The following is a 56,054-nucleotide window of genomic DNA, read 5'->3' as shown; positions in this document are numbered from 1 at the left end:
GCCCAACCGGGCCTGACTAGAAAGTCTACGCCGTTCTACGGCGCAGACTCCTAGGTCGCAGACTCCGTTCGAGCAGGGGGTGCGTCGGGTCGAACTCCAGGGACACGCCGGTCGGCTGTCGTGGGAGGAGACGCCCGACGCGTGCGTCGTTGACGCCGATCTCGTAGCTGGAGAGCACCGGTTGCTCGTCGTCTGTCAGCTTGGCCTGGAGCTCAATCCATCCGGAGCTGGGTCTCTCGGACCCTTGGAACATTGACCCGTCGGCGTTTCCGCTCCGCACGTCCAGTGGTGATGCGAGCTTTTCGTCCAGCCCCTGGGGAATGCGCCAGTCTTCGAGGTTCAAGTCGAAACGGAGCCGCACGGGCCGAGCGGGATCGTGCGCGTGGACGAGGTTGCGGAATCCGCCCAGGTCGATCCGGTCGCCTCCAATATCGGTCTCGTGAACGTCGACGTTGCGATGGCTCAGGATCTCGTGCGCGTAGCAGAGCGCGTGGAGCACGGTGCTCTTGCCGGCGCTGTTGTTGCCGAACAGCAGGGTGATCGGCCGGAACTCGACCCGCATCGGGCGTCCGATGCCCTTGAAGTTCTCGATCTCGACGGCGGTGATCAGCGGGGCCGCCGCCTTCGCCAAGGGAGGCGCGGACACGTCGACACGCTCGTTTCCGTCCTGCGACGCGGCGACTGCCGAATCGGAGGTCCGGGCGACGGAGGCGTCGCCGCTCGCGCCGGCGGCAGCCGGGGCATCCGTGTCCGGGCGTCCATTGCGTTCTTCCGGCATGGTCTTGTCCGCCATCTCGTCCCAACGAGTAAGCAACGAGCGTGCCATCATCAGCGGCGCGCCCTGCCCGGAAGCGTCACATCGTACCGCTTCATCCAGTTCGTGAGCGTCTGGTAGCTCGGCAGGCCGACGAGCTCGGCCGCCCGGGTCTTGTTGCCGTCGGCTTCGGCCAGCGCGCGTTCGAGGTAGTGGCGGGCGAGATCGGCAACCAGGGTCGGCAGCTCCAGCCCGTTGCCCAGCGGCCGGCCGAGCAGGTTGCCCCGTTCGTCCTGAACCGTCCTGAGCAGCTCTTCCCGGACGTCGTCGGCGGTGACCGCCGCGCCGGGCGCCCACAGTGCCAGCCGGTCGATGGTCGCCTGGAGTTCCCGCACGTTGCCGGGCCAGGGGTGCCGCAACAGAAGGTTCCTTGCCGGGGGAGAAAGAGTCTTCTGCTCGACGCCAGGCTGATCGGCGAACTTGCGGTTCGCGGCAGCGAGGAAGTGGTCGATGAGCGGCGTCAGGTCTCCCTGGCGCTCGCGGAGCGGCGGGAGTCGAACGATGCCGGTTGCGATGCGGTAGTAGAGATCCTCCCGGAAACGACCTGCCGCTACCTCGGCCCGCAGGTCACGGTTCGTGGCGGCGATGATCCGGACATCGACGGCAATCGACTTGTCCGATCCGAGCCGCCGGACGGTCTTCTCCTGCAGCGCGCGGAGCATCTTGACCTGCGCGGGCAGCGGGAGCTCCCCGATCTCGTCCAGGAAGAGGGTTCCGCCACCGGCGGCTTCGAAGTGACCGGCGTGCGGGCGAACGGCGCCGGAGAACGCGCCGCGGGCATGGCCGAAGAGCAGCGATTCGACGAGTCCCTCCGGCAGCGCGCCGCAGTTGACCTCCTCGAACGGTCCGCCGCGGCGGCGGCTCTCGGCGTGAATCGCGCGTGCGAACAGTTCCTTGCCGGTGCCGGACTCGCCTTCGATGAGCACGGTGACGTCGTGCGGAGCGATGCGCCGGGCGCGCGTGCGGGCGCGGCCCAGCGCCGGGCTGCGACCGATGATCCGGTCGAACGCCGGCGACTCGGGCGGCAGCCCGGCGGTCAGGCGGGTCAGCTTGTCGTCGGTCTCGCGCAGCAGCGCCGGCACGTACTCCGCTGCGATGTCGAACGGCACGGAGACGGTCCGGACGCCGGTCTTCTCGTGCGACTGGATCAGCTCGGCGGGGTAGCGGGTCTTGGCGAGCAGCACCCAGATTGCCTGCATGGCCGGGGTGCCGGGGCTGACGTGGATGGACAGATCGACTTGCGGGGCAAACGTCTCGCGAGCATACTCCAGCGCGCGAGCCGCGGCGGCGTGGATGGCCCCATAGTCGGTCGGGTCGTCCAGCGGCTCCGGTCTCAGATGGACGGGGGGTGCGTCCATCTCGGCCAGCCAGTCCACGAACGCGCGGTTCTGCGGCGGTTCGTAGTTCGACAGCAACACGAGTGCGTCGAAGGAACGGGCGGCTACCACGCTGCCGATGGGACCGGGGCCGGGCCTTCTGCCGTTCGCGCAGTCCAGATCCGTCTGGCCGATCCAGGCAGCGAGCACGGCGGTCACGCGTTGATCATAAGGTTTCTGGCGTCATGGGGAGGGAAATTCATGTAGCACGACGGGTGATGCGGCATGGAAGACGAGCCGGCAGCGAGCCGATCGAGCGGGCGAGCGGTAGACTAGTCGAGCGTCACCCAATCACGGAGACATCCATGCGATTCGCACCGGCTCTGATTCTCGGCCTGACCATTCTCAGCCTGACCGTCACCCCACTGGCCCAGCCGCCCGACACGGTGTTCCTCGAAGAGCTCACCTGGACCGAAGTGCGCGACAAGCTCGCGGCAGGCGTCACGACGGTGATCATCCCGACCGGCGGCACCGAGCAGAACGGGCCGCACATGGTGCTGGGCAAGCACAACTACCTGGTCCGGCACAAGGCGGGCGAGGCGGCGCGGCGGCTGGGCGACGCGCTGGTGGCGCCGGTGATGGCGTACGTACCCGAGGGGAACGTCGATCCGCCGAGCGGCCACATGCGCTTTCCCGGCACGATCACGACGCCGCCCGAGGTGTTCGAGCAGGTCCTGGAGTACGCGGCGCGCAGCCTCCGGCAGCACGGGTTCGTCGACATCGCGCTGATGGGAGACAGCGGCGGCAACCAGGCGTCGCAGGCGGCGGTGGCCGAGCGGCTCAACGCAGAGTGGGCGGGCGCATCGGCGCGCGTGCACCACCTGACCGACTACTACCCGGGGCCGGGAGACGAGTGGCTCGTCGCGCAGGGCGAGCGCGAGGAGGACGTCGGCTCGCACGCCGGCATGCACGACACGTCGACCCTGCTGTTCCTCGAGCCGTCACTGCTGCGCATCGACCAGATGGCGCCCGGCACGCGCGGCGACGGCAGCGGCGTGTCCGGGAACCCGACACGCGCGACCGCCGAGTACGGCGAGCAGATCATGGAGCTGCAGATCGACGCGGCGGTGCGGCAGATTCGGCGATTGCGCGAGACCAGTCGCGGAAGGTAGCTCCCGGCGCGGCGGATCGTAGGCGGTGCCGTCGCCGTCGGCGTTCGTGCCCGGGCCCCCTGCGACCCGGCGGGAGCCGCCCCACCGCGTTTCTCGATCTCAGGGTTTATCGCGTCCGATCGTCAGGTCGTGTCCCTCTGTTCCGGCGCCGGGAACCGCCGCTTCATCCACGCCTGCCACGCCGGCTCCTCACTAGCAGCGACGGCGGCCGCCGCGTCGCCGTACAGATGGATGCCGAACGACGTCATCACCTGGTCGTCCATCGTGTACACGGTGGGTGCTGCGATGCCGGGCAGCGGGTGGTCGAGCCGGAGCAGCGCGTGCGGCGACGTCCCCTCCACGATGCGCTCGACGGCCCCGGACAGCGGCGGCGCGCCGTCGGACGGCGTGCGCCAGGATTGCCCCTCGGCGGCGCCGGCGAGACCGAGCGCATCGAGCAACGCCCTCCACGCGTCGCGCGCGGTCCCCGAGGCGGTTCCCGTCACGCGGATGATCGCGGCGGACTGCCCGCGGAAGTGCTTGAGGTAAAGCTGCAGGATACCGAAGAAGCAGGGCCAGTTGGCCTCGATGCCCTCGAGCTCGTCGTCCCAGTCGCCGGTGTCGGCGAAGAGGCTGTGGACGAGACGCACCACGCAGGTGCCGCCGGCGCGCGGCTCGATCGTCCACTCGGTGGCGAGCGCCGCGGCTCCCGGTCGCCAATCTGGCGGTTCTTCGATGCCCAACCGGCGCGGCGGTTCCCAGGCAGTGACCGTGCCCGGGGCGTCCACGCCCGGCTCCATGTGCCAGACGATGCGTCCTCCGGGGCGCTCTTCCACCTCCGCCGGAAAGAACCAGGCGGAGATGCCGGGTCCGGTGGCGATCGCCTGCCAGACCTCCTCGGGCGTGCCCGGGACCTCCACTTCGAGCTCGATGGACCGGCGGCCGGACGCGCTGCGTTTCACGGTCATGGTGTCTCCTCGGTGGTTGGTTTCGGCGTGGCCGGTCTGGCATGCGCGACGACCACCAGGCGATGCCGGCGGCCCCCCGGCGCCGTCTCGTCGTGGTAGCGCGCGACGAGCCGGGCCACCGTCGCGGCGAGCTCCCGACTGCACGCGGCGCGCTCGGCCGCGGAACGGAAACGGATCTCGGTGTCGATAGACAGCGTCGCCAGGCGCTTCCCGGCCTCTCGCGACCGCCGCAGGAGCTGGCTCGTTTCCTGGACGATTCGTGCCCCCAACGCGATCAGGTAGCCGGCGGACAGCCGATCGCGCGTTCGGGCCGGGTCGCTCGCGATCGGGCCCAGCGCCGCCGGCGAGACGACATACGAGGCCGCCCTGGCTACCAGCAGGCGCTCGGTCAGTCCTCCCCACCTGCGCCGTTCCGCCTCCTCCACCAGGCCGTGCCTTTCCAGCGCGCGCAGGTGGTAGTTGACCTTCTGCCGGGCCAGGCCGACCCGGGCGGCCAGCGTCGCGGCCGAGATCGGCTCGGCCATCTCCGCCAGCAAGCGGGCCCGCTTCGGGTCCAGGGTCGTCATCGCGGCGGCCGGATCATCGATGACCTCGACGTCGAGCATGCGCGGCCATTGAACCATTGACAAAACTATTTGTCAATGCTCGAGGGGAGCATCCCCGAACAGTCGGTCGACGCGCTGCCATTCAGGGTTGAAAGCGATCTGCAAATGCACGGCCGGGCGCGGCGCAACAAGGCTGAGGCGGCCATCAGCGCGCGGCGCGGCAAGGCGAGGCGGCATTCAGCCCGCGGCGCGCCGGCGGGCTCGAACCCCGACCTGCCACAGCGACACGAGCGTGAAGACGAGGAACAGGCCGTCCGCGACGACGTTGACGGCCCCGGAGAGTCCCGACAGCGCCAGCAGGTAGATCATCACGTAGATGATGCCGCCGCCGGCCACGAACGCGAGCACGTTCCCGAGCCAGTGCCGCCTCCAGAGCAGGGCGGCCGTCGCCACGTAGAGGGGAACGAAGAACATGTCCGGCCAGATCAGCGTCTCGTAGACCCCGGCCGGGAACGCCGCCGGGCGCTCCCAGGTGCCGTCGAGCACCGATACGACGGCGAACGTCTGGAACAGACCCCAGATCAGGAACCAGCCGATGGCGAACCAGGGCCTGGCGATGTCTTTGCGTGCAGGCAGGGCAGGACTCGGTGGTGGCGTGATGGGTGTGTCGGATGCAGGAACCGGTATTCGGCTGGTCACGCCAACTCCGGCGTGAACGTCACATCCCCGGCGGCGGTCTCGCCCGGCGCCAGCACGATGATGCCGGTGTCCGTTCGGCCGGCGTCGGCCAGGTTGAAGCCGTCGATACAGTTGGTTGCCGGCTCCACGCAGAAGAAGTCCTGGCCCGCCGGCGTGTAGACGACCAGGCAGGCATAGGCCGGGTCGGCATCGATCCGCAGCCGGGCGTTCCACTCGGGCCAGGCGATGATCGCCCGCCCGCCGAAGCCGACGAAGTTGTTGTCGAGCGGGGTGGCGTCCGGGTTCAGGCCGGCGCCGTCGAGCAGGAGTTGCGGGGGCGGCGGCACGAGGTTGACCGGCATGAGGCCGGCGTCGGCCTGCCACATCTGGCCGACGTCGGCGCGCACGGTAGCGCGGGGCGTGCGGACGAAGTAGGGATGGAGGCCGAAGCCGACCGGCATCGGCGCCGACGCCTCGTTGGTCACCGTGAACCGGACGCGGAGGCGTTCTTCGGTGAGATCGAACGCCTGCTGCGCCGTGTAGGTCCAGGGCCACGCGTCGGCCGGGTGACGGTACTCCAGCGTCAGGGTCGCGTCCGACTGCGAGAGGACGGCCCACGGCTCGCGCCAGGCGTGCCCGTGGATGGCATGCGGTTCGGGCCGGAAGTTCTGCGGGAGCTGGATGGTCCGCCCCTGGAAGCCAAACGCGGCGTTGCGGATGCGGTTCGAGAACGGCACCATCGGGAAGCTCGACGTGCCGCCGGCCGAGCGGTTGGCGATGGCGTCGGCCGGCGAGGGGCGCATCCACTCGATGGTGGTTCCGCCGCGCTCCGATGCGTAACGGGTGATGGAGCCGCCGACTTCCGGCGCCACGGCGAGGCGCGTCGAACCGGCCCGCAACTCGATGACTTCCGGCGTGTCCTGCGTCATGGCGGGATCGTAGCCCGACAATCATCGCCGAACGCAACCACAGGGCGGCGCTGCGGCCTCCGATTGCCGCGCTACGGCTCCTTCTTCGGCCGCATGTTCGTGGCCAGGACCTCCTTGCGCAGCCGGATGCTGCCGGGCGTGATCTCCACCAGCTCGTCGTCGTTGATGAACTCGATCGCCTGCTCCAGGTTCAGCAGCCGCGGCGGGACGAGGCGGATGGCCTCCTCGGCGGTGGAAGAGCGCATGTTGGTGAGCTTCTTCTCCTTCGTCACGTTGACGTCGAGGTCGGCCGGCCGCGCGTTCTCGCCGATGATCATCCCTTCGTAGACCGGCGTGCCGGCGTCGAGGAAGATCTCGCCGCGCTCCTGCAGGTTGTAGATCGCGTAGGCGGTCGCCTTGCCGGCGCGGTCGGCCACCAGCGCCCCGGAGGGGCGGCCGGGAATCGGGCCGTTCCACGGCTCCCAGCCGGCGAACAGGTGGTTCATGATGCCGGTGCCGCGCGTGTCGGTGAGGAACTGCGAGCGGAAGCCGATGAGCCCGCGCGTCGGAATCCGGAACTCCAGCCGGATCCGGCCGCTGCCGTGGTTCACCATCCGGGTCATCGTGGCCTTGCGGTTGCCGAGCTGCGCGATGACGACCCCCTGGTAGTCCTCGGCCACGTCGATGACCAGTTCCTCGACCGGCTCCTCGGTGCGGCCCTTCCTCTTGCGGGTGACGATCCGGGGCCGCGAGACCTGCAGCTCGTAGCCCTCGCGGCGCATCATCTCGATGAGGATCGACAACTGCAGCTCGCCGCGGCCGATCACCTTCAACTGCTCCGGCGAGTCGGTGTCCTCGACCCGGATCGAGACGTTGCCGACCAGCTCCCGCGCCAGACGGTCGCGGAGATTGCGCGAGGTGACGTACCGGCCGTCACGCCCCGACATGGGCGAGGTGTTCACGCCGAAGACCATCGAGACCGTGGGCTCGTCGACGTGCATCGGGGGAATCGGCCGCGGGTCGTCCGGGCTGGTGATGGTCTCCCCGATGGTGATGTCGTCGATTCCGGCCAGGCAGATGACGTCGCCCGCCGCCGCCTGCGCGACCTCCATCCGTTCCAGGCCGTTGAAGACGTAGAGCTTCGTGACGCGGGTCCGCGCGACTGCGCCGTCCAGCTTCGAGACCGCTATCTCGTCGCCCGTCGCCACCCGGCCGTTGACGATGCGGCCGATGGCAATCCGGCCCAGGTAATCGCTCGCGTCCAGGTTGGCCACCAGCACCTGCAGCGAGGTGTCGGGATCGCCGGCCGGCGGCGGCATCCGCTCGGCGATGGCGTCGAGCAGGGGCCGCAGGTCGCGTCCCGGCTCGGCGGGCTCGGTACTGGCCGTACCCGCCCTGGCGTTGGCGTACAACACCGGGAACTCGATCTGCTCCTCGCTCGCGTCGAGGTCGATGAACAGGTCGTAGATCTCGTCGAGCACCTCGGCCGGCCGCGCGTCCGGCCGGTCCATCTTGTTGATGACTACGACCGGCGGCAGACCCTGCTCGAGCGCCTTGCGCAGCACGAAGCGGGTCTGGGGCAGGGGACCCTCGGACGCGTCGACGAGCAGCAGCACGCCGTCGACCATGGTCAGGGTGCGTTCGACCTCGCCGCCGAAGTCGGCGTGGCCCGGCGTGTCGACGATGTTGATGATCAGGTCGCGATAGCGGATGGCCGTGTTCTTGGCCATGATCGTGATGCCGCGCTCGCGCTCGAGGTCGATGTTGTCGAGGGCGCGCTCCTCCACCCGTTCGTGCTCGCGGAACACGCCGCTCTGGTGCAGCATGGCGTCGACCAGCGTGGTCTTGCCGTGGTCCACGTGGGCGATGATCGCGATGTTGCGGCGGAGGGGGTTGGCGACGCCGATGCCGGCGGGCGCCCTCATGGGGCGGAGCGCCCCGACGAAACGGTCACACCTGCATTATCTCACGGCATCTCCCGCCGCCGCGGGTTGGCCCCAAAGCTGCTATCGTTGACGGTTGCGGAACAGTTTTCTGTCGGGAGGGTGTTGGCATGAGAGGCAAGTCCCTGGGATTGGCGGCGGCGGTCGTGGCGCTGATGCTCGGCTCCGGCGTCCCGTTCGATGGCGGCGCGATCGAAGCCGCCGGGCAGCAGGAGATGACCGAGAATCCGTTCTTCACCGAGAGTACGCTGCCGTACCGGTTGCCGCCCTTCGACCGGATCGACAATGCGCACTACAGTCCGGCGTTCGAGCGCGGGATGGCCGAGCAGATCGAAGAGATCGAGGCCATTGCCGCCCAATCGGAGCCGCCGACCTTCGAGAACACGATCATCCCGCTGGAACGCTCCGGCCGGACGCTCGATCGCGTCGCCCGGACGTTCTTCAGCCTCGCCAGCGCACATACGAACGACGCCATCAACGCGACCCGTAACGAGATGGCGCCGCGGCTGGCCGCGCACACCGACGCGATGTTGCTGAACGCGGACCTGTTCGCGCGGGTGCAGGCCCTCTACGACCAGCGCGAGACGCTGGGGCTCGACGACGAGGCGCGGCGGCTCGTCGAGCAGTACTACGTCGACTTCGTGCGGGCCGGCGCGCGGCTCTCCGAGTCGCAGAAGGAGCGGATGCAGGAGATCAACGCGGAGCTCGCGGCGTTGGGGAGCCGCTTCACGCAGAACGTGCTGGACGAGGTCAACGCCTCGGCGGTGGTGGTGGAGACCGAGGAGGAGCTGGCCGGCCTGTCGGAGAACGAGATCGCATCCGCGGCCGCCGCCGCCGCCGCGCGCGGCCTGGAGAACCGGTACGTCATCCCCCTGCTCAACACCAGCGGCCAGCCGGCGCTGGCGTCGCTGGAAAACCGCGACCTGCGCGAGCGCATCGCCCGGGAGTCTCTGGCCCGCGGCAGCCAGGGCGGCGAGTACGACAACCGCGAGGTGATCACCACGATGGCGCGGCTGCGGGCCGAGCGGGCCGCGATGCTCGGCTACCCGAACCACGCCGCCTACATTCTCGAGCGGCAGACCGCGCAGACCGTCGAGGCGGTCAACGAGCGGCTCGCGAGCCTGGCCCCGCCGGCGGTGGCGAACGCCGAGCGGGAGGCGGCCGATCTGCAGGCGATGGCCAACGCGGAAGGCGCCGACCTGGAGTTGGCCGCCTGGGACTGGTCCTACTACACCGAGAAGGTGCGGGCCGACCGCTACGCGTTCGACGCGTCGCAGCTCCGCCCCTACTTCGAGATGAACAACGTCCTCGAGGACGGCGTCTTCTTCGCCGCCACCCGGCTCTACGGACTGACCTTCGAGGAGCGGCCGGAACTGCCGGTTTACCACCCCGACGTGCGCGTCTGGGAGGTGTTCGACGTCGACGGCGAGCCGCTGGGGCTGTTCCTGGGAGACTTCTACGCCCGGCCGTCCAAGCGCGGCGGGGCCTGGATGAACGCCTACGTCTCGCAGTCGCACATGCTCGGTACCTTGCCGGTGGTGGGCAACCACCTCAACGTGCCGAAACCGCCGGCCGGCGAGCCGACGCTGCTGACCTTCGACGAGGTGACCACGGCGTTCCACGAGTTCGGCCACGCCCTGCACGGCTTCTTCTCGAACGTGGAGTACCCCTATTTCGCCGGAACCGCGGTGCCGCGCGACTTCGTCGAGTATCCGTCGCAGGTCAACGAGATGTGGGCCACCTGGCCGGAGGTCCTGGAGAACTACGCGGTCCATTACGAGACCGGCGAGCCGATGCCGGCCGACCTGCTGGAGCGGGTGCTGGCGACGCAGCAGTTCAACCAGGGCTTCGCCACCACCGAGTACCTCGCCGCGTCGCTGCTCGACCAGGCGTGGCACCAGATCACGGCCGACGAGGTCCCGGCCGCGGCCGATGTCGAGGCGTTCGAGGCGGATGCGCTCGAGGCCTCCGGCGTGGCGCTCGACGCCGTGCCGCCGCGCTACCGCAGCACCTACTTCTCGCACATCTGGAGCAGCGGCTACTCGGCCGGCTACTACTCCTACATCTGGAGCGAGGTGCTCGACGCCGACTCCGTCGAGTGGTTCAAGGAGAACGGCGGCCTGCTGCGCGACAACGGCGACCACTTCCGGCGGACCCTGCTGTCGAGGGGCGGCAGCGTCGACGCGATGACGCTGTTCCGCGACTTCAGGGGCGCGGACCCGGACGTGCGTCCGCTGCTGATGCGCCGCGGGCTGAACTGATGGCGCGCATCGGATGTCTACCTGAGCCATGAGGACGACAGGCGGGATGCGGGTTCGCGGATGAAGGACACGATACGACCCGAGTACGACTTCTCGGGTGGTAGGCGCGGGGTGACCGCTCGCCGATATGAGGAGGGAGCCGATGTGGTCGCCATCTCGCCGGACGTCCTCGACGTGTCTCCTGACGAGTGTCGCCGTCAATCGGGCGCTTCGGGCGCTGGCGCCGATCGTGAGACGCCAGCGAGCGGTGTGACGGCCAGTTACCGCAACCCGTTGTGGAGCAGGTGACGGGCCTCATCGACCCAGTGTTCGGCCCGAGCCTGGAGGCGCGAGGCGAGTTCTGCCCGCACGTCGCCGGCGACGTGCGGGCAGGTCTCCGCGACGTAGACGCGCCAGTTGGCGACGTAGGTCTTGAGCCACGCTGCATACTCCCGTCGCGCGAGCGTATTGTCCACGGCCGCAAGTCCCCGCCGCGCCCAGGTGTCGAACCGCATCGTGGCGAGGTCGAGCCAACGATGTGCGTACGACTCTGAAGTCGGAGCATCCGCGCTGGCGGCGGCGGACTCGTCGTCGTAGCGCCGGAGCGCGGCCCTCGCGTGGGCAGTCGCCTCTTCCCAACGCGTGTGACGGAGATCACCCGCGGGAAACGGATTGCCGCCTTCCACCGGATCCCGGTGCGACCAACGCGGCGCGGCCGACATCCGCGGTAGACCTTCGTTGCTGGGCCGTTCGGGCATCTGCCTTCCGACCCGGCCTCACGCCTCGGGAGCGATGAGGGCAACCGCCGGGAAACAACCGGAGCCGCTGGCGGCTAGGGGACACCCAGGAATCGTTCGATCCCCGCTCCCGAGGCGTTGTCGAAGGTCGCCGGGTGCGGTCCCGTTCCTTCCTCGTACCGCTGGTCCGCGATGCGCGCCGCGCGGAGCAGCGCCGGAAAGCCGTAGTTGCCCTCGTGACACCGCGGCTCGTAGTAGATGCGGTTCAGCTCGTCGCTCTGCTTGCGGAACTCCTGCCGCACCGTCCAGGGGCTGACCCAGACGGTCGGGTCCTCGATGGTCACCTCGTACTCCAGCGTGTCCGGGCCGGTTCGCGTCCAGCGCTCGACCAGATGCAGGTTCTCGCGGGATCCGCGGAAGTCCCGTTGCGGGCTGAAATTGGTGACGTCGACGACCAGCGTGTCCCCTTCCCAGTGGCCGCGCGAGTCGCCCCACCACTGGCGAATATGGTCGGGGAGGTGCGGGCTGCCGTTCATGACGATGTTGCGCTGGAAGCCCTGCCCCTGGCCGACGTCGTAGAAGATGGAGATCCCGCCGGGGGTCTGCACGATGCGCCGGAAACTGCCGCCGAACGCCGTGCCGAACTCGGGAATCTGCCCGGCCATGCAGCGGTCCCCGAGCGCCCCGTCCTCGGGATGGTCGTGTCGATTCATCCGGGTCGTGTTGTACCGGGGAGGCGGCTCCGACCGGCGGGGTGAAGGGGTCGGGTCATATGTGCCCCCGGCGCATGGCGCGAGCTCGTTCCGGCAGGTCTCGGTGGAGCGGAGCAGCTCGAGGCGAAACTCGCGCTCCGCCGCGGCCCGCGCCCGGGCCTCCTCGGTCAGAGGAGGAATGCGGCCGTTCGGCGGGTCGACGATCAGGGACGTGCGCCGGCCCATGTGCTTGAACGACAGGAACGCATCGCTGTACGCGCCGGCGACGTCCCGCTCGCTGCCGCGCGCATTCCTGCGGTCGCCATCCGCCTGCTGCTGGTTGTCGAGGGCCGCGGCGCGGCGCTGGTCGATCTCGGCGTACTCCTCGTCCGTCAGGAGCTCGCGGTTCCCGTAGCGCTCCGCCCGCTGGAGCGGGATGTCGAACTCTTCGGTCCAGATCCCCTGGAGGTCGGGCTCGCCCCAGGGAGTGCGCGGTGACGGTTCGGACCGGGACGCCGTCTGTCCCAGGAGGGCAATCCCGATCACTGCCGACAACCCGAAAGACACCGCCAGGACCGTGCTCGCCAGCCGAACGTACTCTCGCACGCGCATTTGGCGCCTCCCACTCCGACCAGGTTTGGCTCGTCGAACCTCAGACTACTCCGAACGCGAAGCCGCCGCCAGCCCTTCGACGCGGCTCTGCGTAGGTTGGCGGGTCGCTGTCGTTCACGGCCGGCGCGGGTCCGTGGTTCGCCGGGGACCGAACGACGCTGCCGTCGGCACCGGCCTGCGGGCGGTCCAACAGGGCGGTCGGCGGCTTCTCGAGCATCTCCGCAAGGCGAGGGGCCATGATATCGTGTCGGTTATCGCGCGAGGGCTTCCGCGGTGGCGTAAACGACTGTCGACACTGCGCTTTGCCACGCGGACGCTCTTCCGGCGGGACTGCGGCCCGGGAGGTCGACATGCGTTATCGCCATGCCGGTACGTTGACCGCCGTCGCCCTCGGGGCGGCGGTCGTGGGCGGGACATTCACGTTGTCCATCGGCCGGATTGCGGGCCAGACCAGCCGGCCGGAGCGTCCCGAGCGGATCGAAGGGCGTCCGAATCTCAGCGGCATCTGGCAGGCCAACAACGAGGCCAACTGGGACCTGGAATCCCATGCCGCCCGGCCGGCGATGATCACCCAGCCCGGCGTCTATCCCTACGAGTACGCCCGACTGCCGGCGCCGCCGGTCGTCGCACTCGGCGTGGTGGCTTCGGTTCCGGGTTCGCTCGGGGTCGTCCAGGGTGACGGGCGGATCCCCTACACGCCGGAGGGGCTGGCCCGGAAGCGGGAGAACGCGGAGAACTGGGTCGACCGGGATCCGGAGATTCGGTGTTACCTCCCGGGCATTCCGCGCGCCATGTACATGCCGTACCCGTTCGAAATCACCCAGAGCACGAACAAGATTCACATGGCGTTCGCCTACAGCGCGACCGCCCGCACGATTCACATGGACGACGTGGAGCTGCCGCCCGACTTCACCTGGATGGGCCACTCGGTCGGCCGCTGGGAGGGGGACACGCTGGTGGTCGCGGTGGACAACTTCCACGACAACGGCTGGTTCGACCGCGCCGGCAATCACCACAGCGCAGCGCTGCGCCTCGAGGAACGCTTCACGCTGGTGACGCCGAACGTCATCGACTACGCCGTGACGATCGACGATCCGAACACCTTCACGCGTCCGTGGCGGATCGCCATGCCCCTCTATCGCCGGATGGAACCGAACATGCAGCTCCTCGAGTTCCGCTGCCAGGAGTTCGCCGAAGAGTTCATGTACGGCCATCTGCGCAAGGAGCCGCTGGTCACCCGCTGGGAAAGCGCCACGATGGACATCGAGGTCACGCGGAAGATTCCGGAGGGGGACGCGTTCTACGAGTGGTACTCGCGTTGAGTGTGCTCGACGGTCGGCTCGGTGACCGCGTGCGAGCGCTCGCTGGACAGCAGGCAGTGCGACACGCCTGATGATTCGCATGGGAGACGATGTAGTTCACGCCCAACTTGCAGGCGTCCGGCGCCTGCCATGATGGAGGAAGAGATGAAGCACCATGGGGTGGTATTGGCGATGGCGATGTGTGTTGTTCTGATAGGCGCGGCGCCGGCGGCCGGTCAGACCGCGTCGGCGGACGGGGCGGAGTGGAGCGTGCCGCGGATGCCCGACGGGCGTCCCGACCTCCAGGGGGTGTGGGCGAACAACGCCGCGACCCCGCTGGAGCGGCCCGGGTCGCTGGCTGACCGCAACGAGTTGAGCGACGAGGAGGTCGCCGCGCTGACGCAGCACGCGCGCGAGCTCTTCAACGGCGAGACGGATGCGGCGTTCGGGGACAGCGTGTTCAATGCAGCGCTGGCGCAGGAGCAGGGTTTCAGCTCGTCCGATGCGGGAACCGGCAACTACAACCAGTTCTGGCTGGTCGATCGGGACTTCGAGAACCGCACTTCCCTCATCGTCGATCCGCCGGACGGGCGCGTGCCGCCGCTCACCGACGCCGCCCAGGCGCGAACGGACGCCGCGCGCGCGTATCGACGCGACCATCCGGCTGACTCCTATACCGACAGGAACAACTCCGACCGGTGCATAACCTACGGCGTCCCCCGGATTCGGGCCGGCTACAACAGCTACTTCCAGTTCGTGCAGACGCCCGATCACCTCGCGATCCTGAAGGAGCTGATCCACGACATCCGCATCATCCCGATCGGCGGACAGCCGCACCTGGATGACCGGATCCGGCAGTGGATGGGTGACTCCCGCGCGCGTTGGGAGGGCGATACGCTGGTCGTGGAGACGACGAACTATTCGGAGAAGAGCAACTTCATGGGCTCGGCCGAGCACTTTCGCCTCGAGGAGCGCTTTACCCGCGTGGGGCCCGACACCCTGAATTGGGAGCTGACCTTCAGCGATTCCACCCACTGGACGCGCCCGTGGACCGCGTTGATCGCGCTGAAGAAGAGCGACGATCCCGTGTTCGAGTTCGCGTGCCACGAAGGCAACATCGCGATGGAAGGCATTCTCGGCGGTCACCGGGTCGAGGAGCGGGAGGCCGGCCAGGAACAGTAGCCCGCGGCCCCTTGCGTCGGGAGCCCGCGCTCGTCCACGCGGGCTCCCGCGCTCCTACGGAGGGCCCAACTGCAGGCCTGCGCTCGCGGTGAACCCCCGCAGCCGGTCACCCTCGGCGCCTGCACGCCCGACGAAGCGGTAGCCGGCGCCGCCCCCGATCCGCAGCCAGTCGGTCACGTTCAGGTGCACGGAGAGTTGCGGGTCCGCAATCAGGAAGTCCTCGCGGTAGCGATACGTGAACGAGCTCGGCCATTCGAAGTTGTCGTTCCACGCCCGGTGGCCTTTGGGGGACCACCCGCCCCGGTGCCGGCCGTGGCGAGGTCCGCTGTACGACAGACGGGCCGCATGGCCGTGCAAAGGGTGGAAGATGGGTATCTCGAACGTCGAAGAGAGCGTTGCCCGACCGAACCCGAACAGGCTGCGCAGGCTGAAATCCACCCGCCCGCCGGGGTTCGCGAACCACTCGACGAGGCCTCCGCCGTACGCCATGTCGACGCCGGCCGATTCGCCCGTCAACCAGTAGGCGCCGGCGCCGACGAGCAGCCGGCGGTCCGTGATGAATCCCCCGTAGAGTCCCGCCAACGCCCCGGAGCCTCCGTCGATGCTGGTGAGCTTCAGGTCCGGCGCGACGATGAATCCGCTGCGAATCCTCTCGACCGTCAGGCGACTCTCGGCCGCCGGCTCCTGCGCCGACGCCGTGACGCCGCCGAGTAATCCGACCAACGCCAGGATCGCGAAGACGGCTCCAGGCCATCGCCGCGCCCGCCGCAGCCGCACCTGTCGACCATCCCGCCGTTTCTTGCCGTCAATCCGCGCGCTGCACCGCAGCGTCTCCTCCATCTCTACACCCGGACCCGGCATCTACTCTTCCTCCGTTCGGGGCAGACTCACGTTGATGACCGTCTGCTCGCCCGGCAGCACCTCCACGTCGGCGCGATAGGTGCGGTGACCGTCCCGTGCGACTTCCAGGTCGTGAATCCCGGCGCCCAGATCGAGGACGAGCTCCCCGAGCCCCTCGTGTCCCACCCAGCGCTCGCCGTCGACGGTCAGAACGGCATCGAGCGGGCGGAAGCGCACCACCAGCATCCCGAACTCCTCGACGCCGGCGGGCTGCACCAGCGGGGCGGGCGCCTGACTGCCGCCGGTCGGCAGCGGCGCGACCGGCTCGGGCCGCGGCGGTTGCTGTGCACCGTCCTGCAGCGGCTGCATCTCGTGGCGGATCCGGTAGGTCTCGCCGGGCGCCAGGTAGAGCGTCTGCCGGATGCTCTCGTAGCCGTCCAGGTAGAGCTCGATCTCGTGCTCGCCGGGAGACAGGCGCAGGCGTTGCAGGAACCCGTCGTAGCTGTCGACGATCCCCGTGTAGTACCCGTCGACGTAGACCTCCGTCTCTTCCGGCTCGACTTCGAGCCGGACCGCGCTGCTGTAGGCGTAGCCGCCGTAGTACGGGGAGAGATGCGGCGCATAGCCGTACGGGAAGGGATACGGTCCGAAGAACGGATCGTGGAAACCGGCGTACAGACCGTACGGGCGGTAGAAGCGGCCGACCACGAACGGTGAGCGGGCCGGAATCACGGCGCGGATCGGGCGTGCTCCGGGGCCCGGCGGACGCGCTGCCGCGCGCCCCGAGGGTCTTGCGGACGGGCGGCGTTCCTGGGACTCCGCCGCGGCCGGAACCGCTGCGACACCGGCGCCGATGACGGCAGTCATCAGGATGACGGTGGAAAGACGACGCGTTGTTTTCATCTCGACCTCCAAGCGACGAGGGCAGGACGCTGGCATCTGGAATGCAAGGGCCGTTCCGGGAATCGATTTCCGAAACAATGCCGGTGACGGGCACTGCGCGGGCGCCGCGCGGGCGCGGCGGCGGTCCAGGTGTCACGCATCGGCGACCTGGGTGTCCACCCGGCAGGACAGGTGTCCGCACGGATCGCCGATGCCGGCGGTTCGTTCCCGGACCGGGTGGAGCGCGGTTGCCTCGTCCGGATTGGCGGGTACCGGATAATGGCGCCGTGCCGACGCCCGTCCACCTCGCGTTTCTCGGTTGCGGCTTCATCACGGGGGTCCACAGCGGACACCTGCGGCGGCTCGCGGACGACATCGCGCCGAGCTACGCCAGCCGTGACGGCGCCAGGGCGGAGGCGTACCGGGTACGGCACGGGGGAGTCCGGAGCTACCCCGACTATCGCGGCGCCATCGACGATCCGGGCGTCGACGCCGTCGTGGTTGCGGTGCCGCCGCGGTTCCATCTCGACCTGACGCTCCGGGCGCTGGCCGCCGGGAAGCATGTACTGGTGGAGAAGCCGGCGTTCCCGCGGATGGCCGACTACGAGCGGGTCCGCGAGGCGCGCGACCGCGCGGGCCGGGTCGTGCTGGTGGGCGAGAACGATCACTACAAGCCGCTGGCCGTCTGCCTGCGCCGGCTGTTGGCGGACGGCGCGATAGGCGAGCTGATCCTGGCCCACTTCACGACGCTGGTGCGCAAGTTCAAGGGAGCCGGAGACTGGCGGAACGACGAGTCGATGGCCGGCGGCGACGCGTTCTTCGAGGAGGGGATTCACTGGCTGCACATCGCCAACAGCCTCGGACCGGCAATCGACTCCATTCACGGCTTCCGGCCGCCGCCGGCGCGGAGCGGTCCGGACGCGCGCGCCAAGACGATGCTGGCGGCATTCCGCTACGACAACGGCGCGGCCGGGTCGCTGTACTACTCGCGCGAGGTGCCGTCGCTGTTGCGCGGCGTACGCCTGTCGAAGCTGTTCGGCCGCGACGGCATCATCACCTTCGAGTCGAACGGCGGGTTCGTCGTGGTGCGCGGGCGCGCGCGCGCGTGGCCGGAAGTGCTGTTGCCCGGATTCCGCGACATCCGCGGCTACCAGGCGATGTACCGGGACTTCGCCCGGTCGATCCGCACCGGCGTTCCTCCCGAGATGAGCCTGGAGGCGGCGATGGCGGATCAGCGCCTGATGGAACGGATCTACGCTACCGCCGGCGAGTGACGGCCAGCCCCATGCCACAGCGCTTCGACATCGTCATCATCGGCAGCGGCGCCGGCGGCGGCACCGTGGCGCGGGCGCTGGCGTCCACCGGTGCGAGCATCCTCATCGTCGAGCGGGGCGGGTTCGTGCCGCGCGAGCCCGAGAACTGGGATCCCACCGCGGTCTGGAAGCACCTGCGCTACCGAACGACCGAGACCTGGCTCGACCGCAACGGCCGGCCGTTCCTGCCGTACACCCACTACTGCGTCGGCGGCAACACGAAGTTCTGGGGCAGCGTGCTCTACCGGCTGCGGAAGGAGGACTTCGATGCCGTGGAGCACGTCGACGGGGTTTCGCCGGCGTGGCCCATCGACTACGCGACGCTGGAGCCGTACTACGAGCGGGCCGAGCGGCTCTACCAGGTGCACGGCGAGGCGGGGCACGACCCGACCGAGCCGCCGCGCGGGCCGTATCCGCACCCGCCGATTCCACACGCGCCCGAGATCGCCGAGGCGGTGGAAGCGCTTCGCGCCCAGGGCCTGCATCCGTCGCCGCTCCCGCTCGGGCTGATCGACCCGGGCGCGCCGGACGGCTGCATCCTGTGCGACACCTGCAACTCCTTCCCGTGCCGGCGTCATGCCAAGAGCGAGGCCGAGGTCTGCTGCATCCGGCCGGCGACCGGGAAGGAGAACGTCACGCTCTGGACGCGCGCCTTCGCCCGGCGTCTGCTCAGCGACCCGGGCGGCCGGCGCGTCGAAGCGGTGGAGGTCGAGCGCGACGGAGAGAGGCTGCGGGTCGAGGCGCCACTCGTCGTGGTCGCCTGCGGGGCCGTCAACTCCGCCGCCCTGCTCCTGCGGTCCGCCGGCGAGCGGCATCCGGACGGGCTGGCGAACTCGTCGGGGCTGGTCGGCCGCCGCTACATGGCGCACCTGGCGACCATGATGCAGGGGTTTCATCCCTTCCGGCTGAACCACGCGGTATTCCAGAAGACGGTGGGGATCAACGACTTCTACTTCGCCGGCTCGCAGACGCGCTACCCGCTCGGCCAGATCCAGTCGCAGGGCCGGACGCACGGCGTGATGGGGCAGACCGTCGTCTCGTGGGTGCCCGTCGGGGCGTACGATGTCTGGATGGCCCGCGGCAGCGACTGGCTCGCCCTGTCCGAGGACCTTCCGCGCCCGGACAACCGCGTCACCGTGGGGGCGGACGGCCGCATCCGGCTCGAGTACCGTCCGAACAACGCCGGCGCGCACCGGCGCCTGGTGCGGAAGATGCGGCGGATACTGCGCCGGCTGGGTTACTGGCTCGTCATGACCCATTCGCACAAGACGAAGAACACCACGCACCAGTGCGGAACGCTGTGCTTTGGGACCGACCCGCGCACGTCCGTGCTCGATCCGTTCTGCCGGTCGCACGACGTCGAGAACCTGTTCGCCGTCGACGCGTCTTTCTTTCCGTCGTCCGCCGCCGTCAATCCGGGCCTGACCATCGCGGCGCAGGCGCTGCGCGTGGCCGACCACATCGCCGAGACCGATCTGAGGAGCCTGTCGTGAGAGCCCGATCCTTCAGCCACGCCGGCATCACCGTTTCCGACTTCAACCGGGCGGTGAAGTTCTACTGGGACGTCTTTCGCTGTCCGCTCGTGGGCGTCGCCGACCAGCCGCCGGACCGCGTGCGGAGCTTCTTCGGCGTCGACGCCGAGACGCCGAGCTGCAAGGTGGGCTGGGTCCGGGTGCCGGGCGGGGCGGTGCTGGAGATCTTCGAGTTCCGGCCCCGCCAGCCGGCGGTCGACATCCCGTGGAACCGGGTCGGGCTGACCCACATCGCCTTCGACGTCCGCAACACGCAGAAGTGGTACGACTACCTCGTGAGCAAGGGGGTCGAGGTCGTCAGCCGGCCGGAGCGCTCCCCGCGCGGCCACTCGTTCTTCTTCGCGAAGGACATGGACGGCAACCTGATCGAGTTGATGGACCTCGGCTACAAGTACCACGTCCTCGGTTGGCTCGGACCGCTCGGCGGGTTCCTGTTCCGGCGCGGGATGTACAAGCGCTACTACGAATAGGCGCGGCGCCCGGCGCGCGGCCTGGCGCGACCGGAGGGCGTCACCCCGGCGGCATGCCGTAGCCGAGCGCGCGGGCCGCCTTGCGGAACGCCTTCTCGGAGGCGGTTCGCACGACGAGCTGGCGCTCGCCGGCGCGTTGGCACAGCCTGGACGTGCGCGCGTCCGTGGCGAGCCGGGCGGCGATCTTCGCGTCCGCGCATTCGACGAGCAACGCCGTGCCCTGCATTCTGAGGGCGCGGGCGCCGCGCTCGGCGTCGCGCAGGAACCCGTCGACGGTTTCCGGCAGGGGCTGATCGTCGCGCGCGGCGAGGAACTGGCGGAACGCTTCCGGGTCGTGGCCGTTCTCGATGGCGGACAGCGCCTTGTCTCCATCCAGACGCCAGACGCCGTCCTCTGCCTCGTCCGCGTAGGTCTCCAGCATCAGCCGCTCGTCGGGCGACAACGCGGCGGCCGCCTGCAGCCAGAGACCGGGATAGACGGTCAGGGCCGCCCGCGCCGGCGGTACGCTCGGCTCGTAGACCTCGGCGAGACCCAGGCAATATGCGCCCAGTGGATTCAGCCGGAAATACTGCAGGCCGTCGTAGCGGCTCAGGTACGCAAGGTCGTCGGCGCCCCACATGTGCGTGAAGTCCGGCCGCGCATCGGCCGGATCGGTGTAGGCGACGTCGATCAGTCCCAGGGTGGCGGCGTACTCTAACAGCAGGCAGAGGAGGTACCGGCCCTGGAGAATGTGCCAATCGTGAGAGCCGTTGTATCCCAGGCTGCCGTACTCCGGCTCCGAGAGGTACAGATGCCAGGGGTCGCGGGTCACGTCGAAACGGAAGGACGCCGCCTGCATGAACTCCGAGAAGTCGTCGAAGCGCACCCACCGGCCGACCGGGCATTCCGCCAGCGCGTCGGCGACCACCGGCCGGCGACCCGACGCGGCGGTCAACGATCGGCGGCCCCTGCCGCGGGACTGGCCCTTGATGGCTTCGACCCTGCTGAACTCGTCCAGCAGCGTGGTTCCGAGCCAGCGCTTCCAGAGACGGCGCAACGTCTCCGCCGCTGGCGCCGCGAGAGCTGCGCGACCCGACTTCGTCAGCGCGAGCCGGGACCCACGCAACTCGGCCAGTCTGGCCGCCTGCATCAGGCACGGCCAGGCGAACGCTCTGATCGGACCGATTTCCTGCTCCCGTTCCGGCGTCTCGCCCGCCGCCGGCTCCAGGAAGTCGCCCCCTTCGAGCACCGCGGCGATGGACCGGCTCGCCGCCGCTGACGGCCGCCGCGTCTTGGCGCTCACCGCGACCCGGCCGCCGTCGATGAGTCGCAGTACCGCGAACAGGTCGTGGTGGGCGGCCCGTTCCATGTCGCGCCGGGTCAGCGCCACCGGATCGAACTCCTGCTTCTGGCCGCGGTGGAGGTATCGGAACCGGGGCTGCTGCACCGTGTCGGGCAGGTCGTCGTCGGCGGCGAGCTCGGTCTCCGGCGGCGGCGGGACGAACGCTCGCAGGCGCTGCGCCAGGTCGGGCGGGATGATGGTCGGGGTCTCGTAGCGGTGGCTTGCATAGAGGAACAAGCGCAGCACGGGGGCTTTCGTCCGTGAAGCGTCCGGGTCGAAGCCGAAGGGCAATTTGCCGTACTTCGCCTTGAACGCGTGTGGATGGAAGATGGAGTGCGGGGTGCTCAGGGCTTCGCTGACCGCGAGCTGCTGGGTCTCGTCGAGCCGGTTCCAGAGTTCCCGCAGGGAGTTGTCGGACAGGTGGCGCTCGATAGCGGCCACCATGTCCGCCTTGCGCGTGGGTAGTGGTCTGTCTATCGGCAGCAGACGCATCAGCGGATGAAGCGCGTCGCCGGGCAGAAGCGAGAGCGCCTCGGATACCGTGGCCGGTGGTGGAGTGAACGCGGGCGCCATGTGAACTCCCCAGCGTGTGGACCGTCTCGTCGCGTGTCCGGCGCAGCGTGCCTGCGCTCGATGCCGGCCGGTCCGGTCGCCCCGGTTCGCCCTCGCCGGCTCGACGTCGTGAGGCGAGGATGACACGCGACGCCCGCCGATCCGGACGCGGGCAGCGAAACCAACCCTGCCAAGTCTTCCGCGAGGGCGACACGGGTGAGGCGACTATAATGTACCGCCACGCCACCGGGTCCCCCCTTTCGACAGGAGCCGAGCCATGCACGATATCCTCGCCGCCGCCGACGACGTTCGGCGCAGGGATGGCGACTCACGCCTGACGCGCCGGTCGTTCATGGGATCGCTGGCCGCATTGGCGGCGGCGCCGGCCGTCCTGCCGCGGACCGGTCTGGCGGCCGGACAGGCGAGCGGACCGCCGATACCGGTGCGTTCCTGGAACCACCTCACGTTGACCGTCACCGATATCGGGCGGTCGCGGGAGTTCTACCAGGGCCTGTTCGGGATGACGATCGCCGCGCGCCAGGCGCGGACGCTCGTCCTGCGGATCGGGAACGGCCCGCAGTTCCTCGCCCTGGGCGGCGGAAGACCCGACGTGCAGCCCCGCATCAGCCACTTCTGCCTGACGGTGGACGACTTCGACGACGCCCGGCTGGTCAGGATCCTGGGGGAGAACGGGGTCGCCCCGGCCGAACCGGGGGGCGGGAACGCACCGCGGCGCGTGCGCATCCGGATGCGCGGGGCCGAGTTCGGCGGGGCGCCGGAAGGCACTCCCGAGCTCTACTTCGGTGATCCCGACGGCGTCGTGGGCCAGCTCCAGGACGTTACCTACTGCGGCGGTGAAGGGCTGCTCGGCGAGCTCTGCGAGACGCCCGAGCCGCCGCCGGGCGCCGGCTTGATCGCGCTCCACGACATCAACCATTTCACCGTGTTCGTCTCGGACCAGCAACGGTCCATCGACTTCTACCAGGGGCTGTTCGGGATGCCGATCACCCGCTCGCAGGGGGCGCTGCCGCTCCTGTCGGTCGGCTCCGGCCGACAGTTCCTGGCTCTCGCGCAGGGGCCAGGGCCTGCCCGTATCCACCACGCGAGCATGTCGATGGAGAACTTCCAGCACGAAGAGGTGATGGCCACGCTCGAGGAATTCGGCATCCGCCCCCGGGCCGCTGGCGCGCAGGGACCGCCCGGGCCGCTTACGTCCTACGTGACGATGCGGATGCCGGACCGCGGCGGCGCGCCGGAGGGCACGCCGGAGCTGTACTTCACGGACCCGGACGGCATCCTGCTGCAGATTCAGGACGTTCGCTACTGCGGCGGCGGCGGGTATCTCGGCGACGTCTGCGCGTAGGCTCGAGAACCCGCGGCATGCCGACCAGCAGAACCGCGTACAAGTACCACTTCAAGTTGGGAAACAGGATCGTCCACACCGGGATCACCGGTGATATCGATCGCCGAGAGGCCGAACACCAGCAGAAGTCTGGCTGGGAGAAGGGGCACATCTTCCAGGTCGGCAACCGGACCACCCGGGCCGCCGCACGGGAATGGGAGAACGAACAGAGAGAGAAGGGCAAGCCGACGGGCCCGTAGAGGTCCGTTGCGGAGTTCCGGAGTCGGAATCGGAGCGTACACGACCCACGAAGGATCGACTGACCGCCCGCATTGGCGCAGGATCCAGCGCCGGCAGGATCGCTAGCCGATCCTGCCGGCGGTTTCTTCCGTACCCGCGTGTTACAGTGCAGTCATGCCGACAACCGTGTCGGTCGCGGCAGGCTTCGATCGCGAGCTGCTCACCGCGGAGGACTTCTTCGGGTGGCTCGACACGGAGCGGTTCGCCGATCTCATCGACGGGGAGATCTTCGTGCATTCGGCGGTGTCCATTCGGCACGCGGATCTCCTGAATTTCCTCGACGGGATCCTGCGGGCGTACGTCGACCGCCGCGACCTCGGCTTTCTCTACCGGGAAGCAGTCGCCGTACGGCTGAGCTCGCGGAACGTGTTCCTTCCCGACCTGGCGTTCTACCGCGCCGGCCGCCGGCGCCAGATTCGGGACACGCATGTCGAAGGAGCGCCGGACTTCGTCGTGGAGGTCCTGAGCCCGCGCACCGCGGACCGCGACGTGGGGCCGAAGTTCGCCGAGTACGAGCAGCACGGGGTCGAGGAGTACTGGATTCTGGATCCGGCTACGCTCGCCCATCGCTTCTACCGGCGGCAGGGGGAGTTGCTCGTGGAGTACGCCGCCGGCGCGGAGCGGATAGATACGCGTGTCGTGACGGGCTTCTTCGTCCGGCGGGAGTGGCTCGATCCGGAGAACCTGCCGTCGATTGCGGCGACCCTCGCCGTGTTGCCGGGATACGGGTCGCGAGAAGGGTAGCCGCGGCGGCTGGACCTACACGAACCGGACGAGCCGCACGTTGAGGGTCCGGGTCGGATCCTCGGTTCCCTTCCACTGGACCAGGATCGGGCTCTGGTAGGTGCCCCAACCGATCTCGCCGAACCCGTCTCCGCGGCGGTCCAGAATCGGCAGGCTGATTCCGCGCTTCATGCGCAGGAAGTGCGAGACCGGAAGAGCCAGGGCGCGGTTCACCAGGCGCTCCACCACCGAGCGGCGCACGCCGACCCGATCCATGAGCTCGTTGAACAACTGGACGGCGTCGTACTGGGCGTAGTTGAGCGCCCGGGCGGGGATGGTCAGCGGCGCCTGGAGCGCCTCCCTGCCCATCTTGCCCATCTGCACCATGAAGCGCAGCGGGTTGCCGATGACCTCGCGCAGGTCGTGGTTCATCAGCAGGGTCTCGTACTCGTTCACCGTCAGCCCGGCGTGGCGTTCTTCGGCAGGCAGGGAGACGTCGAAGCGCCCGAACGTCACTGCATGCTTCCGCGCCAGGTTCTGCAACTGGTCGATGAAGCCGAGCCGCGGGTCGCGCAGGTTCTGGGCGTCGATGGAATGCGACGATGCAGGTAGCTGCACCTGCAGACGGACGACATCTTCCTCGCGATTGTAGGCGATTACCGTCGTGCGCCGCTGGCGGGTGCCGCCGACGTGGACGCCGTCCAGCTCCACGAACCATACCGGCTCGTCGCCCTGCTGCGCGTAGGAGACGCAGTTGCGCAGCCCGCCGCCCATGAACGTCAGATGGGAATCGGCGTTGCGGGGCTCGCTGGCGCGCTGCTCGTCGGACAGCTCCGTGCGCAGGTGCAGCTCGTCGTGGACGTAGCCCGCGCCGGGAGGAAAGAGCTTCTGGAAGACCTGCAGATAGTCCTGGATGTTGTCCCCGTCGTGATCGAGCACCTCCGCGAGACGCCGGTCCAGGTAGCCGGCGGTGGTGTGGTCCGAGATGTAGAACGCCTTCGGATAACGCGTGAACTCGGACCCGAACCTCTCGCGCAAGGTGCCCCGGACGTCGATGAGGTCGATGCGGGACGCGGGCTGGATGCGCAGCGTGGCGTGGAAGGGCTCGTCGCCGGCGTCGATGTGCCGATTCGCCAGGATCATCGGCTGTCGTCAGGGTTGTTGCCTGGGAGTCTGCGCCGTGGAACGATTCCCGGATTAGTGTAGAACACGGGAATGACGCTGTCGATTCAGCCCGCCGTGCGCAAGGTCACGGAGCCGGGGGGACGGGTCGAAGCGCCAGGCCCGCGACGCGTTTTAGGGGCGCTACAGGTCCATGACCGCCTCGATGTCGGGGTCGATCCGCGGCGGCGGCGACGCCAGCGAGATGCCGAAGAACAGCGTCATCGACAGCAGCAGCGCGACGAATCCGCCGTTGATGCCGTAGGGGAGCGCCACCCCGAACAACTCGATCCCGAAGTTCACGACGAGACTGCTCGCGATGGCCACGTTGGCGGCCGCCGCGGTGGCGCGTTTCCAGTTGAACCCGATGGCGACCGCCGGCACCAGCGCGGCGGCGAACGTCCCCCATCCGAAGGCGCCGAGCAGCGCCACGAGATCCTGCCGCGAATGGAGCACGAAGACGGCCGATCCGACCGCCAGCCCGGCCGTTGCCACGCGCGCCCAGAACAACTGGTTCGACAGCGGCCGCCCGGTCAGCGCCCGCGGGATGTCGTGCACGACGGCGGCGGCGCCGAGGTTCAGAAAGCTGTCCGCGGTCGACATGATCGCGGCGAAGAGACCTGCGAAGACGATGCCGGCCAGCATCGGGCCGGCGTGGAACTGCAGGAACTGCGGCGCCGCCTCGTCCGGATTCGCCAGTTCGGGATGGCCTCCCTGAACGACGAGCGCCCGCATCGACAACCCGATGCCGAGCCACAGGAGCGAGCACAACACGTAGCCGGCGGCGCTGACCGGCAACGTGCGGCGCGCGTCCTCGACGCGGCGGTTCATCATGAACTTGGTGATGACATGCGGCTGACCGGCGCTGCCGAGCACGAAGACCAGGAACCAGGACAGGGAGCCCAGCATGCCCAGCGTGCCCCAGGGGGAGATCGCCTCCGGGTCGTCGGCGATCAGCGTGGTCACGAGACCGGGCAGTCCGCCGTCGACGGCGTTCAGCGCGGCGACGAACACGAAGATCGCGGCCACGATCATGATGCCGCCCTGCACGAGGTCGGTGTACACCGACGCCAGGATGCCGCCGGTCACGCAGTAGAACACCAGCACCGCGCAGGCGATCGCCATGCAGGCCGCGAGGGACACTTCCGGTAGGAACGACACGTTGTTCAGCACGTCGCGCAGCACCGTCGCCATCGCCAGAATCTGCGTGCCCAGGTAGCCGACCACGCCGAGGAGAATCGCGATCGCCGTGAGCAGGCGCGCCTGCTCGCTGCGGTAGCGGGCCGCCACCGCATCCGGCAGGGAGATGGTGTCGCGCAGCTCCGCCACCATACGCAGCCGGGTGGCCAGCAGGTAGAACGAGCAACTGAAGGCGAGCGGGGCGATGACCGTCATCCAGGCCGAGCTCAGCCCCATGCGATAGACCAGCCCCGGTCCGCCGACGAAGCCGAATCCGCTCATCTGGCTGGAGAAGATCGCCAGGCCGGTCACGAGGATGCCGAGGTCCCGGCCCGCCATGAAGAAGTCGCGCGTCGACGTGGTGCGCCGCAACGCCCAGACCCCGACCCCGATGCAGACGGCGAAATAGGCGGCGATGCACAGGAACGTGACGAGGGAGCGGGTCTCGTCCATCGTCGTCAGTCCTGGCGGCGGCGGGCTTCGGCCAGGATCGCGCGGAACCGCGCCGACTGCTCGCCGGTCAGCACCGCGCGGCGGAAGATGCGGGCGTAGAGCGCCACGACGAGGAACTGCGCCGGCCAGAAGCCGTACAGAAACCACGCGGTCGGCGCCGGCAGCGCGAGGAACGGCAGCGGCGCGGCGGTGTCGAGGTAGCCGCGATAGGTGGCCACCATCATCGTGAAGAGGACGCCGAGCAGGACGCCGCACGCCGCGAGCCGGTATCGGGCTCGGCCGGCCGGGGCCAGGCCGAGCATCAGGCAGCCGACGATCAGGGCGAGCTGCAGCAGTCCGAAGGCCCAGGCGAGCCACAGGATCGGTGCGTGGCGCTCGGCGCCGGATCCGCCGTGATCCATCGACGCGAACGCCGGGTGCGTCACCCCGTGCCCGGCGCGGACGCGCTGGACCCCGCCGCCGGAAGCCGGCACGTCCTCGTACGGCGTTTCCTCGATGACGAACGCGACGGCCGTCACGAGGCACAACGCGACGAGGATGCCGAACAACACGACCGGGAGGTTCACGCGACTCCGCATCGTGGTGGCCGACGCGGAGTGTAGCGCGTTGTCGTCGAATCCGGATCGGCGTTCGGCTTCGGCGTCGCTACCTCCAACCGGCCGGTCGCGTGCCGGCGGCGGGTACGGAAAGCGTCAGCCGAGCGTGACCGCGGTGCCGCTGACTGTCACCATGAGCATGCTCCCGCCCTGCCCGACCACTTCGTAGTCGAGGTCGATCCCGATGACGGCGTGCGCGCCCTGTCGCCGCGCCGCGTCCTCCAGTTCCCGGAAGGCGAGGTCGCGCGCCTTCTGCAACTCCTGCTCGTAGGCGGCGGAGCGACCGCCGACGATGTCCCGGATGCCCGCGAAAAAGTCCTTGAAGATGTTCGCCCCGACGATGGCCTCTCCGGTGACGATGCCCCGGTAGTCGCGGATGGACCTGCCTTCGATGCCGGGCGTGGTGGTCAGAATCATGCGTGCGCCTCCTGATCGATATGGACGCGAAAGCGGCGCGCACGGTTCAGTTGCCCCCGGGAGGATGCCCGGAGGACGCTTCGGGGGCACGCCCTCGGCCCCGCGCAAGATGGGATGGCCGCCGCGTGGTTGCCGTTCCGCGTCGGGTCTGTGGTGCGTCCGTCGGGCTCTGCCTACGCAACGCAGCAGGCACAGCTCGGTCCGCTCGGGGAGAGGCTGCTCGTGGCGTTGCTTGCGTTCGGCGCCGGCCGGCTCGTCGTCGGGCCTTCCGCCGCCGCGCCCGGCCCCGCTGCCGTTGCGCCGTGAGCCGGCCGTTCCCGCCGGCGGGCTTCGGCGATCCGTTCTCCCGGTCCCCGATAGCCGGTGAAGATCTGGTAGTGCCGCATGTCGATGGTCGTATCCAGGCGGATGGCGTTCGGCCCGTCGACGCTGAACCGCCGGAACGGTTCGCCGTCGCAGAGGATGAAGACGTCGTCGGTGCTCGGCAGGTTGGTGACCCGCCACGTGGTATCCAGGCCGCGGCGGTCGGACGCGGCGGCGTAGGTGCCGACGTGAAGCGCGCCGCTCCCGGTGTCGTTCCACGCTTGGTAGATGCCGAGCGAAGGAAAGTCGACGCCCTCCACGGTCGGGGCCGCGAACTTGTCCAGATGCGGGGCCTCGAAGGCCCGGTACCAGGCGTCGCCCAGACCGACCTCGGACACCATCATGCTGGCGCTGCGCTGCCCCCGCGGGTATGCCTCGTCGAAGCCGAACCACCAGCCGAACATCTCGTCGTCGTCGCCGAAGAAGCGGGGATCGTACTCCCGCTCGGCCGCCGCCCGGAGCCGCGCCACCGCGGTGTGGTCGCCGAGCTCGCGCGCCATCACCAGCCCCGGTTGCGACGCGCGGATCTCGACCCGCGGGTCGTTCCAGCCCAGGGCGTTCGCCGCCGACTCGTAGAGAAACGTGGCCAGCTCCCGGTCCTGCGGCAGCAGCAGGAACGCGGTTCCGACCCCCGCTCCGGGGCCGCCGTTGGCCTTGTGATTGACGATCGGGTCGTAGTAGCTGGTGACCCATTCCAGCCTGCCGTCGTTACCGATCCCCAGGAAGTTCTCCCGCGCGTACTCCAGCCAGCCCTGCACGGGCCGGTGCGTCGAGCGGCCGTGGATGCTGTCGTACAGGTACATGCCGAGCCCGGCGGCCGCGTTGCACGGGAACCAGATCTTGGTGTTCTCGCACTGCGGTCCTTCCGGGCGCTCGCGGTACTGCCGCTCGAGCAGCGCCGCGATGCCGTGCTGGTCCCACTCGAACACTTCGTCGCCGTAGCCGGTGACCCCGAACGGCCGCTCGTACTTGTCGTCGCCCGAGATGTAGCGGTAGATGCCCAGCACGAGGTTGAACCAGCCCCGGAAGAAGAGGTTGCCCTCCGCGCCGATCGGATCGCGCGCGAGGCCCCAGGGCTCGATGCCGTTCGCCGTCCAGCCGATGCGGTTGTAGTTGCCCCGGAGACGTTCGGGGATCATCTGCATGACGTGCGGGGGATAGTTCGCCCGCCGCGGGTCGTCGCCGATCTGCGTCAGCCAGTCGATGGCGCCCCAGTAGGTGGGGTAGCGGCTGGCGAGTCCGTCCGCGATCCGCGTGTAGACCTCGCGCCACGCCGGCGTCTCGTCGGCCATGAGCAGCAGGGCGTACGAGGAGTTGTGCAGGTCGAAGCGCCCGTAGCTGGTGACGACCGGGTTCGAGTAGCGGTCCCACCACATGTGCGGGACGCCGTCGGCGCTCCAGTCGTCGGGCGTGGTCGCCTTCTCCCACAGGAAGCGGAGCCAGCCGCGCGCCCTGCGGTTGAGCGTCGGATGCACGGACCGTGGCGTCTCCGCGGGAAGCTGGGGGACCGGCCGGCCCGCCGCGGCCATGGCGGTGGACGAAAGGGCTACCGCGCCGGCGGCGGCGCCCACCTGCTTGACGAACGCACGCCGCGACTGTCCATTGCCTGTCGTCATGCCAGCCTCCCGAGAACGCCGCACTTTCCGCACTATAGCCGAGAAGCCGGGCGGCGGCGCCCGGACGCATCGTCCGTGCCGCGGATCCGGCGCCGAACCGGTCGCGCGGCGGGATGGGAGAGGCAGCCGGAAGGGATAGCGTCCGCCGGCCGCGGGCGGTAGGATCTGGTCACAACGGTCGGTCGCCTGTCACGACCGGTCCGCTGGAGGGGGACGACAGCGAGAGTCGAAGCGGATCCGTGAGCGAGCCGATGGAGGGAGCGATGCTACGCATGGTCTGTCTCGGAGTCGTGACCGCGGTGGGCGTCCTGGCGACGGCCGCCGCCAACGTGGCGCAGGAGCCGGCCGAGGAGCCGCGCGCCAACCTCGTGCTGCACGAGGTGGCGCACAACCTCTACATGCTCGCCAACGATCCGGCCGAGCAGGGCATGCGCAGCGGCGGCAACACGGCCATCTTCCTCACCGCGTCCGGCGTGACCCTGGTCGACACGAAGATCTACGGCTACGGGCAGGACATCCTGGCCGAGATCGCGAAGATCACGCCGAAGCCGGTGACGACCATCATCAATACGCACACCCACTACGATCACAGCGGCGGCAACGTCGAGTTCTCCGACTCGGTGAACATCGTGGTGCACGAGAACACCGCGGCGCAGATGTCGCGCGAGACCTGCGAGCCGGTGACCAACTGCGACGCGTTCAAGGGCGACAACGCCAAGTACCTGCCGCAGACCACGTTCGCGGACCGGATGACGCTGTTCGGCGGCCCGGACGCGATCGACCTCTACTACTTCGGCCGCGGGCACACCGACGGCGACACCTGGATCGTCTTCCGCGGCGCACGCACCCTGCACACCGGCGACATGTTCGCACGCAAGGGTCTGCCTTTCCTCGACGTGGCGAACGGCAACGGCAGCGCGCTCGAGTTCGGCGAGACCCTGCGGAAGGCCGTCGCCGGGATCCCGGACGTGGACATCATCATCCCGGGCCACAACGACGAGACGCTGGTGTGGGACGATCTCGTGAACTACAGCACGTTCTACAACGGCATCGTCGACGCGGCCAAGGCGGGCCAGGCGGCCGGACAGTCGGTCGAGGACGTGGTCGGCGGGTATTCGGTGCCGGTGCAGCTCAGGGACTTTGCGGCGGAGCCGGGCCGGCTCCAGTCGGTGGTGCAGTACGTCTTCGACGGACAGTAGCACCCGCTCGGCGTCGCCCATCGAGGACGTCACCGAGTCGTCGGTGGTGCAGTACGTCTTCGACGGACAGTAGCACCAGGGCGTAGACTTCTGGTCAGGCCTGCTTGGGCGGCGATCGGAAGCTGCGGCGCGACCGCCGCGGTCGCGTTCGGCGACGATTGCCGGGCCAGGATTGCACGACTCGGCGAAACGAATGACCCGGACTCGGGCGGGTCGCAGAAAGGAAGGTCCACCGTGGCCAATCGAATGCTCGCGTCGTCGTTCGCGGTCGTCGTCGCCCTGGTTTTGGCGCCCGCGCCCGCGGCGCACGCCCAGGACGTGGCAGAGGATGCTCCGCCGCGCACCGCATGGGGCGCTCCGGATCTGAACGGCGTCTGGGACTTCCGCACGCTCACGCCGTTCGAGCGGCCGGAGGATCTGGCGGATCAGGCGTTCTTCACCGAGGAGCAGGCCGCACAGTTCGAGGCCGACCGTCTGGCCGCCTTCGAGATCCGGGACACCATCGAGCCCGCGGACGGGGTGGGCAACTACAACCAGTTCTGGTTCGATCCGGGAGATACGGTGGCCGCGACCAACCAGACGTCGCTGGTCATCGACCCGCCCAGCGGCCGCGTTCCGCCGCTCAACGACATCGCGCAGGCGAAGCTGGACGCGGAGATGCTGGCGCGCGAAGGCGTCAATCGCCACGAGCCGACCCCCGGCGGCTTCCTCGACACGCTCGGCTCCGGGATGTTCGCGGTCCGCTGCATCCTCGGCTTCAACTCCGGGCCGCCGATGACGCCGGGAGGCTACAACCAGAACGTGCAGTTGTTCCAGACCGAGGACCACGTCGTGCTGCTGAACGAGATGGTCCACAGCTCGCGCGTGATCCCGCTCGACGGACGCTCGCATCTGCCGGATGGTCTGCGGCAGTGGATGGGCGATTCGCGCGGGCACTGGGAAGGCGACACGCTGGTCGTCGAGACCCGGAACTTCCTGCGCGAGACCAGCTTCCGCCGCGGCGTCACCACCGCGGCGTTGAACCTCGTCGAGCGCTTCACGCGGGTTTCCGAGGGGACGTTGTTGTACGACGTGACGGTCGAGGATCCGAACGCCTGGGACCGGCCGTGGACCTACCGGATCCCGATGACGAAGAACGATCAGCCGATCTTCGAGTACGCCTGCCACGAGGGGAACTACGGCCTCTACAACATCATGGCCGGGGCGCTCGAGAAGGAGTTGGCGGCCGAGGCCGCGGCGGCCGGCCGCTAGGAGTCTGCGCCGCCGAAACGGCGTAGACCCTCTGGCCGGGCCCGGTTGGGCGGCAATCGTCGCCGGCGGATGGAGGAGGGGCGCGCCGCGCAGTCCGCGGTGCGCCCGTTTCGAGTGCGGGAGGAGACGATGACCAGTCGATTCGTCGTTGCGTGTCTCGCCCTGGGGCTGGCGTTGCCGGCGGCGGCGGGGCAGGACGGGATTCCGCGCACGCCGGGCGGCAAGCCCGACCTGTCGGGTACCTACGACACCGCGACGCTCACGCCCCTGCAGCGCCCGCCGCGTTTCGGCACGCGGGGGACCTTGACGGCGGAGGAGGCGGCACTCATCGAGTCGGATCCCGGGGCGCTCAGGACGCTGTACAGCATCGCGCCGAGCGGGTCCGACGAGCGTCGCGAAGCCCGTATCGCCGAGACGGGTGAGCAGGAGGCGGAGCAGGTGGCGCCGCCTGTGGGCGGTGACGGCTCGGCCGGCGCGGCTGGCAACGTCGGTGGCTACAACACGTTCTGGGTCGATCGCGGCACCGGTGTCTTCCGGATCGACGGTGAGTGGCGTACGTCGATCATCACCGATCCGCCGGATGGCCGTCGTCCGCCCCTGACTGCCGCGGCGCAGGCGCGCGCGGCGCAACGGGCGCGTTTCTTCCGCCCCAACAGCGGGACCGCTTGGTGGCTCGAGGACGATCTGGACGCGCCCGGCCCCTACGACGATCCCGAGATTCGTCCGCTCGCCGAGCGCTGCCTTCTCGGGTTCGGATCGGTGGGTGGTCCGCCGATGCTGCCCGTGCTCTACAACAACCTGAAGAAGATCGTGCAGACCGAGCACCACGTGCTGATCCACGTCGAGATGGTGCACGACGCGCGCATCGTGCGGATGAACCAGGAGCACGCGCCGCCCGAAATCCGGAGCTGGCTCGGCGACTCGGTGGGCCAATGGGAGGGCGACACGCTCGTCGTCGACACCACCAACTTCAACGACACGCCGGCCCTCGGCGGCGCGTCGCGCAACCTGCACGTGGTGGAACGGTTCACGCGCATCGCTCCGGATGCGCTGCTCTACGAGTTCACCGTCGACGACCCGACGGTCTGGACCGCGCCCTGGAGCGGCGAGTACGTCTGGCCGGCCACGGACGATCGGGTCTACGAGTACGCCTGTCACGAAGCGAACTACTCGTTCCGCGGCATCCTCGGCGGGGCGCGAATTCTCGAGCAGGACGCCCGCGCGGCGGCCGAGGTTGAGGGCGGCCGCAAGTGATTCGCGGGCGACCGGATCATCCTTGCCCGGCCGGTAGGGTGAGGCAACAGCGCCGACACGGTCCGTGGAGGACGGAGGAGATCCCGTGCGCAAGATCCTGAGTCTCGTGGGTGCAATGGTGATCGCGGCAGCAGCCGTCGAGATCGTCTCGGCGGAGGACTGGCCGCAGTGGCGCGGCGCGGACCGCCTCGCGGTCTGGAACGAGACCGGCATCGTCGAACAACTGCCGGCGGAGTTGCGCGTCGCGTGGCGCACACCCGTCCGGTCGGGGTACTCCGGTCCGGCCGTCGCTGACGGGCGCATCTTCATCACCGACTGGATGGAGGATCCGGCGTCGCGCACCCTCGACGGCACCGAGCGCGCGCTGGCTCTCGACGAGGAAACCGGCGAGGTGCTCTGGACGCACGAGTGGCAGACCAGCTACCGGATGCTGTCGGTCGCCTATGCCGTGGGTCCGCGCGCCACCCCGACGGTAGACGGAGACCGCGTCTACGTCGTCGGCGGGACCGGGCGGCTGTTCTGCTTCGACGTCGAGACCGGCCGCGTGCTCTGGGAGAAGGACTACGTCGCCGAGTACGACACCAGCGTGCCGGTCTGGGGCATCGTCAGCGCGCCGCTGGTCGACGGCGATCGGCTCATCACGGTGGTCGGCGGCGAGCCCGACGCGCTGGTCATGGCGTTCGACAAGCACACCGGCGAGGAGATCTGGCGGGCCATCGAGACGGGCTCCGAGATGGGCTACGCGCAGCCGGTCATCTACGAGGCGGGCGGGGTCCGCCAACTGATCGTCTGGCATCCTCTTGCGCTGGCGTCGCTCGACCCGGAGACCGGCGAGGTCTACTGGGAGCAGCCGTGGGACGTGTCGATGGGCGTGACGGTGGCCACCCCGGTGCGCAGCGGCGACTACCTGCTGGTCTCGCAGTTCTTCAACGGCTCGATGATGATGCGGCTCAGCCAGGACCGGCCGGCCGCGACCCATCTGTGGCAGGGGCAGAGCCGCAGCGAGCTGCCGGGCGATACCGACACCATCCACGCGATGGTGACGACCCCGATCATCATCGGCGACTACGTCTACGGGGTCGACAGCTACGGGGAGCTGCGGGCGCTCGACGCACGGACCGGCGAACGGCTGTGGATGAGCCCGGACATGACCGCGCAGGCGCGCTGGGCCACCGCGTTCCTGGTGCGCCACGAGGACCGCTACTTCGTCAACAACGACGACGGCTTCCTGATGATCGCGCAGTTCACGCCGGCGGGCTACGTCGAGCTGAGCCGCACGCGGCTGATCGAGCCGACGGGCAGCTCCGGCACCCGGACGCCGCACGGCCGCATCGCGTCCCGGGTGATCAACTGGTCGCATCCCGCCTACGCGAACGGCCACATCGTACACCGCAACGACCGGGAGATCATCCGCGCCTCGCTACGGGCCGAGGACTACTGACGCGGCTGGCCGGGAGTGCCTACGATGCCGATATGACTTCCTCGGTACATGATGAACGCGGGATAACGGGGCTTCTGGTTCGCGTCGGTGTTGACGGAACGTACGGCGGTTGGAACGCACCGGTAGACCCGGACGACTGGTCGTTCGTGTACGTCCCCATTTCTGAATATGCCAACAACCAACGCTCCGGGATGGAGACGTCTTATCGGGCGTTCGAGGCCGCCCTGACGGGCTGGCCGAGGATGCCTGAACGACTCGCGCGCATGAGTACGCACCTCGATCCAGATTTCGAGTGCCTGACCTATGGCGACGACGTGAAACGCGGGAAGAAGATTGCGGCAATGAAACCCGGGGACTTTGTCGCATTCTATGAGGGTCTGCGCCCTGTACGCCCCACAGACGACAATCTATTGTACGCCCTCATAGGCCAGATGTTTGTCAAGGAAGTCCTTCGAGCCAGGGAAGTCTCAGGGCCTAGGTTGCATGAGAATGCGCACACCCGCTGCGTCCCGGGAACTTATGAACCCTCGGATGTGATTCTTCGCGCTGCACCCGAGCGTAGTGGTGGGTATTCGAGATGTCTGCCCATCGGAAACCGGCGAGTCGGGAGGCCACGGCCGGAGAGTCCCAGCCGGAGACCCGGTCCGGCGTATCGAGTCTTGTCGGAACTTCTCGAGTCGTGGGGCGGCCTCTCCGTGCACGACGGCTGGATTGAGCGAAGTGCTACGCCACCGTCATTCAGCAGGCCCGACAGGTTTCTGAAGTGGCTCAGTGGGCAGAGTGTCGAGCTGCTTCACTCGAACTATTGATCGCAACATTGCTACCCGGCAGCACAATCGACAACGACCGGACGCCTATTCCTTCTCGTCATCGGCTCTGAGCTTGGGCGGCAACTCCGCGCAGCCGGAAAAGGGCGTTTCTCAGTGGCGTCCTTACGAAGGCGTGCCCGAAAGTCGGCGGCGGTAGCCGCGAAGCAGGTGGGCGACCGTTCGGGAACGTGGCCTCAGCGATACGCATCCTTGCGGTGCAGGACTCGGAGAATCTCGACTTTTCTCAACCCGAATCGATAGGAAATGAGAATGCGCCAGTCGCCGACACGGAGCCGCCATTCAGCGTCACGGTCCCGAAGGCGCTTGATATCGCCGGCACCGGTGCTCGCGTGTCGTTCGATGGCGTCAACGACGCGGGCGCGCGTCGGCCGATCCAGTTGCTTCAGATCGCGGACGGCTCGACTCGAGAACTCTACGGTCCAGGTCAGAGGTCGAGCTCCCGCTTCACCTCGTCCAAGGTGTGGGTTCGGCCGGCCGCCAGGTCCTCCCGTCCCTCGTCCAGGAATCGGCGTCCTCGTTCGCTCAACTCCTCGTCCTCTTCCGGGGCGGCCGTCGCGATTCGGACCAACGGGTCGCCGCATTCACTCAGGTATTCCAGATACCGCGCGGCCGCGTGGACCTCTGCTTCCGGCAGGTGGTCGACCAGGCGATGCAGACGCTCTTTAGGATCGACTTCCATGGTGGTTACTGTATCACCCACGCCTGATCGGCTCGCGGAGGGAACCGGTCTGCCGGAGGGCGTTCAGTCAGTCGTCTCGGCTGTGCCGGGATCTCAACTGGACGCGGAAGTCCATCACGTCCCGGCAATCCGTCAAGGCGTCCATAACGTCCTCGTCCGTCAGCCTCACCAGATCGACAGCGTCGAGCGTGGTGTCGCCGGCGGGGATACCACGCGAAGCCAGCGTCTTCCGAATGACGACGTTCAGAAGCCGGGCGCGGCCCTCGGCGATTCCTTCCTTCCGTCCCGCCGCACGCCCTTCGGCACGCTGCCGGCGCAGCCACGGCGTGTCGTCGGGGCCGGTGCCGTCGCGCGCGCCCAGTGTCCGGCCGACGCGCTCGAGGACCCGGGTGGTGGCCGCCGAGGGCAGACGCTCGTTCATGGCGGTGTGGATCTCCGCCGCGGTCCAGCCGGGGAAGGCACGGCTGACGTTGGTTGTCCGGAAGCGATCGCCGTCGAGCAGGTGGATGGTCAGCCCGGGCGTACGGCCCGCCGGGCGGCTCGGCGACGTCTGGTCGGGGACGTCCACCCACATCTCCGGGAAGCCCCACGCTTCGTAGAGGCCGAGCTTGCCGCGCCGCACGTCCGTGGTGTGATCCACCTCGACCACGACGTCCGGCAGGTCGTGCTCGCCGATGACCAGGTCGTGAACCGGCAGCCGGGCGCGACCCGGATACAGGTACGCCACCTGGTCAGCCTGGAGAATGCGCCACTTCTCGCCCCGTTCGTTGCGCAGGATCAGGTCCATGCTGCCGTAGCACTCGATGGGGGCGCCCCGGACGGCGGCAATCACCTGGCCCAGGGCGGCGAGCCGCTGCGACGGCTGCTCGTGCGTGCGGCTGGTCGGCTCGCACATCTTCCAGGCGGTTTCGGTGTCGGCGCTCCAATACTCGAACCGGCCCTCGTATGCCTCGACATCCTCCTTCGTCAAGCGAAACGGACGGCAGCCGGGGAACTCCGGCTCCGCCGACGGGCGGATTGAAGACGCCGGCCGGCCGCCGCCTGCGCCGCCTCCTCTTCGCGCGCTCTGGTCATATGGGGAATCGCAGGTGACGGTCTCGGCATCCGCCGGGCGGGGCATCGTTCTCTCCTTCGGGTGGGGGGCAGGGAGCGATTCAGAGTAACTGATGGCACGTGCACATTCAACCGGGTAGCGTGGTCCGCAGGACCGGACGCCCCACCTGTCGCCACGTGCGCGACGAGCCGTTTCACGGTCCTCACCTTGCGCGAGACACTGCGCAAGACCGGCCGGTGACGGCCCCCCGTTCGGATGCACGCACCCGGGCGGCACGGCGTAGAATGGGCGGGACGAACGCACGATGAAGGACCGGCAACGCGAGCGGGTCCGGCGGCCGCAAGGCCGCCGCGGCGCCGCCTGTATGGAGGCTTCGATGAGAAACGTTCTGGCCACGGCGATCGCGGGCACGCTGCTGTTCGGCGGCGTCGCCGGCGCGCAGCAGATGGAAACCTACGATTACTGGGAGCAGCAGCGGCGGATGGTCCGCCAGGGGCAGCAGGCCATCTTCATGTGCAACGGCCTGTTCACCTCGAACCGGACGCTCGAGCAGGTCTTCGCGCAGGAGCTCGCCTTTCTGCCGGAGCCGGTCGGGACGCCCGAGGGCGGCGACTACGTGGTCGACACCGCGCGCAAGGCGGTCGTGATCGGCAGCGGGCACGGCGCGCCGAAGATGCGGGCCGCGTTCCGCGAGGGCGTCGGCTGCGTGATCCTCGCGCCCGACCAGACGCTGGACGACATCGACGGCCTGCCGATCCTGGAGTTGCCGTACCCCGCGGGCGATGCGGCCGGGATCGCCTGGCCGGATGGCGACAAGGTCGAGCAGCGGCCGCTCCCGGCCCACGTCGACGCGGCGGCCCTGCAGGCGGCTTCCGACTGGGCGTTCGACCGCGAGTCGCCCGAGCAGGTGACGCTGAGCCTGCTGGTCGTCCACCAGGGCGAGATCATCCACGAGCGCTACGCGCCGGGCTTCGACATGACGACGCGGACGCGGACCTGGTCGACGGCCAAGAGCATCGCCTCGACGCTGATGGGGATGCTGGTCGACGAAGGGAAGCTGAAGCTCGACGCGCCGCTCGGCTACGACTTCTTCCCCGCGGCGGCGGCGCCGGACCAGGATCCCCGCTCGGAGATCACCCTCCGGCACGTGCTCAACATGTCGAGCGGTCTGGAGCCGGTCGACAACTCCGGGCGCGAGTACGCCATCGGGTCGGGGCTGTCGTACTGGGCCGGGACCAGCTCGGTGATCGGCGCGCGCAGCCGCGGCGCCATCCGCGAGCCCGGGACCAACTGGGACTACGAGAACTACGACACGCTGCTCGGCGTCTATGCCATGAAGCGCGCCCTGGGCAGCGACATGGCCTACCGCGAGTTTCCGCGGCGGCGGCTGCTGGACAAGATCGGGATGCGCAACACGCTGGTCAGCACGGACCGCTTCGGCGATTTCATCCTGAGCAGCCAGGTCTACACGAACGCGCGCGACCTGGCCCGCTTCGGGCTGCTCTACCTGCAGGGCGGCGTCTGGAACGGCGAGCGGCTCGTCTCCGAGGACTGGATCGACTTCGTCCGCACCCCGGCCCCCGCAACCGCCGCGACCGGCAACTTCTACGGCGGGCAGTTCTGGCTGGTGCCGGACGGGCGCACCGACGTGCCGAAGTCCGCGTACTCGACCTCCGGCAACCGCGGGCAGTACGTGGTCATCGTGCCGACGCACGACCTCGTCATCGTGCGGCGCGGGCTCGACTACGGGCGCCAGGGTTTCGACCGCTGGAGCCTGACCAGCGAGGTGCTCGAGGCGATCGGCACGCCGCCGACCCAGGAAGCGAACGGCAACTGACCGATCGGCGCCTCACGCCGATTTGCGCCGGCCGAGCGCGGCGACGATGTCGTACTCGGCCGGCGTGACCGGCTGGACGGAGAGGCGGCTGCCTTTCTTCGTCACCATCATCTCCTCGAGGCCCGGCGTCTTCTTCAGGGTCGCGAGGGAGATGGTGGCGGGGAACCGCTCGACGAACGCGACGTCCACCATGTACCAGACCGGCTTGGCCTCCGTGCTGCGGGCGTCGAAGTACTTGTGGCCGGCCTGCCACGCGTAGTGGTCGGGGTAGCCGGTGCGGCAGATCGAGGCGAGCCCGCTGACCCCCGACGGGTCCGCGTTCGACGCGTAGAACAGGACGCCGTCACCCTCCTGCATCACGTCGCGCATGAAGTTGCGCGCCTGGAAGTTGCGCACCCCTTCCCAGCAGGTCCGGCCGTCGCGTTCCAGGTCGTCTATCGCGTAGGCGGCCGGCTCGCATTTCATCAACCAGTGGCGTTGGGGCATTCCTGAAGCTCCGGGGAAGAAACGTGAGTAGGATAGCAGCCCTCCGTCCGGCGGGAGCAGCGGCGTTCGCGCCGTCGTACGCGTTCGGTCGCGGGCGCGGGGCCGTTCGCGGTCGGCGATTGTGGGCGGCGCGGCGGCGTTCGTGTGCTACAGTCTCGCCGCATGTGGGAACACAACTACACGCCGGTCGCTGAAAGCCTCGTCTACTCGACGCTCATCTCGGCCATTCCGCTGGGCGTTCTCTTCTACCTGCTGGGGGTCAGGCGGAAACCCAGTTGGGTAGCCGGCCTGAGCGGGCTCGGCGCCGCGCTCGTGCTGGCGATCGGCGTGTACGGCATGCCCGTTCCGCAGGCCGCCGCGTCGATGGTCCACGGCGCCGCGTTCGGGCTGTTTCCCATCGGCTGGATCGTCATTGCGTCGCTGATTCTCTACCGGGTGACCCTGGATACCGGCAAGTTCGAGATCATCAAGGACTCCATCGGCGCCCTGTCCGATGACCGCCGCCTGCAGGCGGTGCTGATCGGCTTCGCCTTCGGCGCCTTCATCGAGGGGGCGGCCGGGTTCGGCACCCCGGTGGCGGTAGCCGCGGCGATGCTGACCGGGCTCGGATTCCCCCCGTTCTACGCGGCGTTCATCTGCCTGCTCGCCAACACCGCGCCGGTCGCCTTCGGGTCCCTCGGTATCCCCGTCGTCACGTTGGCCAACGTCACCGGTCTGCCGGAGGCCGCGTTGAGCTCGATGACCGGACGGCTGTGCGGCCTGATCGCCATCGTCATCCCGGCCTACATGGTCGTCGTCATGTCCGGCGTGAAGCGCTCGGCCGAGGTGCTGCCGCCCATCGCGGCCTGCTCGCTCGCTTTCGCGGGCGTGCTGATCCTGGTGTCCAACACCGTCGGGCCGGAAGTGGCGGCCATCCTGGCCGCGATCGCCGCCCTGGTGGCGATGGTGCTCGTGATGAAGGCCTGGAAGCCGGCGCAGGTGTTCCGGCTGGAGGGCGACGTCGAGGTCGTCAAGCAGCACAAGACCTACACCGCCGGCCAGCTCGTCGGGGCGTGGGTGCCGTACATCCTGCTCGTCGTCTTCGTCCTGGCGTGGCGCTATCCGCCGATCCAGGGCGTGCTGAACCTGGTCAGCGTGCAGTTCGACGTGCCGGGGCTGCACAACACGATCATGCGCCTGCCGCCGCTGACCCCGGAGGCGTTGCCGTACGCGGCGTCCTACAATTTCAACTGGCTCTCGGCTGCCGGAACGTCCTGCTTCCTGGCCGCGTTCGCGGCGTCTCTCGTCCTCGGCATGTCGCCGGCCCGCTTCGTCGAGATCGTCAAGGCGGTGCTGACGCAGTTGCGGATGCCGCTGCTGACCATCGCGTCCGTGCTGGCGGTGGCCTACGTCATGAACTACGCCGGCATGACCACCACCCTCGGGCTCGCCTTCGCGGCCACCGGGGCGGTGTTCCCGTTCTTCAGCGCGATGCTCGGCTGGACGGGGGTCTTCCTGACCGGCAGCGACACCGCGTCGAACGCGCTCTTCGGCACGCTGCAGACGGTGACCGCCAACACGCTCGAGCTGAATCCGATCCTCACCGCCTCGACCAACTCGGCCACCGGGGTCATGGGCAAGATGATCTCGCTGCAGAGCATCGCGGTGGCGGTGGCCGCCACCGGCATGGCGTCGTCCGAGGAGGGCCGGCTGTTCCGGATCACGCTTCGGCACAGCATCATCCTCGCCGTGTTCATGGGGATCGTGACGATGATGTTCGCCTACGTGCTGCCGCAGCTCGTGCCGATGCCGTAGTCGGCTGCCGCCCGGAACGGGTCAGGACTGCGGGCGAAGGGCTGGGAGCTTGCGCCGCAGAACGCAGCGAAGCGAAGTTCTACGACGCAAGGTCATGGGGCGGAGGGGATGGGCCGAAACGCCTAACCGGAGAGGCGTTTCGGGGCGCTGGCTGGGCGGAGAGCGGGTCCGGAAGGGAACGGTCTCCGGGCAGCCGGTCCGTGCGCATCGCGGCTGCGGGGCAGGGCGGTTGGCGCCGCCTGCCCCGTAGCCGGTCGGTTCCCCGCATCATGCCGCTTTTCCGAACCGAGGAACGCCGCGCCATCGAGTCGCTGGCGCGGCTCGCCGACTGCAACCCGTTCTCGCCGGCCTTCGTCGAGGGCGAACGGGAGATTCTCGGTCCCGACCACGCTCCCGCCGGCGCGGTCTGGAGCCTGCGCACGGAGCCGGGGACGGTGAGCTCCGGTCTGGAGAGCGTCGGCGTGGTCGCCGAGCGAGCGGCGCGCGACGCCCGGGAGCGCCTGCTGCGCCGTCCGTCCGCGACCACCGACGAGCTGCGCCTCTATGCGTCGCTTGTCATCTTTACCCTGTACCAGCGTTACGCCGAGCCGCTGCACGAGCTCCACCTCGACCCGGAACGGGCCAAACGGCGGGTGGCGTGCTACCGGGCGTTCCGGCGTGATCTCGATCACTTCCTCCTCGCGGATCGGCTGTCCCTGCCGCAGCGCGTCGATCCTGCGCACCTGTTCGCCTGCTTCTACCAGGTCCGGCGCGCCTTTCACCTCATCCACCGGCACATCGTCGGAGCCTCCGCGCCCGCGGCCCGTCTGCGCGCCGCCGTATGGCAATCGATCTTCACCCACGACATGCGGCGGTACTGGCGCTGGCTCTACGACCGGATGCACGACGTGACGACGCTGATCACCGGCCCGTCAGGGACCGGCAAGGAGCTTGTCGCGCGGGCGATCGGCCTGTCGCGCTACATCCCGTTCGACCCCGAGCGGGAGACGTTCACGGCGACCCTCGACGGGGCGTTCCACGCCCTGAACGTGTCGGCGCTGTCGCCCACGATCATCGAATCGGAGCTGTTCGGCCACCGCAGGGGCGCCTTCACGGGTGCGGTCCAGGATCGCGTCGGCTGGCTCGAGGCGTGCCCGCCGTTCGGCGCGGTGCTGCTCGACGAGGTGGGGGAGATCGACGCCGCGATCCAGGTCAAGCTGCTGCGCGTCTTGCAGACCCGCGAGTTCGCGCGTATCGGCGAGACCGCGCCGCGTGCCTTCCAGGGCAGGCTGATCGCCGCCACCAACCGCGACCTGGCGGCCGAGATGCAAGCCGGCCGGTTCCGCGAGGACCTCTACTACCGTCTCTGCGCGGATCTGATCGTCACCCCGTCGCTGCGGGAGCAGCTTCACGACGCGCCCGATGAGCTGCGCAACCTGGTGGTGTTCGTCAGCGAGCGCGTGGTCGGTCCCGACGGCGCCGCCGAGCTCGCCGATGAGGTGCTGGTGTGCGTCGCGCGCGACCTCGGCCCCGACTACGCGTGGCCCGGCAACGTCCGCGAGCTGGAGCAGTGCGTCCGCAACGTGCTGGTGCGCAAGGAGTACCGCCCGCCCGCGGCGCCCTCGCGCGGGCCGGCCGACGATCTCGCGGCGCAGTTGGGTGACGGAAGACTCACCGCAGAGGAGGTCCTGCGGCGCTACTGCACCATCGTCTACGCGCGCACCGGCAGCTACCAGGAGACGGCGCGCCGTCTGGAGCTGGACCGCCGGACAATCAAGCGGCACATCGACCCCGAGCTGCTCGCGCGGCTGACGGACCCGTCCAAGACATCGGCCTGACCACGACCTCCTGACCGCGGAGCTGCCCCCGGATTTCCAGGTCCGATCCAGTCGCCGACACCCGCAGGCGCTTGACGCCCTTGGCGACCCGCTCGTTCGGGGGCGCTGATACAGATGTACGCAGAATGACGATGGGCGCACATTACATGTCCGTTGTGTAGATCAACACACGATCACTCGGCACCGCCTCATCCGCGACGAAATCCTGTAACCCATGTAAATGGAGTTACTTGTATCCGCCACCGTGCGCTTGGCATCGTGCATGCTGCCTCGTTTGTTCGAATCGGCAATGTGGAGGCACAGATGGGACGGCGGTGGAACTGGCTGGCGACATGGCGCCAGTGGGAATCGGACTGGACGTGTATGGGGTGTGAGATGAGCCGACATCGGTTGCTCGAGGTGAGACCGGCGGGCGGTGGGCAGACATGGCACGCGCTCCGGGTTCTCGCGACTCGTGCACTCGGACGTGCGGCGTTGCTCGCGGTGGTGCTTGTCTCCTCTGTCGGATGCGCGAGCATGCATCACGGACGCACGCAACACGTGATCGTGACGTCGGAGCCGCCCGGGGCGCAAATCTTCGCCAACGATGAACCCGTGGGTGTTACTCCGGATGTCGTGACTGTGAACCGCGGCGGCACGGTGCTTCGGCTCGAGAAGAGCGGCTTTCATTCCGAGGAAGTTCGGATGCCGCGCGGGCCTAGCGCCTGGCTGGCCGGCAGCTTGCTGTTGGCGGCCCCTTTTGTCGTTGCAGGCTCGTACTGGTTGTCGGGGGCGATTCTGACCATTGTTACCGACCTCGGAACGGGCGCGGCCTGGAAGTTCCCGGAAAGAGCAGGGGCCGCGCTCGAGCCCGCGGCCGAAGTCGCGGCTCACGCTCTGGTCGGTGTGAACGGCGAAGTGGAAGTAGAGCCCTGAGGAGGTATGTCGAGATGGATTCGAATCTGCCGCCGAACGCTTGGCTCATAGCGTCGGCGGTGCCTTGCCGCGTGTCGTGCGTGCTGCTGGCGGCCTGCCTGGCCTCCTCCGGGTGCGCCACCGTCATCAACGGCTCGACGCAGCGCGTGGCTGTCGCGTCGGAGCCGCCCGGAGCGCAGTTGTACGTGAACGATGCCCCGGTGGGTGTGACGCCCGCCTTCGTCGACGTTCCGCGCCGCGATCCAGACCTCGAGCTGCGATTGGAGAAGGACGGCTACGAGCCGGCCACGCTGCCGCTGGAGCGCTCGCGCAGCGGTTGGATTGCCGGCAACGTGCTGTTGGCGGGCGTCCCGTTCAATGACTACGGGGTCGGGCAGTGGGTCGGCGCCATGGCGATGGCGCCATGGCGATGTACGGGGTTCTGGGGTGGTTGCAGGACGTCGGGTCCGGTGGCGGCTACAAGCGACCAAGTCTGGTACGTACAAGGCTTACTCCCATCCGGGCCGCGAATGAGGAGAGCGCCGAACCAGGACGTGACCCGTGGGCGCGTCCCGCCGGCGCGCCGACGACTACGAAACCCGGGTCACGCAACCGGCTCATACCGAGGCAGCATGCGGACAGGGTCCGTCGCCTGACCGGCTGGGATTGATGAGCGCTCGAGCAGCACGTGACTGGCGGCACGGTTTTACGCTATCGTGAAGACATGGCGGATCTGTTCCGGATGCTGACCCTCGACGGCCAGGTGGTTGGGGCCGGCATGCTGGTGGCGCTCGTGTGGCTCGTGATTACGGTGAAGGGGCTCGATACCAAGGTCACTGCGCTCGACGCCAAGGTCAGCGGGGTCGCCAACACGGTTACGGACCTCGTTGCCAAGGTGGCCGGGCTCGACACCCGAGTTGCGGCGCTCGAAGTACAGGTTGGGAGGCTCGACACTCGAGTCGCCGGTCTTTCCGACGATGTCGGCGTGTTGCGCGGCCGCCAGGAAGAACGGGACCAGTCGTCTGCTCTCGACGGCGCGCGATGATCCGGACGTCGTCGATATGGATGGGAGTGCTCGCGCGCCGCAGTGCTACGAGGCTCCGTGAGTCCGTCGGGGCGCCGGCGTGATGACGATGCGGAAGCCGATGAACGGCCGGCGCACGCCGGGATCGGCGCCGCCCCGCACGGCAGCCCGTACGTTGCCCTCCGGCTCCATGAAGGAGCCGCCGCGCATGACGAAGAGCGCATCGGCCGCGAGGTCGGCGTCGTCGTTTGCCTCGTCGTAGGGGTAGGGTTGGTACGGGCTCCGCGTGAGCTCCCAAACGTTGCCGCTCATGTCGCTGAGTCCGAACGGGCACTCCGGGCAGTCGAAGCTGTCAACCGGCGTCGGGCCGGCCGCGCCGCCGAAGTTGGCCCGGTCGCGTCGCGGGACCTCGCCCCACGGGTAGACGCGCCCGTCGGCGCCGCGAGCCGCCTTTTCCCACTCCGCCTCGCTCGGAAGCGTGATGCGCCAACCGGCGTCGAGCCATCGCCGCAGGACCGCTGGCGTGTCGGGCCACTCCTGGAGCGTCGCCTCCAGCCACCGGCAGTAGGCCAGCGCATCGGGCCAGGAGACGGAACCGACCGGGTGGTCGGGGGAGCCGCGCGGCGTTTCCGGCGCGAACGCGGCGCCGGCGGCGTCGGCGAAGGCGCGGAACTGCGCCACGGTGACCTCGTAGCGCCCGATGGCGAACGCGGGAAGATCGACGGCGCCCTGGGCCCGGCCGGTCGACCAGCGCTCGTTCTCGAACGCCCGCGGGTCGACGGCCGGGTCGCTGCCCATGGTGAACGGTCCGGCGGGGATCTCGACGAAACCGAGCAGATCGTCGTCCGGGAGGAACCACGCGTCGGCGCGGAAGCCGCCGAGTGACTCCGGCAGCGCCGGCAACGGCCCGCCAGGCGATCCCGACGGTCGCCGTTCGCAGGCCGCGGCGGCGGTGAGGACGGCCGCGGCGAGGACGAGCGCCAGCGCTGCGGCGAGCTTGCGCCGGCTCGCGTGAAGTGGGTTGCGCACCTGTCTATCGCCTCGCCTCGTCGCAGGCGAACGTCCAGCCGTGCGCGCATGCCCGGGTCTGCAACTCCGCCTCGGACATCTCCATCAGGTTGCTTCCGCCCTCCCGCAACAGGAGCCGCAGGTCGAGCGTCTTCGGCGGCGCCCGGTACGCGCTGACCTCCGCCAGGAGGTTGAGGCAGGCCGGCCGAAAGCGCAGCTCGCACGCCCGCGAGAAGTAGTCGAGCCCCAAGGCCGCGTCCGCCGCGACGATCGCGCCGTCGGTGTAGTGCCGCCCCAGCTCGTTGCAGGCCCAGGCCGAGGCGTCCACGCAGTAGGATGCCTCGATCTGCAGGAGCCGCTCGCAGGCCTGCGGCCGTCCTTCCGCGCACGCCTGCTCCCAGAACGGCACGGTGTCGCCCCGATGACGGCCGTCGGTGGCGCCGATCAGGGTCATCACGACGAAGAAGGCGATCCAGACCGCCATCTGCGCCAGGTTGGCGTTCGGCCGCGCCAGGCGCCCGGCGATGCGTCCGAGCGACGCGCGCGTCTCGAGCGCCGCCGCCACCCGGTCTATCCGGCGCACGCTCAGGTTGAGAAGCGGTACGGACAGCAGCTTGTCGTAGAACGTGGGCGCCCCGAACGCACCCAGCAGGGTATAGAGGACGAAGACCCCCACACCGTACAGGACGCCGAAGATGGTCTTGCCCACCGGCGTCCGGGGCGAGGTGGACGGGTCCGTGACCAGCAGGTGCAGGCCGAGAAAGACGGCGGTCGGGATCTCGGAGTCGATGAAGTAGGGCACTCCGGTGGCCGCCGCGTAGAGCGCGCTCAGGCCGAACAGCACCACCGCCGCCGATCCGGCCACCAGGGTGATCGCGAAGCGGTACATCACGACCAGGCCCGCGAGGAAGAGGAACACGTAGATCCGCGGCGCCAGGGTGAGTGTCGTAGCGATGTCCTCGCCCCAGGTGAGCGGCGTCGTGCCGGTCGCGATCAGCACCACCGAGAAGAGCCCGAGCGAGAACGCGGACGGGTTGAAGATGTGCACGCGTCGCCCGTCGCGCTCCCACCGCACGAACGCCTTGCCGAGGAACCCCACCGCGATCATCAGGAACTGCAGGTGGAACCAGTCGTCGCGGAACCAGAGGAACAGGTTCGTGCTGAAGATGATGGGGAACGGTCCGAAGCCCAGCGTGTACCGCTCGCGGCGCGACCAGGCGAGCAGCAGGTCGAAGGCGTAGGCGAAGACGAGCTGCCCGGCCAGGAGCCAGGCGTGGTCGTAGACCGGCCGCCAGTACCAGCCCCAGTAGGCGAATACCGAGAGCTGCACCGCCGCCTGGACGTAGTGCTGCGGGCGCAGGACCGTGTCGATCGCGGGCCGGGTCTCTTCCCGCCGGCGCAGCAGGAAGAGTACCGCCTGCCATGCCAGCAGCGCGGCCGCGGCGCTCCAGAAGGACTGGGCGAGCACCGGATGCGCCTGGATCCGCGGGACCAGGGAGATCGGCAGCAGCGCGAGCGCCAGCGCCAGCGGGATGCCGAAGACGCTGGCCGGCGGTGCGGCGAGGCCGGGAGCGCGATGCGGCGCCGGGACGGGCGCGCCGGAGCGGCGGTCCCTGGGGCGGGCGCGGCGGCGGGCGGCAGGCATCGGTCGGCAGTTGGGCGGCCGGGCGGACTGCGCGGCCTACTGCACGGCGTCGCGCGGCAGGTAGCGCCCCTCGCGCCAGGCGCCGCAGAGCGCATGCACGAGCGGGTGGCGGACGGGCCTGCCCTCGGCGTCCGGCTCCAGGTGCCGTTCCGCCACGTACGTCGTGTGCTGCGCGCCGTCCACCAGGACGTGGTACCAGGGACGGTCCTTCGGCGGGCGCGAGCGGGCCACCTGCTCGTACCATTCCTCGCTGCCCTGAAAGCTAGCGTCGACGTCGAACACCACGCCCCGGTAGTCGAACCGGACGTGATGGACGATCTGGCCGACGAAGAACCTGGCGGTCCGCTCGATGTCGCTCATCTTCGTGCTGCTCGGGATGCGAAGTTCCCGGTTCGTTCCGGGTAGGATAGTCGACACGATGGAAACAGGCGCCTCCTTCGGCTGGGTCGTGCCGGCCACGGCCGTCTGCGTCGTCGTGGGCTTCGCGGCCTTCGCCCTGTGGTTCGTCCTGCGGTACGACCGCGAGCACCACGACGATTGAGCGCGCCCTCGCGGGCGCGTTGGGAGTTTCGCCGGGGCGAAACTCCTTGCGGCGGATGCCCTGGGCAGACTCCTAGTTGAGGCGGTCGAATTTCTGGATCCGCTGTCCGACGTTCACCTCCGTCGTATAGAGGTTGCCGGCCGAGTCGATGGCTACGTTGTGCAGCCGGTAGAACTCGCCGGCGTACTTGCCCAGCCGGCCGAAGTGGTCGACCACGGTCAACGAGGCGCGGTCGAGGATCCAGACCACGTTGTTCGTGCCGTCGGGAACGAACAGCCAGCGCTGGTCGGGGTCGACGGACAGCGTGACGCCGGAGGCCGAGCCGCTGCCCAGCGTCTCGGGCCGGATGAACGCCTCGCGCACGAACGTGCCGTCCTTCAGGAAGACCTGCAGGCGATCGTTGGTCCGGTCCGCCACGTAGACGAGGCCGTCGGCGGCGATCGTCACGTCGTGCACCGGGCTCCGGTAGTGGCGGATCGGCTCGGCTTGCGGATCGTACGGCGGCAGCTCCGTGTCGTCGGGGCGCTCGCCGTAGGCGCCCCAGTGGCGCTTGTACTCGCCGCTGTCGGCGTCGAAGACGATGATCCGCCGGTTGCCGTAGCCGTCGGCGACGTATACCTCGTTGGCTTCCGGGTCAACGCGAATTCCGGCCGGCCGGCCCAGGTTCTCGGTGTCGTTGCTGCCGCGGCTCTCGCCGGGACTCCCGATCTGCATCAGGAACTCGCCGTCGGCGGTGAACTTCAGGATGTGCGCGTCGTCGGCCGCGTTGCCGCCGATCCAGACGTGACCCTCGTGGTCGATGTGGATGCCGTGCTCGCCCGCCGGCCAGTCGTAGCCCTCTCCGGGACCGCCCCACGAGCGGAGCACGGAGCCGTCCTGCGCGAACTCGATGACCGGCGGGGCCGGCGTGCAGCACATGCCTTCCTCGCCGCGCTGGCGCGCGTCCAGAGTCAGCGGCCGATGGAGGAGCCAGATGTGGTCGTCGGCGTCGACCGCCACACCGGCCGCCTGGCCCAGCATCCAGTCGTCCGGCAGCGATGGCCAGAAGGGATCGACGCGGAATTGCGGGATGTCCGCCGCTTGTTCGGCCTGCCCGGCGGCCTCCGGTGCGCCGGACGGCGCGGCCGGCGCACTTGCGCCCGCCAGGACCGTCCACACCGCCGCCGCGCCGAGCGTCGCCGCAACCTGCCGCACGCGTCCGTTCCTGCTGTCAGTCATGTCGTTCCCTCCCGTGGCCCGGCCGGTGCCCCGCCGCTCACGAGCACGATACACTAGGAGCCTGCGCCGTAGAACGGTGCACACTCCTGGTCCGGCCCGGCCGGGCGGCAAGCGGAGCCGCAGGCGACGGTTGTCGGGCCAGGTGACCGTGAGACTCGGCGAACTCCGCGGCGTTCCCGCTCCGCGCGCCGCGCCGCCAAAGGAGAACCGACCATGAGGCTGCTGCTGACGTCCACCCTGGTTCTTGCGCTCGCCGCCGCGCCCCCCGCCGAGGCCCAGCTCGCGACGCCGAACGCCAACGGCATCACTTTCGGCCACGTCAACCTGAACGTGACCGACATCGAGGCGCACAAGAAGATCTGGGTCGAGTGGTTCGGCGGCGAGGTCGTCCAGAAGGGGCTGCTGACCGCCATCAGGCTGCCGAACTTCCTGATCGTGCTGACCGAGCAGGAGCCGACCGGACCCACCCAGGGCTCGGTCATGGACCACTTCGGCTTCAAGGTGCGCAACACCGCCGAGTTCGTCGAACGCTGGACCGGCGCCGGGATGGAGGCGGGGAACATCTTCACCGGCGCGGAGGGGATGCCGAACGCCTACGTCATGGCCCCCGACGGCGTCTGGGTGGAGCTGCAGGAAGATCCGTCCCTGCACGTTCCGATCGCCGGCTATCACATCCACTTCTGGACGCCGGAGCACGAGGAGCTGCTCGCCTGGTACTCTGAGGTGTTCGACCTTCGCATACGCCCGCGCGGCCGGATTCAGACGACGACCGACGTGCCCGGGATGAACATGAGCTTCGCGGGAACGGACGAGGCGACCGCGCCGACCCGCGGCCGCGCCCTCGATCGCATCGGCTTCGAGGTGGACGACCTGAAGGCGTTCTCCGAGAGGCTGAAGGCGAAGGGAGTCGAGTTCGACGTCGAGTACCGCGAGGTCGAGGGCAAAGGGCTGAAGAACGCGTTCCTGACCGACCCGGCCGGCACCTACATCGAGTTGACCGAAGGCTACGACGAGTACTGACGCCGGGCTCGACCGGGGGGCGCCGCCTGCGACAACCGTAGTCCGCATCGCTGGCCGGTGTCCGGGATTAGCGGGTGACGGACTCCGGCGCACCCAACGCGGCCACCGCCGCCGTCCAGCGCGCGTCGAAGTCCGCCCACCGGCGTTCCTCCTCGTCGGTGGAGTGGCCGACCGGCAGCTCGACGATCTGCGGCGGCGGGTCCATGTGGTTGGCGATGGCGTACACCGTGGCCGCGGGAACCACGTCGTCACGGCGCGCGACGCCGATCAGCGTGGGGCAGGCGATGCGGTCGGCGATGTTGACGGTGTCGAAGTAGCGCAGCGTCGCCGTCGCCGCCGCTTCCAGGCGGGGGTGCCGGGCCAGGTGCTCGTTGACTTCCTGGCCGGACCCGCGCGTCACCAGTTGCCGGCGTCCTTCGAGCCAGCCGAAGGTCGGGAGCGCCACGGCCAGGTATTTCGCACGCGAGGTCAGTCCCTGCGCCAGCAGCGCGAGCGCGCCGCCGTAGCTTCGTCCGTGGAAGACCACGCCGCCGCGGCCGGCGCCGAGCCGTTGCGCCACCTCGGCGGCCCGCACGTAGTCGCAGACGGCGCCGCGCAGGATGGAGGTCCGCGGGTCGGTCAGGCCGGTCAGGATGTAGCCGCGCGGGTCGACCGGACAGGCGGCACGGGACAGTCCGAAGCCGCGCACGTCGAAGCAGAAGAGGTCGGCGCCGCAGGTCGCGGTGTGGCGGGCTTCCAGCACCGGATTAGACTGGCCGTTGTAGCCGTGCGTGGTGACGACCAGCGGCCGGCGGGCAGGCCGGCGCCGAGCCGCCGTGTCGTCCGTGTCGTCGAGCGTGATCAGGAAGCCCTGGATGTCGCAGGCGCCGAACGATGCGAAGCGCACGGGGGCGATTCGCGCCCCTTCCGGCGAGGTGACGGCGAGTCCGAGCTGCGGGTTCGCGGGAACCCTGGCGAGGGTCGCCAGCGTGTCCCGCCAGAATGGAAAGAAGCCGTCGGGTCTGGCCAGCGGCGGGCGGATCGTCCGCACCGCGGAAGCGTCGTAGGCGCGCATGGACGTGACGAGTGTGACGAACGCGACACGAGAGTGTATCGCTTCCGTTCGGGCGCGGTCGTCGTGGCTCGACGGGGACGGCGAGCTGCCGTGGGACCGTCTGGCCGCACTGGCCGAAGAGCGGCGCTTCGCCGCCGACGGCGTCCTGACGCGGCAGTTCGCGCCCGCCCGGCACCTTTTCCTGGTGGCCGAAGGGACCGTCCGGTTCCAGCTTCGCCTCGAGGAAGGCAACGAGGATCTGGACGTCGGGGAGCGATCGACGCCCTGGACGGCGGTCGGCTGGTCCGGGTTCCGCGACCTGCGGCGCTACGCGACGACGGTGGTCTGCACCCGGGCCTGCCGCACGCTGCGCTTCGAGCACGGGCCCCTCGCCGCGCTCTTCGAGGAGGAGCCGCGGTTGGGCGTCGTCTTTCTCGAGGGGATTCTCCGCCAGTGCTTCGAGCGTCTGGCCGACATGCGGGCGCGGCTGACCGCCTACTCGCAGACGCCGGTGAACTTCGCGCGGGCGCTGCAGGATGAAGGAGAAGAGGAGGCCTACAACCGGGCCCCGCCCCCACTGATCGAGCTGCTGCGACGGTCGGCCTTCTTCGCCCCGCTCGACGAGGAGCAGTTGCGGCTGTTCGCCGGCGCCGTCGAGAGCCGCTATTTCTGCCGCGGCGAGCCGATAGTGCAGCAGGGGAGTCCCGAGTCCGGCCTGTGGGTGCTGGCCACCGGCCGCGTCGCGTTGAACTACAGCCCGCCCTCGACGGACGAGGCGTTCGCGTTGCGAACGATCTCCGAGCCCGGCTCGGTCGTCGCGATAGCGGGGCTGCCGGGGGTGGATGCGCACGGCGCGTCCGTGGTCGCGACGCGCGACTGCACCGTCTATCGCATCGATACCGAGCGGTTGGGTCAGGTCCTGCGGGACGATCCGTCGCTGGCTCTGGCGCTGGTGCGCCGCGTGCTGTGGCTGGCGTCCATGCATCTGCGCGCCGCGCGCGCCCTGTTCATCTCGCGCCGCTTCGAGAAAGAGCGGCTGGCCGTCGGCAACCTGCTCGAGCAGAGTTGCACGCAACTGAGCGTCCACTCGCCCCTGCACACCGTGCCGCACCTGCTCGGGAGCCAGCTCACCGTGGGCGAGGCCTTCGCGATCATCGAACGCATGGCGGGCCGCGGCGACGCCCTCGAGCGCAGCCTGGCGGAGCTGTGCCAGGAGATGCTGCGCGACGTGAGGCGCGAGCACGAGTTCTTCGAGGCGCTGCGCCGCGTCTATCACGCCGTGGTGACCGCGCCCGAGCAGATGCCGGCCCGCGACGTCCGCAAGCTCTGCGCGCGCGGGTTCCAGCAGGCGTTCCGCCGCGTGCGCTATGTCGTCGAAGGAGAGGAGAACCTGCCGCCGGCCGCCGGCCAGATCTTCATCTTCAACCACCTGAAGAACCACGAGCACAACACGCTGCCCAACAACTTCCAGCTCACGCTGGACTCGCACTTCGTCAGCGCGATGATCCTCGACCGGCGCTACGGCGACGGCGGCATCCGCGTGGTCCGCCACAGCCGCGGCTCGGAGTACGGCCACCAGGCGTACTACGACCGGCTGGGGCACATCGCCGTCTACACGCACGAGTCCGACCGGATCGAGGAGACGCCGGAGGAGCGCCAGACGCGCCAGAACGAGTTCTTCGAGACCGCGGGCGGCTACCTGCGGGCCGGCACCAACCTGATTCTCAGCCCGGAGGGGACGAGCTACTGGACCGAAGACTCGCCGGGCCCGTTCAAGCCGGGCGCCTTCCGTCTGGCCGCGAGCGTGGAGCCCGAGCCGCTGATCGTGCCCGTCGCCGTCGCGCACTTCGACCGGCGGATTCACTCGACGGTCTGCGCGGCGGTGATCAAGCGTCCGTTCAGGGTGTCCGACGTCCTGCCCGACCCCCGCGATCGGGAGCGGGTGCGGGCCTTCCTCGTCGACCTGCGGAAGACCTACCACGGCTGGGTCGAGGAGGCCCGGCGGCTCGCGGGTGCGGCGGCCGGGTCGTGACGCGCGACGGCGTCCGGCCCGTTCCTACCGATTCTTGGATCCCCCGCTACCACGCATTGGATCCGAACGGCGCCGACACGACGCCACAGTGCGCGCGAGAAGCGCACCAGGCGAAGTAAGGGCTCACTGCGGCGGCGCCGAAGCGACCCGGCGCCGATCTGCGCCCGGGTGGCATCGTCCTTGCTAACCCGCAAGGCGATGGCAGGCCGCCGCGGACGACGATGTCGGGATGCGGGACATCGGCGCGTTCCGGTCCGCGTGGGGAGGCGGGTCGGTGCGGGTGTTGGCCGCGCGGTCGAGAGGGGCCGGCGCCGTCGAGGTCTCCGGCCCTGAATTCTCCGCATCCGCGTCGAGGAGGACAACCATGAGACGTTCACGCACGGTCGTCGCTGCGCTGCTGGCCCTGTCGGTGGGAGCGGGCACGGCGACGGCCCAGACCATCACCGGGCTGGTGACCGACAACACCGGCGGCATCCTGCCCGGCGTCACCGTCGAGGCGGCGAGCCCGGCGCTCATCGAAGGGAGCCGCATCGCGTTCAGCGACGGGGCGGGCCGGTACACGCTGATCGACCTGCGGCCGGGCGTCTACACGCTGACGTTCAGCCTGCCGGGCTTCTCGACCGTCGTGGTCGAGGGGCAGGACCTGCCGGCCGACTTCACGGCGACCGTCAACGCCGAGCTGTCGGTGGGCGCGCTCGAGGAGACGGTCACCGTCTCCGGCCAGGCGCCGCTGGTCGACGTCCAGTCGACGGCCCGGGCCGAGGTGCTCGACCGCGAGATCCTCGACGCCATTCCGACCGGCAACACGCTGCAGTCGACGGCGCAGCTCATCACCGGCATCAAGATGAACCGCCCGGAGGTGGGGCTGACGACGGCGGCCCAGCAGACCTACATGTCGGTGCACGGGATGAGCCCGTCGCAGGTGACGATCCAGGTCGACGGTCAGAACATGAACAGCATCGGCGGCGACGGGGCCGTCCAGAGCTACCACAACCACCTGGCGAACCAGGAGATGGTGTACGAGACCAGCGGCATGAGCGCCGAGACCTCGGGCGGCGGCGTGCGCATCAACATGGTCCCGCGCGAGGGAGGCAACCAGCAGAGCGGTCAGCTCTGGTTCGGCGGCAGCCACGACAGCCTGCAGCGCGACGGTCTCGAGAGCCTCTCGCAGGAGGTGCAGAACCGCGGCGTCACCTCTACCGAGGGCATCTCGATGATGTACGACATGAACCTCGTGCACGGCGGGCCGCTCGTGCGCGACCGGTTCTGGTACTTCGGCAGCGTCCGGAACTTCCAGATCGACAAGAAGGTGACGAACAGCTTCTGGCGCTTCGACCCGAACGGGTCGGTTCCGAACAACTGGTACTATGCCGCCCCGCGCTGGTTCGACCCCGACCCGCAGAAGCTGGACGGCACCAACGGCACCGAGCGGATCCCGGGCGTCGACGAGAACACGATCTCGAGCGCCCTGCTCCGCCTGACCTTCCAGGCGAGCCAGAACAACAAGTTCTCGGCGCACATCGACCGGGTCTTCAAGGAGCGCTACGCCAACCACGGCTCGAACGACGACATCGCCACCGCCGGCCGCTGGCAGGGCTCGCCGATCTACTACACCGGCAGCGCCAAGTGGACGTCGACGCTCAGCAGCCGCCTGCTGCTCGAGGCGGGCTATTCGACCAACGTCGAGAACTGGAACCAGCAGGATCCGCCCGGCGGCGTCAACGCCCTGGGCCAGGATCTGACGCAGGACCGGGCGGCGGGCTGGCTGCCCTGCCACGCGACCCCCTGCTTCGAGAACTAGTGTCCGACAGAAAACCCCGCAAGTGGTTGATTCTACAGGATATCTCTCG

General features: G+C 69.2%; 47 protein-coding genes and 2 pseudogenes. 24 read left to right on the top strand and 25 right to left on the bottom strand.

Features of this window, described 5'->3' with window-relative positions; translation table 11 throughout:
• Positions 1-25 precede the first annotated feature (25 nt).
• Complete coding sequence (locus F4X11_14520; GenBank protein MYN66221.1) at positions 26-829, bottom strand: AAA family ATPase; 804 nt, start codon at positions 827-829, stop codon at positions 26-28.
• Positions 829-2,349, bottom strand: a complete 1,521-nt coding sequence (locus tag F4X11_14515; protein MYN66220.1) for an AAA family ATPase — start codon at positions 2,347-2,349, stop codon at positions 829-831. Before F4X11_14515 ends, F4X11_14520 begins: the two co-directional genes overlap by 1 nt.
• A 146-nt stretch (positions 2,350-2,495) precedes the next feature.
• Between F4X11_14515 and F4X11_14510 the strand changes: the two genes are divergently transcribed.
• Positions 2,496-3,302, top strand: coding sequence for a creatininase family protein (locus tag F4X11_14510; protein ID MYN66219.1), 807 nt, complete (start codon positions 2,496-2,498; stop codon positions 3,300-3,302).
• A 122-nt stretch (positions 3,303-3,424) separates the two neighbouring features.
• Here F4X11_14510 and F4X11_14505 read toward each other — a convergent pair whose 3' ends face one another.
• The 5 genes from F4X11_14505 to typA all read right to left on the bottom strand — a co-directional run bounded on the left by F4X11_14505 (position 3,425) and on the right by typA (position 8,305).
• Positions 3,425-4,249 carry an SRPBCC domain-containing protein gene (locus tag F4X11_14505; GenBank protein ID MYN66218.1) on the bottom strand — a complete coding sequence of 275 codons (825 nt, stop codon included), beginning with the start codon at positions 4,247-4,249 and terminating at the stop codon, positions 3,425-3,427.
• Positions 4,246-4,854: a helix-turn-helix transcriptional regulator gene (locus tag F4X11_14500; GenBank protein MYN66217.1), complete on the bottom strand. Its 609-nt coding sequence runs from the start codon at positions 4,852-4,854 to the stop codon at positions 4,246-4,248. Before F4X11_14500 ends, F4X11_14505 begins: the two co-directional genes overlap by 4 nt.
• A gap of 177 nt (positions 4,855-5,031) precedes the next feature.
• Positions 5,032-5,493, bottom strand: a complete 462-nt coding sequence (locus F4X11_14495; protein MYN66216.1) for a hypothetical protein — start codon at positions 5,491-5,493, stop codon at positions 5,032-5,034.
• The gene (locus F4X11_14490; GenBank protein MYN66215.1) at positions 5,490-6,401 is read right to left on the bottom strand and encodes an aldose 1-epimerase; all 912 of its coding nucleotides are present in this window, start codon (positions 6,399-6,401) and stop codon (positions 5,490-5,492) included. Before F4X11_14490 ends, F4X11_14495 begins: the two co-directional genes overlap by 4 nt.
• Positions 6,402-6,472: 71 nt before the next feature.
• Positions 6,473-8,305, bottom strand: coding sequence for a translational GTPase TypA (gene typA, locus F4X11_14485; GenBank protein MYN66214.1), 1,833 nt, complete (start codon positions 8,303-8,305; stop codon positions 6,473-6,475).
• A gap of 128 nt (positions 8,306-8,433) precedes the next feature.
• On the opposite strand from typA, the gene F4X11_14480 reads away from it, so the two are divergent.
• Together F4X11_14480 and F4X11_14475 are read left to right on the top strand one after the other, a co-directional pair.
• Complete coding sequence (locus F4X11_14480) at positions 8,434-10,584, top strand: M3 family metallopeptidase (protein MYN66213.1); 2,151 nt, start codon at positions 8,434-8,436, stop codon at positions 10,582-10,584.
• Positions 10,585-10,656: 72 nt separating this feature from the next.
• Positions 10,657-10,837: pseudogene (locus tag F4X11_14475) on the top strand (hypothetical protein).
• 7 nt (positions 10,838-10,844) lie between these two features.
• Here F4X11_14475 and F4X11_14470 read toward each other — a convergent pair.
• Both F4X11_14470 and F4X11_14465 read right to left on the bottom strand, forming a co-directional pair.
• Positions 10,845-11,285 carry a hypothetical protein gene (locus F4X11_14470; protein MYN66212.1) on the bottom strand — a complete coding sequence of 147 codons (441 nt, stop codon included), beginning with the start codon at positions 11,283-11,285 and terminating at the stop codon, positions 10,845-10,847.
• Positions 11,286-11,395: 110 nt separating this feature from the next.
• Complete coding sequence (locus tag F4X11_14465; protein MYN66211.1) at positions 11,396-12,604, bottom strand: hypothetical protein; 1,209 nt, start codon at positions 12,602-12,604, stop codon at positions 11,396-11,398.
• A 350-nt stretch (positions 12,605-12,954) separates the two neighbouring features.
• Between F4X11_14465 and F4X11_14460 the strand changes: the two are divergent.
• Positions 12,955-13,836 (top strand): annotated as a pseudogene (locus F4X11_14460) (hypothetical protein).
• A gap of 234 nt (positions 13,837-14,070) precedes the next feature.
• Positions 14,071-15,087, top strand: coding sequence for a hypothetical protein (locus tag F4X11_14455; protein ID MYN66210.1), 1,017 nt, complete (start codon positions 14,071-14,073; stop codon positions 15,085-15,087).
• 54 nt (positions 15,088-15,141) lie between these two features.
• Here the strand turns inward: F4X11_14455 and F4X11_14450 are convergent, their stop codons facing one another.
• Together F4X11_14450 and F4X11_14445 are read right to left on the bottom strand one after the other, a co-directional pair.
• Positions 15,142-15,948, bottom strand: coding sequence for a hypothetical protein (locus tag F4X11_14450; GenBank protein ID MYN66209.1), 807 nt, complete (start codon positions 15,946-15,948; stop codon positions 15,142-15,144).
• Complete coding sequence (locus tag F4X11_14445) at positions 15,949-16,866, bottom strand: PEGA domain-containing protein (GenBank protein MYN66208.1); 918 nt, start codon at positions 16,864-16,866, stop codon at positions 15,949-15,951.
• 5 nt (positions 16,867-16,871) lie between these two features.
• On the opposite strand from F4X11_14445, the gene F4X11_14440 reads away from it, so the two are divergent.
• Genes F4X11_14440 through F4X11_14430 form a run of 3 tightly spaced genes read left to right on the top strand, consistent with a single transcriptional unit; the run spans position 16,872 to position 20,124 of the window.
• A complete protein-coding gene (locus F4X11_14440) occupies positions 16,872-18,083 on the top strand; it encodes a Gfo/Idh/MocA family oxidoreductase (GenBank protein ID MYN66207.1) in 1,212 nt (403 codons plus the stop codon).
• A gap of 11 nt (positions 18,084-18,094) precedes the next feature.
• Positions 18,095-19,615 carry a GMC family oxidoreductase gene (locus F4X11_14435; protein ID MYN66206.1) on the top strand — a complete coding sequence of 507 codons (1,521 nt, stop codon included), beginning with the start codon at positions 18,095-18,097 and terminating at the stop codon, positions 19,613-19,615.
• On the top strand, positions 19,612-20,124 hold the full coding sequence (locus tag F4X11_14430; GenBank protein ID MYN66205.1) for a VOC family protein: 513 nt from the start codon (positions 19,612-19,614) through the stop codon (positions 20,122-20,124). The genes F4X11_14435 and F4X11_14430 overlap by 4 nt, the downstream gene beginning before the upstream one ends.
• Before the next feature lie 40 nt (positions 20,125-20,164).
• On the opposite strand, the gene F4X11_14425 is transcribed toward F4X11_14430, so the two are convergent.
• The gene (locus tag F4X11_14425; protein MYN66204.1) at positions 20,165-22,018 is read right to left on the bottom strand and encodes a hypothetical protein; all 1,854 of its coding nucleotides are present in this window, start codon (positions 22,016-22,018) and stop codon (positions 20,165-20,167) included.
• Between the two features lie 256 nt (positions 22,019-22,274).
• Here F4X11_14425 and F4X11_14420 point away from each other — a divergent pair, with 256 nt between their 5' ends.
• The 3 genes from F4X11_14420 (at position 22,275) to F4X11_14410 (ending at position 24,383) form a co-directional block, all read left to right on the top strand.
• Positions 22,275-23,360, top strand: a complete 1,086-nt coding sequence (locus F4X11_14420; protein MYN66203.1) for a VOC family protein — start codon at positions 22,275-22,277, stop codon at positions 23,358-23,360.
• Positions 23,361-23,377: 17 nt separating this feature from the next.
• A complete protein-coding gene (locus F4X11_14415; GenBank protein ID MYN66202.1) occupies positions 23,378-23,599 on the top strand; it encodes a GIY-YIG nuclease family protein in 222 nt (73 codons plus the stop codon).
• Between the two features lie 154 nt (positions 23,600-23,753).
• Positions 23,754-24,383, top strand: coding sequence for a Uma2 family endonuclease (locus F4X11_14410; protein ID MYN66201.1), 630 nt, complete (start codon positions 23,754-23,756; stop codon positions 24,381-24,383).
• 15 nt (positions 24,384-24,398) lie between these two features.
• Here F4X11_14410 and F4X11_14405 read toward each other — a convergent pair whose 3' ends face one another.
• The 5 genes from F4X11_14405 to F4X11_14385 form a co-directional block, all read right to left on the bottom strand.
• Positions 24,399-25,505, bottom strand: coding sequence for a hypothetical protein (locus F4X11_14405; GenBank protein MYN66200.1), 1,107 nt, complete (start codon positions 25,503-25,505; stop codon positions 24,399-24,401).
• A gap of 162 nt (positions 25,506-25,667) precedes the next feature.
• Entirely contained in the window at positions 25,668-27,155 is a 1,488-nt protein-coding gene (locus F4X11_14400) for a sodium/proline symporter (protein ID MYN66199.1), read from the bottom strand.
• 5 nt (positions 27,156-27,160) lie between these two features.
• Positions 27,161-27,721 carry a hypothetical protein gene (locus tag F4X11_14395; GenBank protein MYN66198.1) on the bottom strand — a complete coding sequence of 187 codons (561 nt, stop codon included), beginning with the start codon at positions 27,719-27,721 and terminating at the stop codon, positions 27,161-27,163.
• A gap of 126 nt (positions 27,722-27,847) precedes the next feature.
• Positions 27,848-28,168 (bottom strand): heavy metal-binding domain-containing protein, encoded by a 321-nt coding sequence (locus F4X11_14390; GenBank protein MYN66197.1) that lies wholly within the window; start codon positions 28,166-28,168, stop codon positions 27,848-27,850.
• A 173-nt stretch (positions 28,169-28,341) separates the two neighbouring features.
• A complete protein-coding gene (locus F4X11_14385; GenBank protein ID MYN66196.1) occupies positions 28,342-30,147 on the bottom strand; it encodes a hypothetical protein in 1,806 nt (601 codons plus the stop codon).
• A 113-nt stretch (positions 30,148-30,260) separates the two neighbouring features.
• On the opposite strand from F4X11_14385, the gene F4X11_14380 reads away from it, so the two are divergent.
• From F4X11_14380 to F4X11_14365, 4 genes are all read left to right on the top strand, one after another.
• Positions 30,261-31,346, top strand: coding sequence for an MBL fold metallo-hydrolase (locus tag F4X11_14380; GenBank protein MYN66195.1), 1,086 nt, complete (start codon positions 30,261-30,263; stop codon positions 31,344-31,346).
• Positions 31,347-31,580: 234 nt separating this feature from the next.
• Positions 31,581-32,597 carry a hypothetical protein gene (locus F4X11_14375; protein MYN66194.1) on the top strand — a complete coding sequence of 339 codons (1,017 nt, stop codon included), beginning with the start codon at positions 31,581-31,583 and terminating at the stop codon, positions 32,595-32,597.
• A 129-nt stretch (positions 32,598-32,726) separates the two neighbouring features.
• Positions 32,727-33,851, top strand: coding sequence for a hypothetical protein (locus tag F4X11_14370; GenBank protein ID MYN66193.1), 1,125 nt, complete (start codon positions 32,727-32,729; stop codon positions 33,849-33,851).
• An 85-nt stretch (positions 33,852-33,936) separates the two neighbouring features.
• The gene (locus tag F4X11_14365) at positions 33,937-35,292 is read left to right on the top strand and encodes a PQQ-binding-like beta-propeller repeat protein (protein MYN66192.1); all 1,356 of its coding nucleotides are present in this window, start codon (positions 33,937-33,939) and stop codon (positions 35,290-35,292) included.
• Between the two features lie 1,003 nt (positions 35,293-36,295).
• Here F4X11_14365 and F4X11_14360 read toward each other — a convergent pair.
• Positions 36,296-36,703, bottom strand: a complete 408-nt coding sequence (locus F4X11_14360; GenBank protein ID MYN66191.1) for a type II toxin-antitoxin system RelE/ParE family toxin — start codon at positions 36,701-36,703, stop codon at positions 36,296-36,298.
• Positions 36,704-36,868: 165 nt separating this feature from the next.
• On the bottom strand, positions 36,869-37,921 hold the full coding sequence (locus tag F4X11_14355) for a hypothetical protein (GenBank protein MYN66190.1): 1,053 nt from the start codon (positions 37,919-37,921) through the stop codon (positions 36,869-36,871).
• Positions 37,922-38,231: 310 nt separating this feature from the next.
• Between F4X11_14355 and F4X11_14350 the strand changes: the two genes are divergently transcribed.
• The gene (locus F4X11_14350) at positions 38,232-39,692 is read left to right on the top strand and encodes a serine hydrolase (protein MYN66189.1); all 1,461 of its coding nucleotides are present in this window, start codon (positions 38,232-38,234) and stop codon (positions 39,690-39,692) included.
• Between the two features lie 12 nt (positions 39,693-39,704).
• Here the strand turns inward: F4X11_14350 and F4X11_14345 are convergent, their stop codons facing one another.
• The gene (locus F4X11_14345; GenBank protein MYN66188.1) at positions 39,705-40,178 is read right to left on the bottom strand and encodes an EVE domain-containing protein; all 474 of its coding nucleotides are present in this window, start codon (positions 40,176-40,178) and stop codon (positions 39,705-39,707) included.
• A 162-nt stretch (positions 40,179-40,340) separates the two neighbouring features.
• Here F4X11_14345 and F4X11_14340 point away from each other — a divergent pair, with 162 nt between their 5' ends.
• The 5 genes from F4X11_14340 to F4X11_14320 all read left to right on the top strand — a co-directional run bounded on the left by F4X11_14340 (position 40,341) and on the right by F4X11_14320 (position 45,728).
• Positions 40,341-41,972, top strand: a complete 1,632-nt coding sequence (locus F4X11_14340) for an L-lactate permease (protein ID MYN66187.1) — start codon at positions 40,341-40,343, stop codon at positions 41,970-41,972.
• A gap of 269 nt (positions 41,973-42,241) precedes the next feature.
• Positions 42,242-43,789 carry a sigma-54-dependent Fis family transcriptional regulator gene (locus F4X11_14335; protein ID MYN66186.1) on the top strand — a complete coding sequence of 516 codons (1,548 nt, stop codon included), beginning with the start codon at positions 42,242-42,244 and terminating at the stop codon, positions 43,787-43,789.
• A 258-nt stretch (positions 43,790-44,047) separates the two neighbouring features.
• Positions 44,048-44,704 (top strand): PEGA domain-containing protein, encoded by a 657-nt coding sequence (locus tag F4X11_14330; GenBank protein MYN66185.1) that lies wholly within the window; start codon positions 44,048-44,050, stop codon positions 44,702-44,704.
• Positions 44,705-44,718: 14 nt separating this feature from the next.
• The gene (locus F4X11_14325; protein MYN66184.1) at positions 44,719-45,339 is read left to right on the top strand and encodes a PEGA domain-containing protein; all 621 of its coding nucleotides are present in this window, start codon (positions 44,719-44,721) and stop codon (positions 45,337-45,339) included.
• A gap of 32 nt (positions 45,340-45,371) precedes the next feature.
• Positions 45,372-45,728, top strand: coding sequence for a hypothetical protein (locus tag F4X11_14320; GenBank protein MYN66183.1), 357 nt, complete (start codon positions 45,372-45,374; stop codon positions 45,726-45,728).
• A gap of 45 nt (positions 45,729-45,773) precedes the next feature.
• Here the strand turns inward: F4X11_14320 and F4X11_14315 are convergent, their stop codons facing one another.
• The 4 genes from F4X11_14315 to F4X11_14300 form a co-directional block, all read right to left on the bottom strand.
• Entirely contained in the window at positions 45,774-46,736 is a 963-nt protein-coding gene (locus F4X11_14315) for a formylglycine-generating enzyme family protein (GenBank protein MYN66182.1), read from the bottom strand.
• A 4-nt stretch (positions 46,737-46,740) separates the two neighbouring features.
• Positions 46,741-48,360 carry a hypothetical protein gene (locus F4X11_14310; protein MYN66181.1) on the bottom strand — a complete coding sequence of 540 codons (1,620 nt, stop codon included), beginning with the start codon at positions 48,358-48,360 and terminating at the stop codon, positions 46,741-46,743.
• Between the two features lie 36 nt (positions 48,361-48,396).
• On the bottom strand, positions 48,397-48,720 hold the full coding sequence (gene hspQ, locus F4X11_14305) for a heat shock protein HspQ (protein MYN66180.1): 324 nt from the start codon (positions 48,718-48,720) through the stop codon (positions 48,397-48,399).
• Between the two features lie 253 nt (positions 48,721-48,973).
• On the bottom strand, positions 48,974-50,119 hold the full coding sequence (locus tag F4X11_14300; protein ID MYN66179.1) for a hypothetical protein: 1,146 nt from the start codon (positions 50,117-50,119) through the stop codon (positions 48,974-48,976).
• Positions 50,120-50,332: 213 nt separating this feature from the next.
• Between F4X11_14300 and F4X11_14295 the strand changes: the two genes are divergently transcribed.
• Positions 50,333-51,139: a VOC family protein gene (locus F4X11_14295; GenBank protein MYN66178.1), complete on the top strand. Its 807-nt coding sequence runs from the start codon at positions 50,333-50,335 to the stop codon at positions 51,137-51,139.
• 67 nt (positions 51,140-51,206) lie between these two features.
• On the opposite strand, the gene F4X11_14290 is transcribed toward F4X11_14295, so the two are convergent.
• A complete protein-coding gene (locus F4X11_14290) occupies positions 51,207-52,193 on the bottom strand; it encodes a hypothetical protein (protein MYN66177.1) in 987 nt (328 codons plus the stop codon).
• Between F4X11_14290 and F4X11_14285 the strand changes: the two genes are divergently transcribed.
• The gene (locus F4X11_14285) at positions 52,192-54,204 is read left to right on the top strand and encodes a cyclic nucleotide-binding domain-containing protein (protein MYN66176.1); all 2,013 of its coding nucleotides are present in this window, start codon (positions 52,192-52,194) and stop codon (positions 54,202-54,204) included. The two genes, F4X11_14290 and F4X11_14285, sit on opposite strands and share 2 nt — an antisense overlap.
• 229 nt (positions 54,205-54,433) lie before the next feature.
• Positions 54,434-56,005 carry a carboxypeptidase regulatory-like domain-containing protein gene (locus tag F4X11_14280; GenBank protein MYN66175.1) on the top strand — a complete coding sequence of 524 codons (1,572 nt, stop codon included), beginning with the start codon at positions 54,434-54,436 and terminating at the stop codon, positions 56,003-56,005.
• Positions 56,006-56,054: the final 49 nt, after the last annotated feature.

This window comes from Acidobacteriota bacterium (assembly GCA_009861545.1).
Lineage (GTDB): Bacteria > Acidobacteriota > Vicinamibacteria > Vicinamibacterales > UBA8438 > WTFV01.
This window is presented reverse-complemented; position numbering and strand designations above follow the sequence as displayed.

Coding starts and splice junctions, on each gene's coding strand:
- F4X11_14520 (MYN66221.1), bottom strand. CDS start 829: ATGATGGCACGCTCGTTGCTTACTCGTTGGGACGAGATGGCGGACAAG.
- F4X11_14510 (MYN66219.1), top strand. CDS start 2,496: ATGCGATTCGCACCGGCTCTGATTCTCGGCCTGACCATTCTCAGCCTG.
- F4X11_14505 (MYN66218.1), bottom strand. CDS start 4,249: ATGACCGTGAAACGCAGCGCGTCCGGCCGCCGGTCCATCGAGCTCGAA.
- F4X11_14500 (MYN66217.1), bottom strand. CDS start 4,854: ATGCTCGACGTCGAGGTCATCGATGATCCGGCCGCCGCGATGACGACC.
- F4X11_14490 (MYN66215.1), bottom strand. CDS start 6,401: ATGACGCAGGACACGCCGGAAGTCATCGAGTTGCGGGCCGGTTCGACG.
- typA (MYN66214.1), bottom strand. CDS start 8,305: ATGAGGGCGCCCGCCGGCATCGGCGTCGCCAACCCCCTCCGCCGCAAC.
- F4X11_14480 (MYN66213.1), top strand. CDS start 8,434: ATGAGAGGCAAGTCCCTGGGATTGGCGGCGGCGGTCGTGGCGCTGATG.
- F4X11_14470 (MYN66212.1), bottom strand. CDS start 11,285: ATGTCGGCCGCGCCGCGTTGGTCGCACCGGGATCCGGTGGAAGGCGGC.
- F4X11_14465 (MYN66211.1), bottom strand. CDS start 12,604: ATGCGCGTGCGAGAGTACGTTCGGCTGGCGAGCACGGTCCTGGCGGTG.
- F4X11_14455 (MYN66210.1), top strand. CDS start 14,071: ATGAAGCACCATGGGGTGGTATTGGCGATGGCGATGTGTGTTGTTCTG.
- F4X11_14450 (MYN66209.1), bottom strand. CDS start 15,948: ATGCCGGGTCCGGGTGTAGAGATGGAGGAGACGCTGCGGTGCAGCGCG.
- F4X11_14445 (MYN66208.1), bottom strand. CDS start 16,866: ATGCCAGCGTCCTGCCCTCGTCGCTTGGAGGTCGAGATGAAAACAACG.
- F4X11_14440 (MYN66207.1), top strand. CDS start 16,872: ATGCAAGGGCCGTTCCGGGAATCGATTTCCGAAACAATGCCGGTGACG.
- F4X11_14435 (MYN66206.1), top strand. CDS start 18,095: ATGCCACAGCGCTTCGACATCGTCATCATCGGCAGCGGCGCCGGCGGC.
- F4X11_14425 (MYN66204.1), bottom strand. CDS start 22,018: ATGGCGCCCGCGTTCACTCCACCACCGGCCACGGTATCCGAGGCGCTC.
- F4X11_14420 (MYN66203.1), top strand. CDS start 22,275: ATGCACGATATCCTCGCCGCCGCCGACGACGTTCGGCGCAGGGATGGC.
- F4X11_14415 (MYN66202.1), top strand. CDS start 23,378: ATGCCGACCAGCAGAACCGCGTACAAGTACCACTTCAAGTTGGGAAAC.
- F4X11_14410 (MYN66201.1), top strand. CDS start 23,754: ATGCCGACAACCGTGTCGGTCGCGGCAGGCTTCGATCGCGAGCTGCTC.
- F4X11_14405 (MYN66200.1), bottom strand. CDS start 25,505: ATGATCCTGGCGAATCGGCACATCGACGCCGGCGACGAGCCCTTCCAC.
- F4X11_14400 (MYN66199.1), bottom strand. CDS start 27,155: ATGGACGAGACCCGCTCCCTCGTCACGTTCCTGTGCATCGCCGCCTAT.
- F4X11_14390 (MYN66197.1), bottom strand. CDS start 28,168: ATGATTCTGACCACCACGCCCGGCATCGAAGGCAGGTCCATCCGCGAC.
- F4X11_14385 (MYN66196.1), bottom strand. CDS start 30,147: ATGACGACAGGCAATGGACAGTCGCGGCGTGCGTTCGTCAAGCAGGTG.
- F4X11_14380 (MYN66195.1), top strand. CDS start 30,261: ATGGGAGAGGCAGCCGGAAGGGATAGCGTCCGCCGGCCGCGGGCGGTA.
- F4X11_14370 (MYN66193.1), top strand. CDS start 32,727: ATGACCAGTCGATTCGTCGTTGCGTGTCTCGCCCTGGGGCTGGCGTTG.
- F4X11_14360 (MYN66191.1), bottom strand. CDS start 36,703: ATGCGGCGACCCGTTGGTCCGAATCGCGACGGCCGCCCCGGAAGAGGA.
- F4X11_14355 (MYN66190.1), bottom strand. CDS start 37,921: ATGCCCCGCCCGGCGGATGCCGAGACCGTCACCTGCGATTCCCCATAT.
- F4X11_14350 (MYN66189.1), top strand. CDS start 38,232: ATGAGAAACGTTCTGGCCACGGCGATCGCGGGCACGCTGCTGTTCGGC.
- F4X11_14345 (MYN66188.1), bottom strand. CDS start 40,178: ATGCCCCAACGCCACTGGTTGATGAAATGCGAGCCGGCCGCCTACGCG.
- F4X11_14340 (MYN66187.1), top strand. CDS start 40,341: ATGTGGGAACACAACTACACGCCGGTCGCTGAAAGCCTCGTCTACTCG.
- F4X11_14335 (MYN66186.1), top strand. CDS start 42,242: ATGCCGCTTTTCCGAACCGAGGAACGCCGCGCCATCGAGTCGCTGGCG.
- F4X11_14325 (MYN66184.1), top strand. CDS start 44,719: ATGGATTCGAATCTGCCGCCGAACGCTTGGCTCATAGCGTCGGCGGTG.
- F4X11_14310 (MYN66181.1), bottom strand. CDS start 48,360: ATGCCTGCCGCCCGCCGCCGCGCCCGCCCCAGGGACCGCCGCTCCGGC.
- hspQ (MYN66180.1), bottom strand. CDS start 48,720: ATGAGCGACATCGAGCGGACCGCCAGGTTCTTCGTCGGCCAGATCGTC.
- F4X11_14300 (MYN66179.1), bottom strand. CDS start 50,119: ATGACTGACAGCAGGAACGGACGCGTGCGGCAGGTTGCGGCGACGCTC.
- F4X11_14295 (MYN66178.1), top strand. CDS start 50,333: ATGAGGCTGCTGCTGACGTCCACCCTGGTTCTTGCGCTCGCCGCCGCG.
- F4X11_14285 (MYN66176.1), top strand. CDS start 52,192: ATGGACGTGACGAGTGTGACGAACGCGACACGAGAGTGTATCGCTTCC.
- F4X11_14290 (MYN66177.1), bottom strand. CDS start 52,193: ATGCGCGCCTACGACGCTTCCGCGGTGCGGACGATCCGCCCGCCGCTG.
- F4X11_14280 (MYN66175.1), top strand. CDS start 54,434: ATGCGGGACATCGGCGCGTTCCGGTCCGCGTGGGGAGGCGGGTCGGTG.